This is a genomic window from Oxobacter pfennigii (genome assembly GCF_001317355.1).
GTDB classification, from domain to species: Bacteria; Bacillota; Clostridia; order Clostridiales; family Oxobacteraceae; genus Oxobacter; species Oxobacter pfennigii.
Genome location: NZ_LKET01000012.1, coordinates 1 through 48,308 on the forward strand (window position 1 = coordinate 1; position 48,308 = coordinate 48,308).

44 protein-coding genes, 1 pseudogene and 1 riboswitch are annotated in these 48,308 nt (G+C 38.4%); of the genes and pseudogenes, 36 read left to right on the plus strand and 9 right to left on the minus strand.

Annotated features, from left to right (window positions below; genetic code table 11):
- On the plus strand, nt 1-1,039 hold a 1,039-nt coding region (locus OXPF_RS21535), incomplete at its 5' end, for an RHS repeat-associated core domain-containing protein (RefSeq protein ID WP_341441640.1).
- Between the two features lie 16 nt (nt 1,040-1,055).
- Complete coding sequence (locus OXPF_RS00685; RefSeq protein WP_054873295.1) at nt 1,056-1,526, plus strand: hypothetical protein; 471 nt, start codon at nt 1,056-1,058, stop codon at nt 1,524-1,526.
- 281 nt (nt 1,527-1,807) lie between these two features.
- On the opposite strand, the pseudogene OXPF_RS00690 reads toward OXPF_RS00685, so the two are convergent.
- A pseudogene (locus OXPF_RS00690) lies at nt 1,808-2,982 on the minus strand (IS3 family transposase).
- A gap of 44 nt (nt 2,983-3,026) precedes the next feature.
- Here OXPF_RS00690 and OXPF_RS00700 point away from each other — a divergent pair.
- On the plus strand, nt 3,027-3,446 hold the full coding sequence (locus OXPF_RS00700) for a hypothetical protein (RefSeq protein WP_160317118.1): 420 nt from the start codon (nt 3,027-3,029) through the stop codon (nt 3,444-3,446).
- Nucleotides 3,447-3,471: 25 nt separating this feature from the next.
- A complete protein-coding gene (locus OXPF_RS00705; RefSeq protein ID WP_054873298.1) occupies nt 3,472-4,167 on the plus strand; it encodes a tetratricopeptide repeat protein in 696 nt (231 codons plus the stop codon).
- 432 nt (nt 4,168-4,599) lie between these two features.
- Here the strand turns inward: OXPF_RS00705 and OXPF_RS00710 are convergent, their stop codons facing one another.
- Nucleotides 4,600-6,015 (minus strand): glycoside hydrolase family 18 protein, encoded by a 1,416-nt coding sequence (locus OXPF_RS00710; RefSeq protein ID WP_054873299.1) that lies wholly within the window; start codon nt 6,013-6,015, stop codon nt 4,600-4,602.
- Between the two features lie 350 nt (nt 6,016-6,365).
- On the opposite strand from OXPF_RS00710, the gene OXPF_RS00715 reads away from it, so the two are divergent.
- The 5 genes from OXPF_RS00715 to rnhC all read left to right on the plus strand — a co-directional run bounded on the left by OXPF_RS00715 (nt 6,366) and on the right by rnhC (nt 13,915).
- A complete protein-coding gene (locus OXPF_RS00715; protein WP_054873300.1) occupies nt 6,366-7,640 on the plus strand; it encodes an efflux RND transporter periplasmic adaptor subunit in 1,275 nt (424 codons plus the stop codon).
- Between the two features lie 26 nt (nt 7,641-7,666).
- Entirely contained in the window at nt 7,667-8,923 is a 1,257-nt protein-coding gene (locus tag OXPF_RS00720; protein ID WP_054873301.1) for a metallophosphoesterase family protein, read from the plus strand.
- The gene (locus OXPF_RS00725; protein WP_054873302.1) at nt 8,913-11,594 is read left to right on the plus strand and encodes an AAA family ATPase; all 2,682 of its coding nucleotides are present in this window, start codon (nt 8,913-8,915) and stop codon (nt 11,592-11,594) included. The genes OXPF_RS00720 and OXPF_RS00725 overlap by 11 nt, the downstream gene beginning before the upstream one ends.
- A gap of 133 nt (nt 11,595-11,727) precedes the next feature.
- A complete protein-coding gene (locus OXPF_RS00730; RefSeq protein ID WP_054873303.1) occupies nt 11,728-12,498 on the plus strand; it encodes a sulfite exporter TauE/SafE family protein in 771 nt (256 codons plus the stop codon).
- Between the two features lie 535 nt (nt 12,499-13,033).
- Nucleotides 13,034-13,915, plus strand: coding sequence for a ribonuclease HIII (gene rnhC, locus OXPF_RS00735; protein ID WP_201779654.1), 882 nt, complete (start codon nt 13,034-13,036; stop codon nt 13,913-13,915).
- 55 nt (nt 13,916-13,970) lie between these two features.
- Here rnhC and OXPF_RS00740 read toward each other — a convergent pair whose 3' ends face one another.
- From OXPF_RS00740 to OXPF_RS00750, 3 genes are all read right to left on the minus strand, one after another.
- Nucleotides 13,971-15,617 (minus strand): Na/Pi cotransporter family protein, encoded by a 1,647-nt coding sequence (locus OXPF_RS00740; RefSeq protein ID WP_054873304.1) that lies wholly within the window; start codon nt 15,615-15,617, stop codon nt 13,971-13,973.
- 330 nt (nt 15,618-15,947) lie between these two features.
- A complete protein-coding gene (locus tag OXPF_RS22845) occupies nt 15,948-16,535 on the minus strand; it encodes a hypothetical protein (RefSeq protein ID WP_201779655.1) in 588 nt (195 codons plus the stop codon).
- Nucleotides 16,536-16,556: 21 nt separating this feature from the next.
- A complete protein-coding gene (locus OXPF_RS00750) occupies nt 16,557-17,000 on the minus strand; it encodes a cell wall hydrolase (protein ID WP_054873305.1) in 444 nt (147 codons plus the stop codon).
- Between the two features lie 342 nt (nt 17,001-17,342).
- On the opposite strand from OXPF_RS00750, the gene OXPF_RS00755 reads away from it, so the two are divergent.
- The 13 genes from OXPF_RS00755 (at nt 17,343) to mgtE (ending at nt 31,919) form a co-directional block, all read left to right on the plus strand.
- Complete coding sequence (locus OXPF_RS00755; protein ID WP_054873306.1) at nt 17,343-18,287, plus strand: glycosyltransferase family 2 protein; 945 nt, start codon at nt 17,343-17,345, stop codon at nt 18,285-18,287.
- Nucleotides 18,277-19,251: a lysylphosphatidylglycerol synthase transmembrane domain-containing protein gene (locus tag OXPF_RS00760; RefSeq protein WP_054873307.1), complete on the plus strand. Its 975-nt coding sequence runs from the start codon at nt 18,277-18,279 to the stop codon at nt 19,249-19,251. The genes OXPF_RS00755 and OXPF_RS00760 overlap by 11 nt, the downstream gene beginning before the upstream one ends.
- Complete coding sequence (locus OXPF_RS00765; RefSeq protein WP_054873308.1) at nt 19,248-20,555, plus strand: NAD(P)/FAD-dependent oxidoreductase; 1,308 nt, start codon at nt 19,248-19,250, stop codon at nt 20,553-20,555. Before OXPF_RS00760 ends, OXPF_RS00765 begins: the two co-directional genes overlap by 4 nt.
- A complete protein-coding gene (locus OXPF_RS00770) occupies nt 20,545-22,656 on the plus strand; it encodes a DUF2298 domain-containing protein (RefSeq protein ID WP_054873309.1) in 2,112 nt (703 codons plus the stop codon). The genes OXPF_RS00765 and OXPF_RS00770 overlap by 11 nt, the downstream gene beginning before the upstream one ends.
- Nucleotides 22,657-22,743: 87 nt before the next feature.
- Entirely contained in the window at nt 22,744-23,316 is a 573-nt protein-coding gene (locus OXPF_RS00775) for a hypothetical protein (RefSeq protein ID WP_054873310.1), read from the plus strand.
- Nucleotides 23,317-23,662: 346 nt separating this feature from the next.
- Nucleotides 23,663-25,786, plus strand: a complete 2,124-nt coding sequence (locus OXPF_RS00780) for a glutamine synthetase III family protein (protein ID WP_054873334.1) — start codon at nt 23,663-23,665, stop codon at nt 25,784-25,786.
- 161 nt (nt 25,787-25,947) lie between these two features.
- Nucleotides 25,948-26,352 carry an HAD-IC family P-type ATPase gene (locus OXPF_RS00785; RefSeq protein WP_054873311.1) on the plus strand — a complete coding sequence of 135 codons (405 nt, stop codon included), beginning with the start codon at nt 25,948-25,950 and terminating at the stop codon, nt 26,350-26,352.
- The gene (locus OXPF_RS00790) at nt 26,330-26,656 is read left to right on the plus strand and encodes a cation-translocating P-type ATPase (RefSeq protein ID WP_054873312.1); all 327 of its coding nucleotides are present in this window, start codon (nt 26,330-26,332) and stop codon (nt 26,654-26,656) included. Before OXPF_RS00785 ends, OXPF_RS00790 begins: the two co-directional genes overlap by 23 nt.
- The gene (locus OXPF_RS00795; RefSeq protein WP_054873313.1) at nt 26,628-26,867 is read left to right on the plus strand and encodes a hypothetical protein; all 240 of its coding nucleotides are present in this window, start codon (nt 26,628-26,630) and stop codon (nt 26,865-26,867) included. Before OXPF_RS00790 ends, OXPF_RS00795 begins: the two co-directional genes overlap by 29 nt.
- Nucleotides 26,868-27,397: 530 nt before the next feature.
- Nucleotides 27,398-27,982 (plus strand): flavodoxin family protein, encoded by a 585-nt coding sequence (locus OXPF_RS00800; protein WP_242854283.1) that lies wholly within the window; start codon nt 27,398-27,400, stop codon nt 27,980-27,982.
- A 391-nt stretch (nt 27,983-28,373) separates the two neighbouring features.
- Nucleotides 28,374-28,541 (plus strand): hypothetical protein, encoded by a 168-nt coding sequence (locus OXPF_RS22760; RefSeq protein WP_054873314.1) that lies wholly within the window; start codon nt 28,374-28,376, stop codon nt 28,539-28,541.
- Between the two features lie 18 nt (nt 28,542-28,559).
- Complete coding sequence (locus OXPF_RS00810; protein WP_054873315.1) at nt 28,560-29,807, plus strand: BaiN/RdsA family NAD(P)/FAD-dependent oxidoreductase; 1,248 nt, start codon at nt 28,560-28,562, stop codon at nt 29,805-29,807.
- A 61-nt stretch (nt 29,808-29,868) separates the two neighbouring features.
- Nucleotides 29,869-30,030, plus strand: a riboswitch (M-box (ykoK) riboswitch).
- A 554-nt stretch (nt 30,031-30,584) separates the two neighbouring features.
- Nucleotides 30,585-31,919, plus strand: coding sequence for a magnesium transporter (gene mgtE, locus OXPF_RS00815; protein WP_054873316.1), 1,335 nt, complete (start codon nt 30,585-30,587; stop codon nt 31,917-31,919).
- A 1-nt stretch (nt 31,920) separates the two neighbouring features.
- Here mgtE and OXPF_RS00820 read toward each other — a convergent pair whose 3' ends face one another.
- Both OXPF_RS00820 and OXPF_RS00825 read right to left on the minus strand, forming a co-directional pair.
- Nucleotides 31,921-33,120, minus strand: coding sequence for an alanyl-tRNA editing protein (locus tag OXPF_RS00820; protein ID WP_054873317.1), 1,200 nt, complete (start codon nt 33,118-33,120; stop codon nt 31,921-31,923).
- 48 nt (nt 33,121-33,168) lie between these two features.
- Nucleotides 33,169-33,534, minus strand: coding sequence for a YkvA family protein (locus tag OXPF_RS00825; protein WP_054873318.1), 366 nt, complete (start codon nt 33,532-33,534; stop codon nt 33,169-33,171).
- A gap of 450 nt (nt 33,535-33,984) precedes the next feature.
- Here OXPF_RS00825 and OXPF_RS00830 point away from each other — a divergent pair, with 450 nt between their 5' ends.
- From OXPF_RS00830 to OXPF_RS00875, 10 genes are all read left to right on the plus strand, one after another.
- Nucleotides 33,985-34,293: a hypothetical protein gene (locus tag OXPF_RS00830; RefSeq protein WP_054873319.1), complete on the plus strand. Its 309-nt coding sequence runs from the start codon at nt 33,985-33,987 to the stop codon at nt 34,291-34,293.
- Between the two features lie 21 nt (nt 34,294-34,314).
- Nucleotides 34,315-35,361: a V-type ATPase subunit gene (locus OXPF_RS00835; protein ID WP_054873320.1), complete on the plus strand. Its 1,047-nt coding sequence runs from the start codon at nt 34,315-34,317 to the stop codon at nt 35,359-35,361.
- A gap of 15 nt (nt 35,362-35,376) precedes the next feature.
- Nucleotides 35,377-37,425: a V-type ATP synthase subunit I gene (locus OXPF_RS00840; RefSeq protein ID WP_054873321.1), complete on the plus strand. Its 2,049-nt coding sequence runs from the start codon at nt 35,377-35,379 to the stop codon at nt 37,423-37,425.
- Complete coding sequence (locus OXPF_RS00845) at nt 37,425-37,847, plus strand: ATP synthase subunit C (RefSeq protein WP_054873322.1); 423 nt, start codon at nt 37,425-37,427, stop codon at nt 37,845-37,847. The genes OXPF_RS00840 and OXPF_RS00845 overlap by 1 nt, the downstream gene beginning before the upstream one ends.
- A complete protein-coding gene (locus OXPF_RS00850; protein WP_054873323.1) occupies nt 37,847-38,155 on the plus strand; it encodes a V-type ATP synthase subunit F in 309 nt (102 codons plus the stop codon). Before OXPF_RS00845 ends, OXPF_RS00850 begins: the two co-directional genes overlap by 1 nt.
- 10 nt (nt 38,156-38,165) lie before the next feature.
- Nucleotides 38,166-38,783: a V-type ATP synthase subunit E gene (locus OXPF_RS00855; RefSeq protein ID WP_054873324.1), complete on the plus strand. Its 618-nt coding sequence runs from the start codon at nt 38,166-38,168 to the stop codon at nt 38,781-38,783.
- Nucleotides 38,784-39,035: 252 nt separating this feature from the next.
- On the plus strand, nt 39,036-40,805 hold the full coding sequence (locus tag OXPF_RS00860; protein WP_054873325.1) for a V-type ATP synthase subunit A: 1,770 nt from the start codon (nt 39,036-39,038) through the stop codon (nt 40,803-40,805).
- Between the two features lie 15 nt (nt 40,806-40,820).
- Nucleotides 40,821-42,191 carry a V-type ATP synthase subunit B gene (locus tag OXPF_RS00865; protein WP_054873326.1) on the plus strand — a complete coding sequence of 457 codons (1,371 nt, stop codon included), beginning with the start codon at nt 40,821-40,823 and terminating at the stop codon, nt 42,189-42,191.
- Between the two features lie 4 nt (nt 42,192-42,195).
- On the plus strand, nt 42,196-42,819 hold the full coding sequence (locus OXPF_RS00870) for a V-type ATP synthase subunit D (protein WP_054873327.1): 624 nt from the start codon (nt 42,196-42,198) through the stop codon (nt 42,817-42,819).
- Nucleotides 42,820-42,879: 60 nt separating this feature from the next.
- A complete protein-coding gene (locus OXPF_RS00875; RefSeq protein ID WP_054873328.1) occupies nt 42,880-43,575 on the plus strand; it encodes a hypothetical protein in 696 nt (231 codons plus the stop codon).
- A 114-nt stretch (nt 43,576-43,689) separates the two neighbouring features.
- Here the strand turns inward: OXPF_RS00875 and OXPF_RS00880 are convergent, their stop codons facing one another.
- On the minus strand, nt 43,690-44,847 hold the full coding sequence (locus tag OXPF_RS00880) for an aminotransferase class V-fold PLP-dependent enzyme (protein ID WP_054873329.1): 1,158 nt from the start codon (nt 44,845-44,847) through the stop codon (nt 43,690-43,692).
- A gap of 366 nt (nt 44,848-45,213) precedes the next feature.
- Here OXPF_RS00880 and OXPF_RS00885 point away from each other — a divergent pair, with 366 nt between their 5' ends.
- From OXPF_RS00885 to OXPF_RS00895, 3 genes are all read left to right on the plus strand, one after another.
- On the plus strand, nt 45,214-45,843 hold the full coding sequence (locus OXPF_RS00885; protein WP_054873330.1) for a hypothetical protein: 630 nt from the start codon (nt 45,214-45,216) through the stop codon (nt 45,841-45,843).
- A gap of 45 nt (nt 45,844-45,888) precedes the next feature.
- Nucleotides 45,889-46,848 (plus strand): polysaccharide deacetylase family protein, encoded by a 960-nt coding sequence (locus OXPF_RS00890; RefSeq protein WP_054873331.1) that lies wholly within the window; start codon nt 45,889-45,891, stop codon nt 46,846-46,848.
- Between the two features lie 77 nt (nt 46,849-46,925).
- Entirely contained in the window at nt 46,926-47,426 is a 501-nt protein-coding gene (locus OXPF_RS00895) for a GAF domain-containing protein (RefSeq protein ID WP_054873332.1), read from the plus strand.
- A 302-nt stretch (nt 47,427-47,728) separates the two neighbouring features.
- Here the strand turns inward: OXPF_RS00895 and OXPF_RS22240 are convergent, their stop codons facing one another.
- A complete protein-coding gene (locus tag OXPF_RS22240) occupies nt 47,729-47,884 on the minus strand; it encodes a hypothetical protein (RefSeq protein ID WP_160317119.1) in 156 nt (51 codons plus the stop codon).
- Nucleotides 47,885-48,096: 212 nt separating this feature from the next.
- Here OXPF_RS22240 and OXPF_RS00900 point away from each other — a divergent pair.
- Nucleotides 48,097-48,308 (plus strand): DNRLRE domain-containing protein (locus OXPF_RS00900; RefSeq protein WP_152967667.1); only part of this gene is annotated, 212 nt, incomplete at its 3' end.

The window sequence follows — 48,308 nt, forward strand, 5'->3', positions numbered from 1 at the left end:
AAATCCTTTGATATATGATGGATGGAACTTCACCTGGGAAGAAGGAAGACAGCTTAAGTCAATGGTAAAATCCGGAACCAATATATCCTTTAAATACAACGACAGGGGCATAAGGACAGAGAAAACAGTTAACGGAGTAATCACAAAGTATCATTTGGTCGGCGACAAAGTAACCTTTGAGGAAACCGGCAGCGATAAAATTTACTTTACCTACGATAGTAGCAGTAAGCTTGTATCCATGAACCTAAATGGAGTAGAATATTTCTATATAAGGAATGCTGTGGGTAATATTACGGGGCTGTTAGACAACGCAGGGACTCAGGTAGTATTTTACAGTTACGATACCTGGGGAGGAAAAGTATCTGTAACCGGCCCTCTTGCAGGCACTGTTGGCGTAAAGAATCCCTACAGGTATCGCGGATACAGGTATGACAATGAGACCACATTGTATTATCTGCAAAGCAGGTATTATAATCCGGAGTGGGGCAGGTTTATTAATTCTGATGCTGCTATTGGGGAGGCAGGAGGATTATTAGGTCATAATTTATTTGTTTATTGTAAGAATAACCCGGTTAATATGAGTGACCCTAGTGGATTCAGAGCATTATATGATGATTATTCAGGGGCAAAATCTTTAAGTTGGGCTGATTTTAAGCAAATGGATAATATTCTTAATTTAGAAGAGAATATAAATCCCCAAGCACCGCCACCACCTGAAACAGGATACAAACCCCCTAAAAATCCAGATAAAGCAAAACGGAGGGTTCCTGCTCCAGGAGCACATGGAGAAACAGGATGGTTAGATAAAGACAATAGAGTATGGGTACCTGATTTTGATATGGATGGTGGCCAAGGATGGAGGAGGCATTATCCCAATGGTTCCCATGATCATGTATATCCAAACGGTAAAGTACGAACTCATAATATGCAAATATTTCCAAACCTAACTCCTCCATTGGATCCTGTTGCACTAGCTGCATTTTTATATGTAATATATAAAACATTAACGTTGCCTAAACAACCATTACCAGTCTATTAAAGGAGAAATGAATATAATGGATAAAAAGCCATATGCACTTATTGTAATAGAAAGATTAGAATACTATATTACAAAGGAAATTGAGAGAGCGATGTATAATAATATGGAAGAAGAGAAAAGTTTTAAATTACTATATGAAAGGATAACTGAATGTTTAAATGCACGTAAAGAATTAAATTATAACCCTATATATGAGAATGTTGAAGATTTTTTAAAGAATTATGGTTATGATGATAATTATATAAATGATTTCATAATTAGGGTAAACATTGATATAGAGGAAACTAAAATTATAGACCGAATATGCCAATTAGAAAATAAACACAATAATAAAGAGTTCAAAGAACTGTATGTCAAATTGGAAAAATGTGTTGAAGAGAGAAAAAAACATCACTATGATCCGATACTCAACGATGTTGAAGATGCTTTAAAAAAGTATGGTTTTAAAAAATCATTTATAAAAAAATTTCTTAATATTTCAATCTAAACAAAAGATTATTTCTGATAAGTGAAGAATCAAAATTTTTAATAATAGAAGGGTCCAATGATAGTATGAAACTGGCTTTGGGCTCTTCTAATTCTAAGGAGACTTGCAAACGACGGTGTTGACGGAGGCAGATGCATTGAGTGCTATGACAGCGATAATCTCACTAACGGAAGTATTACAAATGCTGCAGCATATCAAAAGGTTGCCCTTTCCCCAATAAACTAGACACCATAAACTCGTTATTTCTAGCTTTTCCGTAGAATATCTTAATATTTGATTTTTTATGCCGCTTTTGCATTTTTCAATGAGTTAATATAATATTCATCAGGTGTTAGATAGCCATTTGAGGCATGAATTCTTTGTCTGTTGTAAAATATCTCAATATATTCAAATACAGCTGCACGAGCCTCCTGGCGGGTTTTAAAATGCTTACCATAGAGCCATTCACATTTCATTTTGCCCCAGAATGATTCCATAGGAGCATTATCCCAGCAGTTGCCTTTGCGTGACATACTACATACAAAACCATACCTGTTTAACAAATATTGGTGATCATTTGAGCAGTACTGAGATCCCCTATCTGAGTGGAGGATTGCTCCCTTTGGTTTTCCAGCTCGTTGATAAGCGTCATTTAGTGCGTTGATTACGAGGTCCTTGGTCATTCTCTCATTCATTGATAAGCCAATAATTTTTTGTCCACAAAGGTCCATGATTGCCGCAACGTAGAGCCAGCCTTCATCTGTCCACAGGTATGTAATATCGCTAACCATTTTCTCGTTAGGCTTGTTCACAGCAAAATCACGGTTAAGGATATTTTCAGCTACCGGAAGCTTATGATTAGAATTAGTGGTAGCCTTAAACTTCTTTGAAACCCTGGATTTTATACCGTTATCCTTCATGATCCTCTCAACTCTTTTATGATTAACAGGGCTAGAGCTACCCTTATTTATCATTTTGGTAATCTTAACAGACCCAAACACTTTTCCGCTTTTATAGTGGATTGCTTAAATTTTTTCTAGTAGGCGGATATTCTCCTTTGATCTCTTACTCTGAGGCCTTTTATCCCATGCATAGTAACTGCTTCTTGAAACACAGAGAACTTTGCACAGCTTCGCTATTTTATAGTTATGTCGATTAGCCTTGATAAACTGAAACCTTTTTATTTGAGGTTCTTGGCGAAGTAGGCTGCCGCTTTTTTTAATATTTCATTTTCCTCTTTGAGTTCCCTGACTTCTCTCTCCAGCTTTCTTAACTTTTCATCATCTGGACTGAGATTACCGCTACCAGGAAAAGGGGATTCTGGTGACTTCCTATACTTATTCACCCACCCCTGCATTGTTGTCGGCTTTACCCCCAACTCTGCAGCCACTTTTGTAATTGGCTCACCAGTTTTCTTTGCTCTCTTTACTGCTTCAAGCTTAAATTCTGAACTGTATTGTTTTCCCATGTAGATCATCCCTTTCACTTTTAGTATATCACGAGTTTATCGTGTCTACCAAAGTGGGTAAGGGTCAGGTTATATTGTCATCCGTTCTGCCTTCAGCAAAGGAATATATAATAAGCGCCTATGCAACTGATAGATTGCGACCACGTGATGCTAAAAAGAGAGAGAAGAGAGATGTTAACAATGCCTGGGGAAAACGTGGTTCGAAGGAAAGAGAAGAGGCCTCAAAGTCTGCACATAAATCTAAGAAAAAATATGGAAAAGAAAATGATGATAATTTTGGATGGCAAGACCTTAAGGATAAAAACTTCAATAAGATAGGTATGGCTACAAGGGTACTAATAGGAGTTGGTGGTGTTTTGCTTATTGGAGGGACATTAGTTGAAGATGTACTAACGAGTGGCGCTGGTATAGCAAATGATGGAGTTACAATTTCAGATGGAGTTAGTATGGTCGTTAGAGCGTTTACAAACTAATAAAATGATGGCGGTGAAATAAAATTTGGAGCAAGAAAAATACTATGATGAGGGAGAGAAATTTTATATAGAAGGTAATTACGAATGTGCATTAAATAGTTTTAAGAAGTGTAATTTTATAGAGAAAGATCGTACCTGTTCAAATTATATTGGGTGTTGTTATTTGGAGTTAAATGATTTAGAAAATGCTGCTAAAACATTTGAATACTTGATAGAAACTTTCCCCGATTGGGAAAGACCAATAATGAATTTAGGCAGAGTTTACTTAAAGAAAAATATGTTGCCAGAAGCATTAGAATGTTTTAGAAAAGCGGAAATCATAAATCCAGACGAAGAAGATGTATACTTTTATCTTGGCTTATATTTTTATAAAATTGGTGATTATCAAAGTGCAATAAAAAATTATGAAAAATCACTCAATATTAATAACTTTCAATCCGAAGCACAATTAAACCTTGGAATATGCTATTCTAAACTTGGTATGCAGAAGGAAGCACTTAGCAGGATTGAGTTTGCATATCGAATGGATAATAAATCAATAGATGCTTTATTTAATAAAGGGATGATACTGTTATCCATGAAGGAATATAAAAGAGCACTGGAAGTCTTTATAGAATTAAATAGATTGGAGCAAGAGTGGATAAAAAGGATTCTGCTAATAGCCCCTAAAAGTGAGCAGGCAAATAAGCCTAACAAGATTTTAGAAGATATAAGAAGATAATCCAAAAGAGTAAAAATATAATTAAAAATACCATTTTATAATTAAAACTTTTTAATAATCTCAAAAAAATCGCAGGAATCAATCAAAGAACTGCGAAAGGAAAGATATGAACTCATAAATACTATTGCTGAAAAACGTAGTTAAAATGTTAAAGTGATGAGCACCTGCTCGAAACAATGTTTCGGATAGACCATAAAAAGTTAGAAAGAGCTGACGCCGATAATTTCGGTGTCAGGTCGGAATGAAAAAGATGAATTAGAAAGTATCTCGGCTAGCTCACAGACTTATTAATTAAAGTCTAATAAAACACAAAATACCTCCTATAGCAGTTATTGCTCTGCAATAGGAGGTATGCTTTATAGCGCTGCTCTCACTGTGTTCATAGACTTCCTCCTGCAATTGAAAACCACCAGTTTTACTGGTGGTTATGATTCATATCAGCTTTTTTACGGTAAAATTGTCTCTTAACAGTACCCAGTTTTGAGGGAAGGGATAGCCTAATGCCCAGTAACTTATGCCTCTTAGCTTATACTCCTTAACCGCATCGAATTTTGCCTGTGCGCTTCGGGCATCTTCAAACCAGACCTCATGGTTTCTGCCCTGCCGGTCTGTGTAACGGAAAAAGGGAGATTGGGCAGCTGTATCATATTGTATAGTCGCATTATTATTTGTAGCCCTTATTACAGCCTCCTGGGGGCTGAAGGTCTGAGCTTCCTGGCCTCTGATATGGGGCAGCAGCCAGTCGCGCGCATATAGCTGGAAGCCAAAGAAGATTTTATCCCTTGGAATAACGGAAACTGCATAATCAAGTACGCGTTTAATCTGATTAAGAGGAGAGATCGCCTGAGGAGGACCTAACCGGTAGCCCCACTCGTAAGTCATCAGGATTACAAAATCAAGAATTCGTCCATGGGCTTCGTAATCGTGCGCAGTGTATAAAAGTCCCTGCTGCTCTGCGCTTACTTTAGGAGCAAGGGCACTGGAAACAAAGTATCCTAATGGGTGCAGCCGTTCAACCGCCAGCATTAAAAACCGGTTATAAGGCTCCCGGTCTTCTGGGAGAACATTTTCAAAATCTACATTTAAACCCATATATCTTTTTTCCTTCATTATATTGATGATATTGGCAAGGAGAACTTCCTGTACACCCCGGCTTGATAAAACTACGTGCGCGAGATTTTCACCCAGTTCGGTAGATGTGAAATTCGTTATGGACATCATCGGTACAGTATTTGTATCATAGGTTGCTGCTATGGAAGGAGCATCAGCAATGGGAACAAGATTGCCGTTTTCCATTATTCTATATGCAAAGGGACTTAAGTAAGTTAAGTGTCTGCCATCTTCCCTGACAATTTCAGCCCCCCTTTCGCCGTACTGGTAAATGTATCCGTTAACTTCAATTACCGGCCTTTCTTTTCGAGGTATAACAAGTACTGTTCCGGGATATATCATATTCGGGTCTTCAATATTATTTGCTTCTGCCAAGGTTTGTGCTGATATGCCATACATTCTGGCAATCTGGGATAAAGTTTCGCCATAGCCGATGGTATGCTTGGGTGAAGGGATATATAGGGTAAGGCCGGGCAGGATGTTTGAGGGATTTGCTATGTTGTTGATTTGCAATATTTCCTGAACCGTAGTTCCAAAGGACTGTGCAATCTTCCATAATGTATCGCCCCATCTTACTGTATATAAAGTATCTTCGACGGGAATGATAAGGGACTGTCCGATTAATAGAAGATTTGGATTTGGCAGTCCATTGACCTCCACTATTCCTGATATAGGCACACGATAATAATTTGCGATTTTCCAGAGAGTATCTCCGGGCTTTACTACATGAATAAACATGATAACCTCCTGATTTTTCTCTACAATTATAATTATGTATAAAATCAGTAAGGATGACTTATAGAAATTATAAAATTATGAATTGCTTTATAAACATAGTACACATGAAGGGTTAAAAAGCAAAAATCTATATATTGCTCAGGAGTTTACTAAAGATTTGCTATTTGATAGAATAGGATTACATGATAAAACAGGTGAGGGCAGGAATAATTTATATTTTGCCCATAATTAATGGTCAAATTTGTCAACAACTGAATTGCCATAAATTTTCAATAACTGTTCAAGTATTATCATATTATTATTATAATTAGGTTTAGAAACATTTGCTTTAGAAGAGGTGAAAAATTCATATGAAGCCAGGCTTAAAGAATGAGACAGGCATTGTAGCAGCTCAGAAAAATGTAAAAATAAATAAATGGGTTATAATTTTGATACTTTTGGCAGCAGCAGCGTTAGCCGCAGTTGTATTATTGAGCAATCCCAAGCCTTTAAGCGTTATGGAAGGAACAGCTTCAAAGAATAATCTGGCGCGGACAATAGTAGTTACAGGCTACATTGAAGCAGAAGAGAGCGAAAATCATATATTGGATACCACTCAAAAGGTGGTGGATGTCTTCGTAAAGGAAGGCGACGATGTTAAAAAGGGAACGGTGCTGGCTCAGCTTGATACAACTGATCTGGAGTATCAGCTGAAAAGAGCTGTCATAAATTATGATACTGCCAGGGAAAACCTTAATAATACCTCGGTAACCTCGGATAATTCCATAAAGCAGGCTGAAATAAACTTAGAAAAGGCTAAGAGCGATTATGAGGATTTAAAGAAGAAATTCGAAGCCAATCAATCACTTTATGACAGCGGCTATATATCAAAATTTGATTATGATGCCTCCAAGAAAGCCTTCAGCGATGCTGAAAACCAGGTTGAGTATATGGAGATTCAGCTTGAAAATGCAAAGAGGAACAGCTCGGAGGTGTCTCAGAAAAGCCAGAGGGATTTATCAAATACCGAAATTGAAAACCTCAATAAAAAGATTGCCGACAGCACCATAACTGCCGATATGGACGGAAGGGTAGTCAAATTCGATATCGTAAAGAATGAATATCCCAATCAGGATAACAATACAATAATTGTATGCGACCCGGCTTCATACAAGGTAGAGGTGGAGGTAAACCAGTATGATGCCGTAAAGATAAAAACAGGGCAAAAGGCTGTTGTAAAGATAAAAGGAGTGGACAAGGAATATTCCGGCACCGTATCTAAAATCGGTGAGCTTGCCGAGGTTAAAGTAAGCGGGGGCAACAAGGAATCCAGGATATATATTGATGTTTTGATTAATGATATCGATGAATCCATAAGGATTGGATATGAAGTTGATGTAGATATTATATTGGATGAAGTTACGGATGTGGTATCTGTTGGCTTAGACTCAATCAAGACAGATGCGGACGGACAGAAATATGTATTTGTAGCTGAAGGCGGCAAGGCTGTGAAAAGATTTGTTAAAACAGGCTTTGAAACGGATTTTGATGCGGAAGTTACCGAAGGCTTGAAGGCCGGGGACAAATATATATTAAACCCGGGAAATTCCCTTAAAGAAGGGGACATTATAAAAACTTCTTTATAAATTTTAGAATCAGCGGGGTTTTTAGTATGGCATTTAGGTTTTTGCATATGGCCGATATCCATTTTGACACACCTTTTTTGTCAAGGAATGAAGAGGTCAGAAGATTATTAAAAGAATCCATGCAAAATGCATTTAAAGCAGGGGTAGAGCTGGCTGTAAAGTCAGCTGCCCATGCTTTTTTAATAGCCGGAGATTTGTTTGATAACGATAATTTAAGCTACAAAACGGCTAAATTTTTATATGAGCAATTGGACAGGCTTAATGATGCAGGCATAATGGTTTTTTATGCAGCAGGAAATCATGACCCTGAAGCTATTATACATAAGTTCAATTTCATGAAGTGGCCGGAGTATGTATATATATTTGACAGGGCAGAACCGGAGAAGGTTTTTGTAAAGGATACTGATGGAAATGTAGTTGGCGTCGTTCACGGAGCAGGCCATGAAAGCAAAAGAGAAGGCAGAAATCTTGCAAAAGCCTTTGGAAAGGCAGTGCCTGGTGTGCCTAATGTAGGTCTTTTGCATACCTTTGTAACCGGCCTTAAGGTGTCTTTGGGCTATGAAAATTACGCACCCTGCTCTTTGGAGGATTTGAAGGGCCTTGATTATTCCTATTGGGCACTGGGTCACATACATAAAAGAGCGGAGATTCTGGACAAACCTATGGCAGTTTATCCGGGAAATTTAATAGGAAGAAATCCCAATGAAACGGGGCCGAAGGGTGCTTATCTGGTGGAGATAGAGGAAAATAATGGGTTAAAGATAAACTTTCATGAACTGTCCCCTATCATTTGGGATACAGTTCTTATTGATGACATATCTGATGCCTATGATTTTAAGAGACTGGAGGATAAGATCTATTCTTCTGTTACCGGGTATATAAATGAAAAGGGTTATGATAAAAAGCTTATTTTAAGGGGGATTTTGAAAGGCAGCAGCCCCCTTTATAAAGAGCTTAAAAATGAGGAAAATGTTGAGGAGCTTCAGGACAGCTTAAAGGATAGATTAGGAGCTGTATCTTTTGAATTGATTTGCGATGATTTGCAAAGATCCATTGACTTGAAGGAATATGCGGGAGGTACCCATGTTATAGGAGCAGCCCTTAAAATCCTGGATGATATCAAAGAAAATCCCCGGCTTTTATTAAGCTTAAAGCCTGACAGCCTTGCAGGGTTCATGGGGGGAAATGAGGAAGAGACAATCAATTATCTGAAAAGCCTCCTTGATAATATGGAAGCCGAGGTTGTTTACAGAATGACAGGAGGGGATGGCAATGAAGTTTAAAAGCATTAAAGCAAAGAGCTTTGGCTGTCTTGAAGACTGGGAGTCCCCTGAAATAACACAAGACATAATAGTGGTATACGGAAATAATGAAGCGGGAAAATCAACGGTTTTTAATATGATAAATACCCTTATTTACGGCTGGAATCCTGCTTCAAGGGATTTAAATCCTTACATACCCTGGGGGCAAAGTCAAGGTGAGTGCAGCGCAGGCCTGACTTTAAATGACGGAAGCACTATGGAGGTAAACCGGCGTTTAAAGAGCACGGCTGAAGGCAAAATTATCAAGGATGAAAAGCTGATACCTATTGGAAACAATGCCATAGAAGGGGCTGAATACCTGCCCCGGCAGGTATTTGATGAGATTTATTCCATTACTTTGGAACAGCTTCGTTTTCCCCATAACTCGGTGTGGCAGAAGGTACAGGATCAACTGCTGGGCGGGCAGTATGCTTCCTTTATTCAGCCTGTTTCAAAGGTCATATCAAAATTAGTTTTGGAGTCTAACAGCCTGTGGAGGCCGGACAGGCATGGGAACCCCATGGATAAAAAGCTTAAAGAAGAATTAAAGGAGCTTAATAAAAAGCTTACGGATTCCTTGGAAAACGAAAAAAGAATAAGCGGTATTTCAAAAAGGCTGGATGAAATTAAGGATGAAATATCGGACATAATCGAGAGAAAATCCCGGCTGATATTTCTTATGGATAAAACCGAAAGGCTTCACCCTGTAAAAAAGAAGCTTCAAAATTTAAAGGAATTAAATGAAAAAGCAGAAGGGGCAAAAAATTATGATTTTCTGCCTCAAAACCCGCGCGAAGAATTAAAAAGGCTTGATATAAAAACAGATAACCTTGATAAAAAACTCAAGGAAGCAGTATTAACTAAAAATGAAACGGAGTCAAAGCTTGATGTGTACTCTCCATTGGACAAGCTTATTTATGAAAACAGGGATAAAATAAAGCTTGCCATAAAATCCTACGGGCAAAACATAAGCGATATTAATGCAGCCTCGGATTTGAGCAATGGATTGCTCCGTTTTAAAGACAGAATTGTGAATAAAGCAAAGGAATGCCTGCAAGGAGGCTGGACGTCAGAATCCCTGAAGGCACTTAAAGCCATAGATGAAGCAGAATTAAGAGCCGGCCTTAGCTCATTCAAAAAGGCAAACTACAATTATAAAGAGCATAATTTAAGGATGGCGGCGAGAAAAAGCCATGCTCAAGCAGATGAGGGTATTATGTTTTATATAATTTCAGCACTTCTCATTATCATAGGCTTGACAAGCTTTGTATTAAGCACCGGAAGCCTTATAAAAGTAATTTTTGCTCTTGTATTTTCAACCGGAATTATAACCTTGTATGCAGCTTATTCACAAAAAAGCAAAGTCAATAAGGGTTCAGGTTTAAAGGAAGAAGAAAAGCAGTTAAGAAAGCTTGACACCTTGAGGGAAGAGGCGCTGAACAAAGTTAAAGCATCTCTTAAGGGTTTAAATATTGCAGCTTTGAGGCTTGAAGAACCGGACGACAGCCTCCTTGTGGATGTGAATACGTTAAAATCATTGTTGAATGACTGGGAAGAGATAAAAAATAAAAAAGATATTATAGATAAAAGACTAAGCAAAGGACAGCAAGAAATATCGGTGCTTTTAAATATTCTCTCCTTGAAAGGCAGCGGAGATATTTTAAGTACCATAAATATGCTGGATAATCTAATGGATAAGGCTGAAGAAAATTACAATATCCATAATAATTGTCTTGCCAGGCTTAATGAAATCCAGAAGGCAGTTGAAGAAATCCAGAAAGAGCTGAAAGAAACTATTTATTTAAAAGAAGAAATATTAAAAGGAATACAGACCTTAGACGGAGAAAATAACCATGAGAAGCTTTTGAAATTAGAAGAGCTTAGGGATTTCAGGCAAAGGGCTCATAATATAAAAGGGGAATTAGAAAGGGAATACATAGGCCTTGAGGGTATAATTGAGGAAATAAATAAGCTAAGTGGCCAGCCTGAATTTATTCTGGATGAGGAGTCCCTGGCAAGGGCTAAGGCAGAACGGGAACAGCTGGATAATCTTTTGAATAATTTAAATATGGAAGCCGGTTCTAAGTTAAAGGAAATGGAGCAGAGGCAGGAAGAGCGGGCTGCCGATGATATTAAGGGTGAAATTGAAAGCCTTGAAATTTTGAGAAAAAGAAATGCAATTGAAAGGGACCGCCTTCAATTGATGAAAAATATAATAGCCTTTTCGGACCGTAAATTCAGAGATGAAAATCAGCCCGACATTCTTTTAAGGGCCGGGAAATATCTTGAAACCATAACGGGTGGACGCTATGACAGGCTTTATATTCTTGAGGATACAGACACTTACCTGGAGGTAAGGCTAAAAGACACGAAGGAAACCATAGATGTAAACAAAGCCTTAAGCCGGGGCACAAAGGAGCAGATTTACCTTTCTCTTCGCTTAGGCTTATTGGATCATCTCGATGATAAAAAGGAAAGCTTCCCCTTATTTTTAGATGAAGCCCTGGTCAACTGGGACAGCTTCAGGCTTAACAATGTCCTGACCTTATTAAAGGATATATCAAAAAAGCGGCAGGTTTTCATATTCACATGCCATAAATGGTTTAAGGATATTTTAGAAAAGGACATCAAGGGACAGGTTATAAATTTGTGAGGCCCTACAATGCTCCAAAGCAGGTGTGTCAGACCCCAATACTCCTCTTATTGTAACTTAGGCAAGATATGGAATGAAACATAATCGATGTTATGTTTGGATCCAAATATATAGTAGAAAAGCAGGTAATAAAATGCAAGTGACGTTACAGACCTTCATAATCGTATGCCCATTGATTTTTTTAGCAGGTTTTATTGATTCCATAGCAGGCGGAGGAGGACTTATCTCCCTCCCTGCATATTTGTTTGCCGGATTTCCCGTCCATTTTGCCTACGGCACAAATAAGTTTTCCTCGGCAATAGGAACGGTTTTTTCCACCTACAGGTTTATTAAAAACAAGCAGTACCACATGAAAACTGCAGCTTATTCCGTTATAAGCGCCCTTATCGGTTCATACTTAGGAGCAAGGGCAGCCCTTATGCTCAGCGACATATATCTTCAATACTGCCTTATAGTGCTCTTGCCCATAATCGCCATATTCTTATTGACAAGAAGAAACTTCGGAGAAAAAAACAATGAGGAAATACAACTATCCGATAAAAAGATTATTATATTATCCATATTATCCGGACTTATAATAGGTGCCTATGACGGTTTCTTCGGCCCCGGCACCGGTACATTTTTAATATTAACCTATACGGGGCTGATGGGATTTTCTATGACAATGGCTGCCGGAAACGCCAAGCTTGTAAATCTGGCCTCTAATATAGCCGCGCTGTTCACATTCTTAGCCGGCGGAAAAATCATGTTCCTTGTAGGAATACCCGCAGCTTTCTTTGGAATTCTGGGACACTGGATAGGCTCCGGACTTGCCCTCAAAAACGGCTCTAAAATCATAAAGCCTGTGCTGGTAGTGGTATTTATTTTACTCTTCGTAAAAATCGGTATGGACCTGTTTAATTAAACAGCAGCGTCAAGGGGCGTATAAATTTTGAACATTCATTGCGTATTCGGATTTTGCAAGTTCATGGCTCCCTTCCTTGAAAATGCAAGAATTTTTAAACTTTTTGTCGCTCAAACAATCTAAAATTAGTGTTACCTTACATTAGCTGAATGTCCCAACTTATGCGAGGGCGGCCTAGTTGGTATTTAGATGAAGCCAGTGGCGGCGAGACGTGAATGGAATCGTATTTGTAATCCAGCTCATATGAATGTTTTTATTTGCAAAGCCGGAAATAATAGCGTAAATGCCGTGTGTCTGTTAACGAAGTATATGAAGCAAAAGTCATTGTTTGGGAGCGTTAGCAAGTTATGACTTTTGCCATGTACGAGTTTTTGTGGCTAAATCCGAAACGGGATCACAGTTGGTAAGGGCTCAATTTGTAAAGAAGCGACAAGCGGAGCCAGGACGGCGAGCGCGGCCGTTAAAATCAGGAAGATTTTCCGGCCGGAAAGCTCTTTACAAATTGAACCCGTATAAAATGAAGGAGGGGTGAGAGTTGGCAAAGAACAAGTTTGAATATTATGATGAAATGAAGGAACATTTGGAGGAAGGCGGATATACCGTCGGAGAATATAGGGAGATAAATTACGGGCTGCAGTTTGATATAGTGAGGGAAGACAAAAAGTCCGTCATGAGGATTTACGAGAGCAAGAAGGGCTTAAGGCCGGATACGTCCCAGATAAAGGACGGAGAACTGCTGCAGTACATAACGGGAGAAAGCAGAGGAAAGATAAGGGATGACAACGGCGCCGATCCGGCAGAATTGATAGGTACCGATGAATCGGGAAAAGGTGATTATTTCGGGCCGTTAGTTATTGCCGGAGTGTATGTAAATGAGGAAAATGCAAGGAAGCTAAAGGCTATGGGGGCAGATGACAGCAAAAGATTGACGGATAAACAGATAGCAAAGCTGGCGGAGTCTATAAAGAAGGTATGCCCTTATTCTGTTGTTGTAATAGGCAACGAAAAATATAATGAGCTTTATGAGAAGATAAAAAATTTAAACAAGCTCTTGGCCTGGGGACATGCCAGGGTAATAGAAAATGTATTATCCAAAGTGGATTGCAAGTACGTTTTATCCGACCAGTTTGGCGATGAAAATTTAATAAAAAATGCTCTTATGGAAAAAGGGAAAACCATAACACTTTTTCAAAGACCAAGGGCAGAAGAAAATACAGCCGTTGCTGCTGCCAGCATTCTTGCAAGGGATGAATTCGTGTCAAGGATTAAGCAATTAGAAGAAGCATTTCAAATGGAATTCCCAAAAGGCGCATCGGCTATGACTGTTGAGGCGGCAAGAAAATTCGTTGAAACCTATGAGCGTGAAAAATTGTCATTGGTATCAAAGCTGCATTTTAAAACCACAGGTCAAATTTAGTAAAATATAAGATGCTGTATCTTTTGGATTATCCTGAGGATACAGCATTTTATATTTATCTTGATATAGTTTGAAATTTTTCGCTTGCCAATGTGCAGACCTTATATATGTGATCTGCAATCCTCTCAAAATAGTTAATTATATCCGAATAAATAACTCCGGCTTCTACGGTGCATCTGCCGTCTTCCAATCGACATAGGTGGTTGTCAAGAAGCTCTTTGCATATCCGGTCGACAGTGCTTTCCAGTTCAGCTGTTTTAAAGGCATAGTTTATATCATTTTCTTTCAGCATTAAAATTGTGTTGTCGAACATTTCGGATACCACACCCTGAAGCTCTTTAATTTCATCCATGGCTTCATTTGAAAAAGCAAGGTTTTTTTCTATCATGTTCCTCGTCAAACCCAAAATATCCATGGCATGGTCACCGATTCTTTCAATATTGTTAATGGCGCTGACCATTGCAGGTATCATGGCTGATTCCGAATCACTCAAGGGTTCTTTTGAGATATCGACTATGTAGGAGATTATATCCTTTTGCAGCCGGTTTATTTTTTCCTCGCTTCTTCTCACAGAGTCCAGTTTCTTTTGGTCCTTTGAATACAGAGCTTCCATTAAATTGCCTACCATTCCCTTGGTTATTTCAGCACCCCATACCATTTCGGCTAAAGATGCCTTAAAAGCTGCAAGAGGGGTATTTAAAAGAAGCTTGTTTAAATATCTGGGCGCATCTTCATCATCCTTGCCCTTGCCCCTGATGACCAGCTCCAAAAACCTCACATAGTGCTTTGTTATCGGCAGGAACAAAAGGGCGCTTAATACATTGAAGATGGTGTGGGAATTTGCAATTTGTGCGCTTATATCCGATGCAGGCTGAAGATAAACAGTGGTACTCTCAACTATTTTAACGAAGAGAGGTAGAATCAAAGCTACAAGAACTACGCCGAAAATATTATATAATGTGTGAGCCCATGCCGTTCTTCTTGCATATATGTTTCCCGCCATACTGGCGAGCTGTGCCGTAATGCACGTTCCTATATTATCTCCCAGCATAATGCAAATAGAGGATTGAAGGTCAATAAGGCCTGCCTGTCCTAAAACCATAACAAGGCCTACCGTCGCGGCGCTGCTGTGGACCATGGCGGTGGCTACCGCACCTAAGACTATTGCAATTACAGGATTTGAAGCATAATTTTCAAAGAAATATCTTAAGGTTTCGCTTTGCTGCATAAAAGGTATTCCGGAATTCAGTATTTTCAAACCTAAAAACATTATTCCAAATCCCATTATGGCATCGCCTATATTCTTAAGTGATTTGTTCTTGGCAAAATAATTCAACATGAAACCAAAGGCAAGAATGGGCAAAGCCACATCTGTTAGCTTGAATTGATAACTGAAGGCCATTAATTGGGCTGTAATGGTGGTTCCTATATTAGCGCCGTAAATAATTCCTATGGCCTGAGGAAGCTTCATTAATCCAGCATTGACGAAACCCACCGTAAGAACTGTAATGGCTGTACTGCTCTGAACTAAAGCTGTAAGCAGGGTACCTACTAAAAATGCGCTCCATACTCTGCCTGTAAGGACTGTAAGTATCTTTTTCATCATCTCACCGGAAGCTTTTTCCAGGCCCTCTCCCATTTTGTCTACTCCATACATCAACAATGCGGTACCGCCCAGGAGACCGAAAATTAATTCTTTCATGATACTCCCCCAAATATGTTAAGTTTTTGTTAAGAATGTGTTAAAAATGTTAAGTCCAGATATTATTATATATTTTACAGAGAAAAAACACAATTATTCAAATCAATGTGAATCAATAATTTATATCCATAATAAATTTTTACCTTACAGTATTCGGCGGTGAAGGCATTGCAGGAAGAGATATGGAGGTATTAAATAGGCTTTAAATATAAGCAGCTAAAAACAAGCCGAATCTATACATTAAGTCATAGCTTCGGCTTGCTTTTAATTTATTATAATTTATTACTTATGTCGTTTTAAAAAACCGAAATTTTTTTAAAAAACAAAATATTACAGGTAGAATGTAACGAATTTGATTGAATACATATCAGCTAAAAGTATGTCGTCAGTCTCAGCAAGTCTTATTAATATATAGCTTATGCCTACTCCTACCAGGGTGCCGATTCTGTCCGTCGTGGTGTTGGTGCCTATTAAGAATTCCACCTTAACTTTTTTTCCTATCTGTGTCCTCAAGAAGCCCTGGGTGAATTGAGGATCCATTACCGGAGTTTCATCAGTCTGGAAAAAGTCGGGAACCTGCTGTACTTGCGGCGGTATATTGACCTGAGGAGGCGGCTGGGTCTGCTGACCCTGCTGAATAAAATCCACTGGGGACTGGCCCATCTGCTGCTGAGCTTGCTGAATGAAATCCACAGGCGATTGGTGCTGTCCCGGCTGTGCCGTCTGAGTGATTATAGGCGGCATGGAAAACATTGTGGTAGGAGCATGGGGTACTGATTCCACAGGCATTCCTGCAGTATTTCCTGCTATAGGCGGAAGGTTTAAGTCCTGCGGGCGCTGTACCGATAAGTCATCGCCGTATTTATTATCGGAAGCTTGAGATTTCCCGAAGTAACTTGGGTAAAAATATGGATACATTTATTTTCCTCCTTAAATATATTAGGTTTCCCTGTAGCGGGCTGTGGGTATATAAAAGCAATGTTCACCAATTCGGTTGATTATTGAGCCTGAGCCATTACGGGGAAATATGGTAGGGCATGTGGGGACAAAGGGATTGAAATACCATAATGCTTCGCCTATACCTGAAAACCTGTTTCCTGCCATGGCCCAGTCGGCAATATCATAGTGAATCTGTTCAGGCGGGCTTGCCCATATGGTCTGATAATTAGGCACTCCGCCTAAAACAGAACGCATACAGTCAAACTGGCCCGGCTGGGTAATAACCTTTCTTAAATCTCCCTGATTGACTCTCTGATATTCGCCATAAGGTACGTGCACTCTATTCATCAGTACGGCGGCAACGGCTTTCATTCCATTGTCTCCTTCGCCGCCGGCTTCACATTTTATAATCCTCGCAAACAATTCCCGCGTTGGGTACGGCATTTTTACCCCTCCAAATATACATAGATAGTATTAGTATATTCAGCTGTATGAATATGGGAACAAAAGGGAATATAAAATATGTAAAAATATGATAAGATTTTCAGGTCCTTATATTTAATGTCACAAAGAAATCCGGCATTACGGTAAATTAATCCTTATAAGATTCATTTCAGTATAAAATTTACAAAGCAAATTTTATACTATATTACATATTTGATAGACAATGATTTTCAAATAAATTATTATAGAAGTGGTTTAGTTACACTAATATTTATGATACTTAAAAGTAAATAGAACAGGTTATAGACTTAAGATTAACTTAAAATATGGAGGCAGGATTAAATGTCACAAAAGCTTTTATCAGTCGTAGTCCCCATGTATTTTGAAGAAGAGGTTGTAAACGAATGCTATGCAAGATTAAAAAGTGTTTTGGATTCAATAAATATGAATTATGAATTTGTCTTTGTTGATGACGGAAGCAAGGACAAAACCCTTGAACTTTTGTCTGCTATTGCAGATAATGATAAGACTGTCCGGGTTTATAGCTTTTCAAGGAATTTCGGACACCAGGTGGCTGTAACCGCCGGCATTGACAAAGCCAAGGGGGATGCGATAGTTGTAATAGATGCGGATTTGCAGGACCCTCCCGAATTGATTGCCGACATGGTTAAGCTGTGGGAGGAAGGCTATGAAGTAGTATATGCCAAAAGGAAAAAGAGGCTGGGAGAATCAAAATTCAAGCTATTGACTGCAAAGCTGTTTTACAGGGTTTTAGCCAAATTATCCGATGTTGAAATACCTTTGGACAGCGGAGATTACAGGCTTATAGACAGAAAGGTAGCCGAGGTTTTAAAGAGCATGCCCGAGAGAAACAGATTCATAAGGGGAATGGTTGCCTGGGCAGGCTTTAAGCAGATACCTATTGAATATGAAAGAAAAGAGAGATTTGCCGGAGTTACAAAATACCCTTTAAAAAAGATGCTGAAATTCGCATTGGACGGTATTGCTTCCTTTTCTATAAAGCCGCTGAAAATATCTCAGTATTTGGGTTTCTTTGCTGTAATAGTATCAATAGTTATATTCTTATATGCGGTAATTTACAGGATAGTTGGCGGAAAAAATCTTGTGTACGGATGGGCATCTATAATGACAACACTGACTTTTTTAGGCGGTATTCAGCTCATATCCGTAGGCATATTAGGTGAATATATAGGCAGGATGTATGATGAAAGCAAAAACAGGCCACTTTATATAATTAAGAAGGAAATTGAACATCATGAAGAATAAAAAAATAATAAGCATTGCCTTGAGTGTTTTTTTAGGCGGGGCATTGCTGTACATAATTTTAAAAAGAGTAGGCCTGTCTAACATAGCCTTTTATATGAGCAATTTGAATTATTGGTGGATATTAATATCCCTTGCAACATACACTTTGGATATGCTCCTTCGGGCATACAAATGGCAGTATATGTTGAAGGATAATGGTGTATTCATTGGCGTGGCGGATTCATTTAAAGCTTATAATTTAGGCAACACCTTGAATATAATCGTCCCTGCAAAGATCGGGGATATAGCCAGGTCTTATTACTTAAAAAATAAATTCAATCATTCCTACTCAAGCACCCTTCCTTCGGTTTTTTTGGACCGTTTTTTTGATGTTCTGGGCGTTTATGTTGTGCTTTTAATTTCAGGCATATATGTATTGAATAAAGTAAGCATGCCACCATGGTTTTTCAACCTTATATTTATTGGTGTGGCCTTTCTCATAATTGCTTTTTTTGTAATTCAATACCTTATGAAAAATAAATTCAAAGTATCGGCATTAAAAAATGAAAAGATTAAAAATCTCCTGCTGCAGCTTATAAATGCATTGGAAGGCAGCATAAAGGACAGGGTAAAATTCATAACCCTATTAATATATTCATCACTTATATGGATATGCGACGGTTTAGTGACTTATTTTGTACTATTATCTTTAGGAGGAGCTATGAACCCATTGGCTGCGGCCTTTGCCACAATGGTAGCCACCCTTACCAAGGTTTTTCCCGTGACACCGGGAGGCATAGGAGTATTTGAAGGCACCATGGTAATAATATTGTCTCTCTTTGGACTGACAGGAGAGCTTGCAGGAATGCTTTCTGCATTAACACATATAATAATGAACCTGTATACGCTCATTATCGGCGTGTATGTATTGGTTACAAGCGGAATAAATGTTTCAACAATACAGGGTGAGAAGGTGAACAAATGAAGATTGGTATAGTCGGCGCAGGTATGACGGGTCTTTCGGCAGCCTTGGAGCTTTTAAACAAAGGCCACGAAGTTGAGATAATCGAAAGCAGTGATAAAATCGGCGGAATTGCCGGAGCTTTTAAATATGAAAATACATACCTTGAGAAATATTATCATCATTTTTTCAAATCCGATAAACACATAATGAAATTGATGAAAGAAATAGATCTCTATGATGAAATTCAGTGGCATATAAGCAAAATGGGCTTTTTCTCCGGCGGCAGAACCTTTGATTTCGGAACTCCCATATCACTGCTTAAATTCAAGCCACTTCCATTCATGGATAAAATGAAGTTTGGCCTTACAATTTTAAAACTCATGGGAACGAAGGATTATAGGTCATTTGAGGGTATTACAGCCCATGAATGGATACAAAAGCATGCAGGAAAAAGGGTATACGAGAATGTATGGAAGCCTCTTTTAGTATCCAAATTTGAAGGGCAGTACAAAGATATATCCATGTCCTGGTTTTGGGGAAAGATTAAGCTCAGGGGTTCATCAAAGGAAAAGGGAAAGGAAGCCTTAGGCTACATTAAAGGGAGCACTAAAACCCTCTTAGACAGGCTGGAATTGATTCTTAATGAAAAAGGGGCAAACATAGTTCTCAATTGTCCCGTCAAAAACATTGATAAAAGAGAAAGCATCATTTTATCCACAGCCTGTGGAGAATTCTCATATGATGCTGTTATTTGCACCACGCCTTTGCCTGTTTTTTTAAAGCTCAGTGAGGGTATATTGCCAAAAAATTATAGAGAAGAGAAAAGCAATATAGAATATACTTCAGTTGTATGTACAATCCTTACCCTTGATAAACCTTTTACCGGATATTACTGGCTTAACATGGGGGATGAAAGCATACCCTTCGGAGGCCTTATTGAGCACACCAATCTTCTGGATAAAAAGCTCTACGGCAATAATAATATACTTTATATTTCGGATTATTTGTTTAAGGATAACAAAAGATATAATATGAATGATGAGGAATTATTGGAGGAATATCTTCCCCACCTTAAAAAAATTAATCCTGAATTTAATAAGGATATGATAAAAAATATGACGGTCTTTAAGGATGAATATGCCCAGCCCCTTATAAAATTAGGTTATTCAAAGATAAAGCCCGGATTTGAAACGCCGGTTAAGGGCTTGTATACTGCCAGCATGTGCAATATTTATCCTGAGGACAGGGGTATGAACTATGCCATAAGAGAGGGAATAAATGCGGCACTGTGGGCCATAAAAGGAGGGGAAAAGGATGGAAAGTGATATTTCAATTATCATAAGATGGTGGTTTTACTTAACTGTTATAGGCATAATATTCCTTCCATTAACCCGCACTGTCTTCAGTAAGTTTTTTGATAAAGGCTATATATTTTCAAAGGCTATAGGAATACTTCTTTCTTCCTATGTGTTATGGATTTTATCTTCATTAAGACTCGTACCTTTTTTTAGGATAAGCATATTTTCGGTATTGATACTGTTTGCCCTATTTATACTTGTATATAAAAAGGGTTATCGGTATCTTATAAGTATATATAATGAAAATAGAAAAATTATAATTTGGGAAGAAATCGGATTTTTAGTATTTCTTCTAATCTGGTGCTATGTAAGAGGGCTCCATCCCGATATTTACGGACTTGAAAAATTCATGGATTACGGCTTTGTAAATTCCATACTTAAAACTGAATTCATGCCCCCTGTTGACATGTGGCTGTCGGGCAAATCCATAAATTATTACTATTATGGTCATTACATATGCGCATTTCTCGTTAAATTGATAGATGTTGAATCCTCCACCGGATACAATATAATGCTGGCAATGATATTTTCCTTTACCTTTATGATGACCTTTTCCATAGCTTCAAATGTACTTTTCCTTTTAAAAAAGGAAAATATGAAGAGAATCATAGCCGCGGGAATCATATCCTCCATGCTGGTTACCTTCGGCGGGACCTTCCACACATTTATATTTGCAACGGCATTGCCTTTGGCTAAGGAGGCTAACCTTTATAAGGGAGAGGTTGACAGGTATTTTTATGCCGATTCCACAAGGTACATAGGCTATAATCCGGAAACCAACGATAAAACCATTCATGAGTTTCCTTTTTATTCCTTTGTGGTATCCGACCTTCACGGCCATGTGTCCGATATACCCTATGTCCTAACAATGCTGATGTTTATTTTGGCTTATATAATAGGAAGCATTCCCATTAATAAATTTAAATATATAGCAGGCCTTATGCTGGGGCTTTTTTATATGACCAATGCCTGGGACTTGCCCATATACATTACGGTAACCCTCTTTGCCTTTATATACCGGGAGTCTATGGATAAAGGCTTGAATAAGAAGACCATCTTAAACGTACTGAAAAATGTATTGTATATCTTTCTTTTATCCAGGCTTGTTATGATTCCCTATACCCTGAATTTTGTCAACATGACAGGGGGAGTGGGCCTGGTTCAGGCAAGAACTCCGCTGTATCAATTGCTCATTCTATGGGGGTATCAGCTTTTGCTGACGGTGTTCTTTAAAATATTCCTGCTCGTATCAAATAAAGGAAAAGAGCAGCATGGCGCTGGTGAAAGAAGGAACAAATTTAAGGATTTCTTTTTAAATACCCATCAATCGGATATTTTTATTTCAATACTGTTGATATCTGCCTTCGGCCTTGTAATAATTCCGGAAATAGTGTACGTAAGGGATATATACGGTGTTGAATACCACCGGGCAAATACCATGTTCAAGCTGGTGTACCAATCCTTTATTATGCTGGGAATTGCCGGAGGATATATTGCCGTAAGAACTCATTCGGCTGTAAAGAAAAAGTCATTAAAGATAATATATACAATTATATTAGCCATCGTACTTTTATTGCCCATGCAGTTTCCCTATTATGCAGTCAAGGGTTATTATACATCCGTAAAACCTTCAAATTACAAAGGCTTATATGGGCTTGACTTTCTAAGGCGGCTCCATGCTGACGATTATGAAGCCGTAAAATGGTTAAACGAAAATGTCAAGGGGCAGCCGGTAATATTAGAAGCCAACGGAGACGGATATACAGACTATGAGAGGATATCCATGTCCACAGGGCTGCCTACGGTGCTGGGTTGGTTTGGACATGAATGGCTGTGGAGGGGAGGACCTGATATCCCCAATGAGAGGTCCGAGGATATTTCATCAATCTATGAAGGTGACAGCCACAGTGAAACAAAAAAGCTGCTTCAGAAATACCAAGTGAAGTATATTATTTTGGGAAGCCTGGAGAGAAACAAATTCAAGAATATTAAAGAAGATAAAATTATGAATATGGGAACTGTGGCATTTAACTCAGGGTTAACTAAGATAATAGAAATAACACCTTAGGCTCTGCAATGTCAATTTCCCATGGAACAAAATGCGTTTTTTTTCGTTTAGTATAAAAATGGGATTTATTGAAGAGGTGAAGGCATTATGCGTGGTAAAAAAATCATCAGCTATTTATTAGTGCTTATCATAGGGGTATCTATCGGGTTGGCGGTTGGATTGTTTTTTAATCGCAATCAACAAGATGATTCTCTATATAATTCTATGAATAATGAACTAAAAAACGCAATGCCGGATACAATGGGAAATGAATCTGTCAACAATGAGATAATTACCCTGCTGACAGATATGCACAAAAATAACGATTATCTGTATTTGCATAAGGCATTTTTCACAAATGAAAACAATACCAGCACCTTTATCTATCCGTCAAAGACTGTGGACGATGATATGTTTGGACGGATTACATCATTGTTTAATGAATATGAATGGCGAGCCAATCGGACGTTATCAAGTTTTAATGCAAGTGATTTTGACATGTTCATTGAGATTTATTCTACTGACAAGGCACAAGTTCTTACGCTGTACAGAGGATATAATATCCTATGCTATAAAGATGAGGATAACGAAATTACCGCTTATTATTCATATGTTTTTTCGGAAGGAGATAATAACGCAGATTTGGCTGTGCGGCTTCTTAATGACTTCATTGATAAATGAAATAAGACGCTAGAGAGGGTTAATTACTGTGGATTTTCTCTACGGCGACGGTGTCGGTTTTCAATTTGTTGTACTGTTTAAGAAAAGTTACATAGGAACAGTGTCTTAAGGGGTGCATGAGTACAAGGCTGCATTTACCATGTCAACTTAGTGGTTTCTAAAAAACTAGAAAATTATTTAGATTATTACTTGTAAACAGTTTGGTTATATGATAAAATACATACATTAAATATGAAGCGTTAATTATTTAGAGAGCAAAGGCGTTCTTTAAATTAATTTTAATTAATTTAAGGGGCGCCTTGTCTTTTTTTGTAAAACTATAATTTAGGAGGAGTTTAAGATGGTAATGAAGAAAAACTGTAGCTCAGATGGGAATATAACCACTCTATTTGGTTCAAATGTATTCAATGATGCAGTTATGAAGGAAAGGCTTCCTAAAAGCACATATAAAGCTTTAAAGAAGACTATTGATGAGGGTGCGCCATTAGACCCATCCATAGCTGACATTGTAGCTAATGCCATGAAAGATTGGGCAATTGAAAAAGGAGCTACACATTTTACTCATTGGTTCCAGCCAATGACAGGTGTAACTGCTGAAAAGCATGATTCCTTTATTTCGCCGACTCCTGACGGAAAAGTAATTATGGAGTTCTCAGGCAAGGAATTGATAAAAGGCGAGCCTGATGCATCATCCTTCCCTTCAGGCGGATTAAGAGCAACATTTGAAGCAAGAGGATATACGGCATGGGATTGTACCTCACCGGCATTCTTGAAAGAAGATGCAGCAGGTGTGACACTGTTCATCCCAACAGCTTTCTGCTCATATACCGGAGAAGCATTGGACCAGAAGACTCCTTTACTGCGGTCAATGGAAGCGTTGTCAAAGCAGGCCATAAGGATTTTAAGGCTTTTCGGAAACACTACTGCAAAGACTGTAATAAGCACTGTAGGTCCTGAACAGGAATACTTCCTCATAGATAAAGCTTTCTATGAAAAGAGAAAAGACCTTGTATTGACGGGAAGAACATTGTTTGGTTCAAAACCTCCTAAGGGTCAGGAACTTGAAGATCATTATTTCGGAAGCATAAAAGAAAGAATTTCAGAATATATGAAAGAGCTTGATACTGAGCTGTGGAAATTAGGCGTTACTGCTAAAACAAAACACAACGAAGTCGCTCCCGCACAGTATGAACTTGCTCCCATATTTGCAACTACAAACGTTGCAACAGACCACAACCAGCTGACAATGGATTTAATGAGGAAGATAGCTGCAAGGCACGGGCTTACTTGCCTTCTTCATGAAAAACCATTTGCCGGCGTTAACGGTTCAGGCAAACACAACAACTGGTCAATAGCTGCGGATGACGGAGACAACTTGTTATCCCCGGGTTCAACACCTCACGATAATACAAGGTTCCTTTTATTCCTCTGTGCCGTTATTAAAGCAGTTGATGAATATGCAGAATTGTTAAGGGTATCTGCGGCCAATCCTGGAAATGACCACCGTCTAGGCGCTAACGAAGCACCGCCGGCTATCATATCCATGTTCCTTGGCGACCAGCTCACTGATATAATGGATCAGCTTTCAAACGGCGGAGCCACAAGCTCAAAGGAAGGCGGAATCCTTGAAATAGGAGTATCAACTTTGCCTCCTCTTCCAAAGGATTCAACTGACAGAAACAGAACGTCACCATTTGCATTCACCGGCAACAAGTTTGAGTTCAGAATGGTTGCTTCATCTGCATCCATAGCTTTACCAAACATAGTGCTGAATACAATTGTCGCTGAAGTATTGAGCCAGATTGCTGACAGATTGGAAGGAGCAGCGGATTTCAACGGTGAAATCAAGAAGATATTGAAAGAAGTTGCAGTTAACAATAAGAGAATAATATTCAACGGCAACGGTTATTCCGATGAATGGGTAGCTGAAGCTGAAAAAAGAGGACTTCCAAATATCAAGTCAACTGTTGCTGCTATATCTGCTTTAATCAGTGAAAAGGCCAAGATATTTGAAAAACACGGCGTATTAAGCCATAAAGAGCTTGAATCCAGATATGAAATAGCCCTCGAAGGATATATCAAACAAATAAACATCGAAGCTTTAACAATGCTGGATATGGCAAAACGCCAGATTCTTCCTGCATCCATTGATTACAGCACTGTTCTTGCATCAAACATCAACACAATCAAGAAGGCACTGCCGGCTGCTGATGTAAGTGCACAGGAAGGCTTGTTGAAAGAGCTTACAGATACAATTGGTTCCTTCAATAAATATATTGCAGTTCTTGAGAAAACTGTTGAAGAAGCACAGGAATTGGAAGGCGACACATTAAAAGCTGCCAAGTTCTACAGAGATGGCGTATTCAAGGATATGGGTGTCTTAAGGACTTACGGTGACAAGCTTGAAACAATTGTTGATTCAAAATTGTGGCCGCTTCCGACTTACTCAGATATGTTATTCTTATTTTAAAGAATAGTCTTATAATTGAAAAATCCTCCAAACTAAGTTGGGGACATACCTTCAGGTGTGTCCCCTTTCCCTTTTCACCACTTAAATGAGTGGTATTGCTGTTTTAAGGGGCACTTCCATGTGCAGCCGGGCTTGCCACACCGACAGCTATAAGCGCATCTATGGGAAATGCGGCTAAAAGGGGTATACTGATAAAGGGCGGAAACCACTTAGAAAAAATAGGCCAGACTGTGCTCTTCGTGGCACGGGGCAAGAAGCTTATAGGCTTGATAGGTATAAAGGACAGGGTAAGAAAGGGAAGCTATGGGGCAATAAGAAACTTAAGGCACAAAGGTATAGATGATATCGCTCTTATTACCGGAGATTGCACCGAGGTAGGGGAACTGGTTAAAAATGAGCTGGGCCTTGACAGCCTCTATGCCAATATTCTGCCAAAAGGAAAAGTAAGAATAGTTGAAAACTATCAGGAGCAGGGAAAGATGGTCACCATGGTAGGAGAAGGAATAAATGATTCCCCGGCTCTTGCCACAGCCGATATAGGTATTGCCATGGGTACCGGCGGCTGATGCTGCGATAGAATCCGCCGATATAGTCTTAGCCGGCGATGACCCAGAGAAGATTGTCGCCTTGATTGAACTTAGCAATTACACCATGGAAATAGTAAAACAGAATTTTATTTTTGCAGTGGGTATTAATGCTTTGGGATTGATTTTAGGCGCAGGGAAGATCATTTCTCCTTTGTCTGCAGCAATTTTGCATAATCTCAGTACCTTTGGCGTAGTTGTCAACTCTTCAAGGCTGCTGAATTACTCAACAGGCAAAAAGAGAGGGAGAAAGGCAAATGTCAAAGATAAGCGAACTGGAAGATAAAATGAAGGCCTGTATGGCACAGGCCAAGGAATGTGTTGATTTAAGCATAAGCATAATCCAGGAGGATAAAGAAGCCAAACGCTATATATATAAGCACTGGAGCAATTTTTTATATCACTTTCTGGATTATATTAAATTAAAGGAAAAGGAATCGGGCCAGGAAATACTCAAAGGTGTTTTCATGACAAAACTTATAAAATACTTCAGGTAATGGAATAAATTATACCGAAGATATTTATAAAAATAAGCGCTTTTAATAGCGCTTATTTTTATAAAGAATTTTAATTGATGTACTTATACCAGGCTGTATTTTATATATATTTTAAGAGATGGGAAATCGATATGACTATTAAAAAACCCTTAAGTGTATGGTGTTGGGTTAAGCCGGCGGTTTTTGATTACGTTGCTTTGACATGTGACCAGTAACTTGGATTTTGGACCCTTCTGCTTATTCCATTCTCCCATGCAGTGCATTGGGCTTTATTTGGAGCTATTGTTGACAGGAATATTATGGAAGAATTATAATGATTTTATTAAGCAATCTGATTACCAGCATAGCATGTATCCCTCCTTGGGCTGTCCTTTAGACAGTATAGTTTTTATCTTGTCGATATCTCATCTTGACGTTCAGCCACAACATCACCATTAGAATGACTTACTGCGTTACCGGCATGCGATTATTAAAAAGTCCACAGTGTTAAACAAAGTATAAGTAAAAAATCTTAAGAAAGGAACATATTGATGTTAAATACATCATACAAGAAAGATATGAAAAAAATTATTGCTCTCAACGGAAGTCCTCATCAACATGGCTGCACCGCTGCATTAATGAATGAAGTTATCAATTCTTTAGTAAAACAGGGTGCAGATGTCAAGACCTATCATATAAGTAAAATGGACATCAAATATTGCCAGGGCTGCGGCGGGTGCACGAAACATGGCAAGTGCGTACTACAGGATGATATGCAGGTTTTATATGATGAAATTGCATCAGCTGATATTCTCATACTTGCAACACCTGTTTATTTTTGGCAGATGACTGCGCAGCTAAAGACAGTGATCGACCGCTGCCAGCCCTTCGGGAGACCCAACAGCACGATAAAACTTGAACACGGTAAAAAAGCATTGATTATCGCTACACAAGGAAGACCGGATGAGACTGCTTTTATCCCTTATTTTGAACATGCAGCAAAAAGTTTATCTTTACTGGGTTTTGATTTTGTTGAACTGCTTATTGCAGGCGGTACACATGAGCCAGAAGATGTGCTTAATCAAAATAAAGTACTTCATCGGGCAAAAAAACTGAGTGTTTGGGTAACCGAATAAATAGCATTAAATGAAATTTAATGCTAGGCATATAAGTTTTAACGTATATAACATAGGTGTTTACCCCAGTTTTACCCTTGATACTTTGGTAGAATCGCTAGTATTGTCTTGATAATTTTTCTGAAGGCTCTCAAATACTGATATAATTTGTGTTTTCTGCCATTATTTCATTAAAGCACATTATAATGATAGGTTCTTCGGAAGTTATAAATTCACTGTAATAAGAAATACAAACGCAGGGCCAATAATTTCAGGTAATTGTTGGCCCTTTAATATTGATACATATTACAAAGTTCATTCTCTACAGATGTGTTTTTTTCAGTATACAGACAATACTAATTAATATATAATCAAAATATCGTAATTTTGTTAATATTAGGGGATTATGTCTATGAAGGATATTGTAAACAGCAACTGCAGCAAATGCAGAGAGTATTTTAAAGAGGAATGCATCGAAACAACCGGGGGCTGCATATGTAAAAACTGCCCCAGGAACTTGGGAAAATGCATTATCACAAAATGGTGTTCAGAAACGGAATCAGCCATATTTATGGAATAATAGTTGGGAGTATTTAAAATGTCAGCACTTCAAAACAATAACATTTTAATAATAGGCGGCGGAGCCTCGGGGATGATAGCGGCCATTGCGGCAAAAAGGGCAGGGGCTTTTGTCACCATTTTAGAGAGAAACCAGCGGGTTGGACGTAAGATACTGGCAACGGGCAACGGCAGGTGCAATCTTACCAATACATATATAGATGTTGATAGATATCACGGAAAGCATCCTGAATTTGTATACGGACCGCTAAATTCCTTTGATTATGACGCCACCATAGATTTCTTTGAAAAACTGGGTATAGCTCACATAGTAGAAGATGAGGGAAAGGTGTTCCCCATGTCCCTGCAGGCTTCCAGCGTTTTGGACGTATTGAGATATGAGCTGGAGGATTTGGGCGTAAATGTGGTATGCGAAGCTGAAGCTGCTGACATAAAAAAGAAGGATGTCTTTACCGTGACATTAAAGGACGGCAGAGTTTTTAAAGGAGATAAGGTTATAATTGCGGCAGGAGGCAAGGCCAGCCCGGATTTGGGATCTAACGGCAGCGGGTACATACTGGCGGAGAAGTTAGGCCACAAAATAGTAAATCCTTTTCCGGCACTGGTGCAATTGAAGCTCTCATCAAAATATTTAAAGCAGCTTAGCGGTATAAAATTTGAGGGAGCTGCAGAAATTCTGGTTAAGGATAAAGTAATAAGAAGAGAAGAAGGAGAGATACTTTTTACCGAATACGGCATATCCGGGCCTCCTGTTTTACAGCTTAGCAGAGTTGCGGCAGAAAATCTTTTAAAAAATGATAAAGTATATATAAAAGTCGCAATAATAAAGGATATGACAAAGGAAGCTTTAGATGGAATCCTTTTAAAAAGATTTCAGGATGGCAGCAACAAACCACTATCTTTTAACTTTGTAGGATTTTTAAATAAAAAATTAGTGCCTGTAATATTAAAAGAAGCCGGCATTGATGATATAAACAAACCGGCAGGCAGCGTGAGCTCCCAGGAAAGAAAAAAGCTTGCTTCAATTCTCACCGACTGGAGATTTGAAGTGACAGGCACAAATCCCTGGCATTCCGCCCAGGTAACTGCAGGCGGCGTAGATGTCTGTGGTATTGATAATAAGACTATGGAATCTAAAATAGTTCCCGGCCTTTATTTTGCAGGGGAGGTTGTGGATATTGATGGTGACTGCGGAGGCTATAACCTTCAGTGGGCGTGGTCCTCAGGATATGTGGCAGGGATGAATGCAGCCAATGTTAAATTTTGATTAATCAATATAAAACGTTGACATTTATGAGTGTGGAGCATAGAATAATAATGAAAATTCAATAAAACCTCGGTAGGTGAGGTTACTACAGGGATAAGGGCTGCTGCCGTAAAAGGATGGAGACATTCTTAACTGGTGAGCAGGTTTAGCCGAACAAAGAAGGCTTAACTTAATGCAGCTTCATGGCCTTGCAGAGCCAAAACTTGAACGGGAAATGGTGATTTTGCCTTTGTCATGTTCAAGTTTGACGAAGGCTTTTTAAATTTAAGCCGGGTTATCTAAAACTTAAATTATAAAAATATATTTTATCCGGAGGTGATAAGAATGGAGTCTGGCAGTAGTAGCATGGACAGCAGCGATGAGCTTATGCATATGAGAGTAAACAGAATATTCATTTTGTCAGGCTTCATTCTTATGGAATAAAACTGACACTTCTCTTTCTCTTATATGCTTTTCTTTTATAGCAAGCCTGTGTTATTTTTCTGTTTTTAATATTATGTATGAAAAATTTTAATTAAAAATTGAAATAAATGCTTAAAAATTGGTTAAAAGCTATATGTATTAACCTTGATTTGTTGTTACCTTTTTGAGGTATACGTCAGCATTATATTTAAGTCCTGAATGCAGGCTTAAAAAGGGGTATTCCTTATTTATAAAGGAGGTGGTAGTTATGGATTCTGACCCTGAAACATGTAATTTTGTCAAAAAAGTAAATAATATTATAAGAGCCATAACTGCCTGCCCGGCAGCAAGGCTCTGCTGAAGGAGGGCTTTTAAATGAAAGAACTTATTTTAAGACTTATAGAAGAAGGCAAATATGTAAAAGCAAGAAAAGAAATCATAGATATGAACGTAGTTGATATAGCCCAGTTTTTTGAGGAATTAGACAAACAAAAGCTGCTGGTTATGTTTCGCATACTTCCGAAAGAGATTGCATCAGGTGTATTTTCATATATATCCAACGATCTTCAAAGGTATATAATCGAATCCATAACGGATAAAGAAATTAATAATATAATAGATGAGCTGTTTTTAGATGACGCAGTGGACTTTTTGGAGGAGATGCCTTCAAATGTTGTAAAGAAAGTGTTGAAAAACACCGATGAAAATACCAGAAAGCTAATTAATCAGTTCTTAAGCTATCCCGAGGATTCTGCCGGAAGTATAATGACCATAGAATATGTGGATTTGAAAAAAGAGATGACGGTACGCCAGTCCATAGAGCATATAAAAGAAACGGGAATAGATAAAGAAACCATTGATACATTATACGTCACAAATGAAAACAGAAAACTCGAAGGAGTTATATCCATAAGAAAGCTTATTTTAAGCGATGACGAAAAAAAGGTCAAGGATATAATGAAGACTGACATTATTTATATAAGCACCCATGATGATCAGGAAAAGATCGCATTACTGTTTAAAAAATACGACTTTACCTCCATGCCTGTAGTGGATAATGAGTGCAGGCTGGTTGGGATAGTTACAATAGATGACGTTGTGGATATTATAGAGCAGGAGAACACCGAGGACATTCAGAAAATGGCGGCTATGCAGCCTTCAGAACAGGAGTATTTGAAAACAAAGGTTATAACACTTGCAAAGCACAGGATAGTCTGGCTTTTGATACTCATGATTTCTGCAACTTTTACAGGGAAAATTATAATGAGATTTGAGCATGTATTACAGTCGGTAGTGATCCTTGCATCATTTATTCCCATGCTTATGGATACGGGAGGCAATGCAGGTTCTCAATCCTCTACCCTGGTAATAAGGGGATTGGCATTAGGGGAAGTAAAATTTAAGGATGTTTTCAGAGTTCTGTTAAAAGAACTTCAGGTCAGCCTTCTTGTGGGAATCACTTTGTCTGCAGTAAATTTTATAAGAATATATTATTTTGAAAAGATTGATTTATTGATAGCAATAACCGTTTGCATAAGCCTGTTTTTTACAGTCATACTGGCGAAACTGGTAGGCGGGACGCTTCCCATAATTGCGCAAAAATTGAAAGTTGACCCCGCCATAATGGCAAGTCCACTAATTACAACCATAGTGGATGCCGTAGCTTTGACCTTGTTTTTTACAATAGCCACTCATCTTTTAGGCATATAAATTATTTTATATGCCTATTTTTTAATATGAGGTAAGCGCTCTGAAGGGCGCTTTCCAAATTGCTTATATCCGTACCTCCACCCTGGGCGGATTTTGGGCTGCCGCCCCCTTTTCCGTTTATGAGGGGAAGTACTTCTTTAAACAAGTCATTCATGCTTATATTCAAATCCTCGGACCTTGCAAATATCATCTGGGCATTTTGGGATTTCAGGCCTAAAAGGGCAATGGAATGGGGGAGTTTTATTATTTTGCCTGACAGTGATACAAGTTCTTTAAACTCTCTATTTTCATACATTTGCTTAATTATTTTTACCTTGCCTAAAATTTCAGCATTGTTATATAATTCAGCCGCCTCATAGCTTAATAATTTGTCCTTGAAATTTTTTATATCCTTATTTGCGCCATGTAAATCTGCAACAGCTTTTTTTACGTTTTCCAAAACTTCTGTATCTTTTGAGGAAAGAAGCTTGGAAATCTCATTTACATAGCTATTTTTCCACCGATAATCTTTTATTGCCCTGTTTCCGCACAAAAATTCCACTCTTATTGAATCCTTGTATTTTTCCCATCTTCTTATTTTAATGAGGCCAATTTCTCCTGTAAAAGCTGGATGGGTGCCGCCGCAGGGAGAAAAGTCAAAATCGCTGACTTCAACTATTCTTATATTCTCTTCCACGCTGGGCTGCTTTCTCAGATTGAAGCTTTCAAGCTCATGTATTTCGGGATAATGCAGCTTTACGGGCAAGTTTCTCTGTATGATTTCATTTGCTGCATCTTCCGCCTTAACTGCATCCTCATCCTTTAATTCATCGATGGAAATGTCCACGCTTACGTATTCCTCTCCTAAATGAAATCCTGCCGTTGCGCCATCCAATATTTTAAGGAATGCAGCAGATAATATATGCTGCCCGCAATGCTGCTGCATATGGTCGAAGCGCCTTTCCCAATCTATTGAACATTGCACATCCTTTAAAGTTTCAGGCTTCCTATCCACCTGATGATAGATTATATCATTTTCCTCATATACATAGCTAACCTTTAATTCGCCGATAAGTCCGGCATCCGAAGGCTGCCCCCCTCCCTCGGGATAAAATGCCGTCCTGTCAAGAATTACAAAAAATTGTCCATTTTGTTCTATAACATCAGTTATATTAGCAGTAAAATTGCTTGTATAGGGGTGGTTAAGATAAATTTTTTCCATATATTTTCATCTCCTTAAGATAAATGGGGTATTACAGCAAAAGCCCTGCTATATAAATGCTTTTACTATTAAAGCTATAATAATTACCCATATTAGTATGACAGGTATTGAATAATACCATTTTTTAGGTTTTCCTTTTTCCCAAAGCCCGTTAGATTCAATACGGCACTGTTCCATGACTTCTTTTGGGACCATCTTTAGTATAAGAGCAATCAATAAAGGCAGTATTATTATGTCATCAAGATATCCCAGGACGGGTATAAAATCAGGAATCAAATCAATGGGAGATAATGCATACCCTATTGTTAAAGCAGCCAGTATCTTTGCCTGCCATGGAGTTTCTTTTTTACTGAGGGCTATAAAAACAGCAGGAAGGTCCTTCTTTAATCCATTTAATATTTCATTAATTTTCATGCTTTGCTCCTGTTTGTTTCTTATATATATAATAACATTTTATAACTCAACAATAATGATAACATAAAAAAGCATAATCGTCATTTGTAACTGTTATATAACAGAAGTGCAAAAAAAAGCAAAATAGTTATATGGTTTTTCGAATGAATATGGCGAAAAATCAGAATATTTAATATAATAAAAAATACTGGAATATCAAGGTTTTTTAATAAATAAATCAAATTTTTCATATTATCCGTTATTAAATTTAATTATTATAATGTCCGTAAATAATTGACGTAATAAGTACTAATACCTGCAAACCATTATACTAATCTCATTAAACAGACTCAAATCGAATTTTAAGAGTATTAATTATTGTTTATTACTGTTGTTATTATATAACAGCAGTATTACAATGAGTATATATTTTAGTTGATTATTATTTTATTCTGAAGGAAGGCGCAATTAATGGAAGATATCATAAAAATGGTTATGTCTATTGATAAAAAGGCAAGTGATATAATGAAACACACGGAAGAAAGCCTTGAAGTCAAAGAAAAAGATATAAAAGATAAAATTGAATCCATGAGGAAAGAAATCATGGACAAGACCAAGAATGAAGCTAAGGTTCTTTGTGACGATATAATAAAAGAAGCAGAGCTGGAGGCTTTAAAAATAAAGGAAAAATCAAAACAGGAATGCAATACCTTGGAAGCTAAGTTTCTTAAATTGAGAGAAAAACTGGAGGACCAGCTGTTTTCCCGTATCTTCGGTTAATGTAATGAGGGAGGGACAGTTATGGACAATGTAACAAGGTATGCTGCAATAAACACTAAAACAAGAGCTATGACAGGCTCTTTTTTAAAGGACAGGGATTATGAAAACCTGCTTAATAAAAAGAACGTTACCGAAGTTGCTGCATATCTTAAACAAAACTCACATTACAAGGATGTAATGAAAGATATAGATTTGGGCGATGTTCACAGAGGCAGGCTGGAAACCGTTATAAAAGCAAATCAGATAAAGAACATGAAAAAGCTTAATCATTTCTTCATAGACGGTTACAGGGAGTTTTACAAATCCCTCTTTATGAGATATGAAATTGAGGACCTGAAAAGCATTTTGAGAGGGATAAAAACCCATAGTGAAAGCCTGGAAAACAACGCACCAAACATAAACTTAGGACTTTACAGCAATGTAAATGTTCAGGCCTTGCTGGAATCAAAAAACACCCGCGATTTTATCAACAATCTTAAAGGCACAATTTACTACGATTATCTCCGCCCCCTCTTACAGGGCAATAATGAAATTAATCTTTTCAACGCAGGAATGACTCTTGATACGGCATATTTTGATGTCTCCTTTAAAAGCCTTGAGCTTTTGACAAAGGAAGACCGGATGGCAGTGGAGAATATCTATGGAGTAATGGCAGACCTTTTAAATATTCAAACCATTTACAGGGGACTTAAATTTTATAATCTTCCTCCTGAAGAACTGTTCAACTACACCATTTATTTCGGAAAGGTGTTTAACAGAAATCATATCAAGGAGTTATGCTATGCAAAGAGCTTAGAGGAATTTCAGAAAAAGGTGCATTCGTCCAAGTATAATTTTCTATTTGACCATGATAATAACCGGGATATTTTTATGGAACGCAGGATTTTAAGATATCAGTATTATAATTTAAAATCCCAAAACAAAAAAAGTTCCATGGATATCTCCAGAGTAATGATTTATACCATGCTTCTGGAGATGGAAATAAGAGATATAATATCTGTCATTGAAAGTGTCAGGTATGGAATGCCTCTCGATGAAGGTAAAAAATTTTTGATTAGAAAGCTTTAGTTTGGGGGTGATTGTTTGTCCGTTGAAAAAATGGAAATGATGAATTTAATCGGTTATATAGAGGATCTTGACAAGGTTTCCATGGAAATAGTGCGCCATGGGGGAGTCCATATAGTAAATGCCATGAGTGAAATAAACCAGAACAATTTTACTATAATGACTCCGGAGCAAGACACAAATGCCTTAAAGGAGCTTTATTTTATAAAGCCCTATAAAGAAAACACGGAATTTTCTTACTTTAAGGAAAAGTTAGACGAGCTCCTTTCTATATTTAAAATTGATAAAGTCATCAAATACAAGTATATAAATTCCAATGCTCCTATAAACGGCATATTAAAACAGGTGGAGGATATCCACAAAGAGGTTATGGAGCATTATATAAAACGGGTAAAACTATACGACGAGCAAAAGAGAATACAGGAATTCCGGGAAAATATTGATCACATTAAGTCACTGAAAATTGATTTCGATGTATTGAAAAGCCTTAATTTTTTCAGCTTTAAAATAGGGAAATTATCTAAGGAAAGCTACGAAAAAATCAAGGATAACATCGAAAACGTATCTGCTATTATTTACGATATCAATTCCGTGCCAGGGTACCAGGTGATTATTTCACTTACACCGAGGGACCTCGAGGATGAAACGGATAAAATACTGAAATCCTTAAATTATGAAGAGCTTCCCATTCCTTACGATATAGGAGGGACGCCTCAGGAGATGCTAAGGCTCCTGGACGAAAAAATACAGGAGAATAAAGAAAAAATCGCAGTTATTGAAGATACAATAATAGACCTTAAAATGAAATATGCTAACTTTTTGGATGAATGTTACAGCAAAATGAGGCTTTATACGGCAGTGCAGCAGATAAACAATGAAGTTGCCTGCACCGATGACTTTTTTTACATGGCGGGATGGGTTCCGGTCAGTGAGAAAAAGAATCTTCAAAAAAGGCTGGCTTTTTTCGAAGATAAGCTATTGCTGGTCTTCAAGGATAAATCCGAAGTAAGCAAAAGTATAACTCCTCCTACAAAACTAAAAAACAACTGGCTGGTTCGGCCCTTTGAAGCCTTGGTTCGGATGTACGGAACACCCTCCTATGACGAAATGGACCCCACCTCCTTCGTAGCAATAAGCTACATGATTATGTTCGGGGCTATGTTTGGCGATATAGGACAGGGATTTTTATTCTTTTTGGCAGGAATTATACTGCAGGCTAAATTCAGAAGGCCTAATTTAGGGGGCATATTATCCAGGGTAGGCTTTGCTTCAATGATATTCGGAACTCTTTTCGGCAGTATATTCGGAGATGAGGAGATAATTAAGCCGCTGTTGTTTCACCCCTTGGAAAATATAAATACCATACTTTTAGGCGGAGTGGCATTAGGAATCATATTCACAACGGTAGGCTTCATATACAGCCTTATTAATGCATTAAAGAGGCGGGACTTAGAAGACGGGGTATTCGGAAAAGACGGTTTTGTCGGGCTTTTGTTCTACTGGATAACCATTTTAACGGCTGTCAATATTTATTCAAAAGGCGATACTTCAGTTCCATTGTTTTCTATAATATTGATGCTTTGCGTACTGCTTTTATTGATGGTATTCAAACAGCCTATTGCCAACCTTTTAAGCGGGCACAGGCCGCTGTACCACGAACCCATGCAGGATTATTATATCGAAAGCGGCTTTGGAGTGGTGGAAACACTTTTAAGCATGCTGAGTAACACCATTTCCTTTATAAGGGTAGGAGCCTTTGCCTTAAACCATGTAGGTCTCTTTGTGGCTTTTGCTACAATAGCGGATATGATGCACGACAATACGGCAAGCATGGCGGTAATGATACTTGGAAATATAGTAATCATGGCTCTTGAAGGCCTGATAGTATTCATTCAGGGCTTGAGGCTTGAATATTATGAGCTCTTCAGTAAATATTACGACGGCAGCGGAATAGAATACAGTCCCGCAAGGCTTATGTATAAAAGAAATGCGGTGGATTTGGACTTTTCAAGAAAAATAAATTATGAATCTAATTCAGTAAACACACATATTTTGGAGGTAATATAATGTATATTATTTTGTTATTAATGATTTTTATCGTTTTGGCCACTATAAGCACAGGAATCGTCATAAGGTTTAAAGAAGAAAGACCTATAAAAGCCAAGGGAAAGACTTTAATTAAGGCAAATTTATCTCTCTTCATACCCATACTGGCAGCAGCCGTTATATTCTTAATTCCTGAAGCAGCCCACGCCGCCGAAGGTGAAGCGGCAAGCCCCTCGGGTTTAGGCTTTATTGCAGCCGCATTATCCACCGGTCTTGCAACCATAGGCACAGGCTATGCGGTAGGTTCCGTTGGCTCCTCTGCTTTAGGTGCCGTGTCGGAAGATCCTAAAATATTGGGTAAAACTCTTATATTTGTAGGTCTTGCGGAAGGTATAGCCATATACGGACTTATAGTTTCCATCATGATACTCGGGAGATTATGATGAAAGCCTATTTGTTGAGCGATAATATTGATACTCAGGTGGGCATGAGGCTTGTTGGCATTAAAGGAAGCATAATCCATGGGAGAGAAGAAGTCTTAAAGGAATTAAACAGAGTCTTAAATGAAAAGGATATAGGTATTATTTTAATCACGGAAAAGCTTTCCGCACTGATAAATGACGAGATTAAAAAGATAAAGCTTAACACCAGAACCCCTTTGATAGTTGAAATACCTGACAGGCACGGTACAAAGAGGGCAAAGGATTCTATTACAAGGCATGTGAAGGAATCCATAGGCCTTAAGATTTGAGGTGATTCTTATGACGACTGTGGAAGACAAATTAAAATTGTTTGCTAAAATCATATTTGAAAAAGTGGAAAAGGAATCCGCACTAAGAGTGACGGAATCGACAAAAGAATACGATTTAAAACTTGAACAAGAAAAACAGAATATTTTAAAGGAATCGGATATGCTCATAACCCAGTTAAAAAAGAGAGCTGAAACCAAGAAGAATCAGATAATCAGCAAGGCTAACATCGAAATGCAGCATGAGCTTTTAAAAAAGCGAAAAGAGCTCTATGACCGGGTGGTGGAGGACATAAAAATACTGGCCGATAAATTTACTAAGTCAGCCGAATATCCGGATTTTCTTGAAAAATCCATAAAAAACTGCCTATCACAAATAGATGCAGAGGAGATTACCATTGTTTTCAGCCAATACGATCTGGAAAATAATATGGACTTGATAAATAAGGCAGTAAAGCGATACAAAAATTTAGGAATGACAGCAGTCATAGAAGCAACCAACAAGGCAATTATAGGAGGCTGCATCTGCGAGGATAGAAGCAGGACAAAAAGGGTGGATTGTTCCATGCTGTCCATAATTGAAGATAACAGAACAGTTATCGGAAAAGCGCTGGTTGATAATTTAAATTAGTTGTAATTGGGGATATACCTCTGGCTACCGAGGGGAATTTAAGCTGGGGACATTTTCCCCGACTACCCTAGATTATTATTCAAAAAGAGGGGAAGTGCCCCTTAAGTTGGGGACATACCTCTAACTACATAAGGGGAATACTCAAAAAGAAGAGGTGTGTCCACTTTTAAGTTGGGGACATTTTCCCCGACTACCCTAGATTCATTATTCAAAAAGAGGGGAAGTGTCCCCTTACATTAGGCGGTGATTTAAATGGAAGAAGTAATAGGCGTAGTATCATATATAAACGGGCCGGTAATAAAGGCTAAAAACATGTCGGCTTTTAAAATGAGAGAAATGGTCATGGTAGGGAAAAATAAGCTCATAGGCGAGATAATTTCCCTAGACGGAGACGATGCAACAGTCCAGGTCTATGAAGAGACCAGCGGCCTTAAGGTGGGAGAAGAGATTGTTTCAACCTTAAAGCCTTTGTCCTTGAAGTTAGGACCCGGTATAATAGGCAGTATTTTTGACGGTATAGAGAGACCCTTGGAAAAAATCAACGGAATAATGGAAGGCTTTATTCCCGAAGGAATAGGCCTTATTTCTATAGACACTGAAAAGCTTTGGGAAGTAACCTTGAATATAAAAAAAGGAGACTTTTTAATGCAGGGAATGATTTATGGAGAGGTAAATGAGACTCCCTTAGTCATTCACAGATTAATGGTGCCTCCAGGTGTTTCAGGAACGGTTATGGATTTAAAAGAAAAAGGAAAATACAATATTGAAACCCCCCTCGTAAAATTGGAAACAGGTATGGGGGAGACAGTTGAATTAAAAATGTATCAGGAATGGCCTGTAAGAAGCCCTCGTCCCATACAATCAAGAAAGCCCATAGAAAAGCCCCTTATAACAGGACAAAGGGTTTTAGATACCTTCTTTCCCTTGGCAAAGGGAGGAACGGCAGCCATACCCGGAGGCTTCGGAACAGGAAAAACCATGACGCAGCATCAGCTGGCAAAATGGTCCGATGCCGATATAATAGTATACATCGGCTGCGGAGAGCGCGGAAACGAAATGACAGAAGTTCTTGAAGACTTCCCGAAACTGGTGGATCCAAAATCGGGGCGGCCTTTAATGGACAGGACTGTTTTAATTGCAAACACTTCCAACATGCCTGTTGCGGCAAGGGAAGCATCCATTTATACCGGCATCACCATAGCCGAATATTACAGGGATATGGGATACCATGTGGCTATAATGGCAGATTCCACATCAAGATGGGCGGAAGCCTTAAGGGAAATTTCAGGAAGGCTGGAAGAAATGCCGGCGGAAGAAGGATACCCTGCCTATCTTCCCTCTAGATTGGCGGAATTCTACGAGAGAGCAGGTTATGTAACCAATTTAAACGGCCTGGAAGGCTCCGTAACCATTATAGGTGCCGTATCGCCGGCCGGAGGAGACTTTTCTGAACCTGTCACCGAAAACACAAAGAGGTTTGTAAGCTCCTTTTTAGGCTTGGATAAAAAACTTGCTTATGCCAGGCATTATCCCGCCATTAACTGGCTATCAAGCTACAGCGGGTATATAACCATATTATCTGACTGGTACGGCGAAAATATTGCTCCTGATATGCTGGAGCTCCGGGCCAAAATGCTAAAAATACTCTTTGAAGAAAACAAGCTTCAGGAGATAGTGAAGCTTGTGGGCGAAGATGTTCTGCCGGATGATCAGAGGCTTATACTTGAAATATCCAAGATTTTAAAGGTAGGATTTTTACAGCAAAATGCCTTTCATAAGGATGATACCTACGTACCCCTTATGAAGCAATATCTAATGCTTAAAACCATTGACCTTCTTTATGAAAGAGGAAATGGAGCTGTAAAATTAGGCGTACCTATTTCGGTAGTTAAAAACGACAGCTTATACAGCGATATTATAAAGATTAAATACAGCATACCCAATGACCAACTGGATATGTTTGACGGTGTTTCAAGGCAGATAAAGGATTTCTACGACAGTCTTGAATCACAATATTCTTAGGAGAAGGTGACTTAAATGAAAAGCGAATATTTGCTTTTGGATAAAGTTGAGGGACCTCTTATAGTATTGTCGGGAGTTAAAAATGCGGCATATGATGAAATAGTAGAGATAAACACCAACGGTAAAAAGAGAAAAGGAAAGGTAGTCCAGCTTCATGATGATAAGGTAATTATACAGGTATTTGAAAATACCACGGGTATTTCAACTCATAATTCCAGCGTCAATTTTACCGGAAGGCTTCTTGAAATTCCCTTGTCCAAGGATATACTGGGGAGGATATTCAACGGTATAGGAGAGCCCATGGACAATGCAGGAGAAATTTTCAGCGAAAAATACTATAACATAAACGGAAGGCCCATAAATCCCGTAGCAAGGCAATACCCCAGAAATTATATACAGACAGGAATTTCTTCCATTGACAGCTTAACCACTTTAATAAGGGGTCAAAAGCTTCCCATTTTTTCAGGAAACGGTATGCCCCACAATGAGCTGGCAGCTCAGATTATAAGGCAGGCAAAGCTTTCTGAGGATTCAAACGAGGAATTTGCCATAGTCTTTGCCGCCATGGGCGTAAAGCATGACGATGCAGACTTCTTTATAAATAGCTTTGAACAGGCAGGGGTATTAAATAAGGTGGCAATGTATATAAATTTAGCCGACGCTCCCATAGTTGAGAGGATATCAACTCCACGCTGTGCATTGACGGCAGCGGAATATTTAGCCTTTGAGCTTAACATGCATATACTGGTTATCATGACGGATATGACAAGCTACTGCGAAGCCTTAAGGGAATTGTCCTCCTCCAGGGAGGAAGTTCCAAGCAGGAAGGGCTATCCCGGATACCTTTATTCCGACCTCGCCAGCCTTTATGAAAGGGCAGGTATGATGAAGGGGAAAAAAGGCTCCATCACACAAATCCCCATACTGACCATGCCCAGCGATGATATAACCCATCCGGTGCCCGACTTAACAGGCTATATAACCGAAGGGCAGATAGTTTTGAGCCGTGATATATTCCAGAAAAATATTTATCCGCCTATAAATGTCCTGCCTTCATTGTCAAGGCTTATGAAGGATGGAATAGGAGAAGGCTATACGAGGGAAGATCATGCGGAGCTTGCCAATCAGGTTTTTTCCGCTTATTCCCACGTTCAGGACGTGGTATCCTTGGCTCAGGTAATAGGCGAAGATGAATTATCCGAAACGGATAAAAAATATATGGAATTCGGCCGGCAATTTGAAGAGAAATTTGTAAAGCAGGCCTTTGATGAAAATCGCAATATTTTTGAAACACTGGATTTGGCATGGGAAATCCTTTCCATACTTCCTAAAGAGGAACTGGATCGCTTAAGCCCTGAAATGATTGAAAAATACTTTAAGGGGTGATTAAATGGCTGTTAATATTGCTCCTACAAAATCAAATCTAATGAGCGCCAATTCTTCCCTGGAGTTTTCAAAAAAAGGCTTTGAGCTTTTAGATAAAAAAAGAAATGTGCTTATACGTGAAATGATGGGATTAATAGGAAGAGCTAAGGATATACAGGACAGGATAAACTCCACCTTCACTGAGGCCTATGAAGCCTTGGAAGTTGCCAACATGACAGAGGGCATAAGCACCGTGGAGAGCATAGCCATGTCCGTTGATGAAACAGAGGATTATGAGGTTCTTTTAAGAAGCGTAATGGGAGTGGAAATACCCTCAATAAAATTTGACAAGGAAAACCCCCAGCCCTCCTATAGTTTTTACAGAACCAACAACGCATTGGATATTGCCGTCATAAAATTTCATGAAGTGAAATATTTGATATATGAGCTGGCGGAAGTTGAGAATTCGGTATACAGGCTGGCCATGGAAGTAAAAAAGACGCAAAAAAGGACTAATGCATTGCAGAATATTCAAATCCCCAAATTCATGGAGATTGTCAAATATATACAGGATGTACTGGAAGAGAAAGAAAGGGAGGATTTCTTCAGATTAAAGATGGTTAAAAAGAAGAGCGCCCGGAAAAAATGATGTAACATGCTGTCTATATTTGCATACTCTGTAATAGGAAGACTAAGGGGGTGAAATTTAATGAGATTGGATGATTATTTAGTAAACAGCATGGCAAATAACGGGAACGTCCAGCAAGCAGGAGCTGCAGGTTCAAACTGCTGTACCACAAATAATGATGTTCTCGGTGCTAATATAGGGGGCCTAGGCGCTGATTGCTGCCCTACAAACGGTAATGGAAATGGTGTTTTAGGTGTCAGTGCCGGTAACGGAGTAAGAACCATAGAGGTTCCCGAGGTTTTGGGAATCGGAGACGGCAGGGCATTTGTAGAGGTTTGCATACCCGTTGTTCCGCCGGGATTTTCTATATTATTCGACCTCATAGAAAGAAGACTTGTTTTTGACGCATTAGTTGCTGCAAGAGGCAAGGTTTTTATAAATGGAAGGCTTATAAAGAAAATACCCTTTGAGGTATGTGACAGATCTGTTATACCCACAAGCGGCAATATTTCAAGAATAACCTTGAGTAATTTAAGGGCTATTACTGTAGAAGTGCCCTTTGCAATGTGCATAGATTTGCCTGAATCAATAAGGGGAGCAAGAGTTGTCGTATTAAATACCAACGTAGATTCAGTTGAATTACCTAACCTTCGATGCCCTGAACTGGCATGTATAAGGTCCATCGTTGAAAAAGACTGTATAGATGTACAGGTAAAGGTTGAAAGAGACGTAATAATAAACGTGCCTACCACCGGCACCGGCAACGGAACGTTTTAACCAGGTTGGGGACACTTTAGTTTAAGGAAAGGGGACACTTCTAAAGAAATGTCCCCAACTTAGGTCCCCTTACCTCTATAAAAAATGGAAAGCCTTCGGCCTTCCATTTTTAGTTTACCGCTCTTTTTCTATTTCCTTCATTGCGTTAACGGTGTATCCGATATCTTCCATGGTATTGAAATAGCCTATGCTGAATCTTACAGACCCTAAAGGGTAGGTTCCGATGGTCCTATGACCGTAAGGGGTGCAGTGAAGCCCAGACCTTACCATTATCCCATATTTGTTGTCAAGATTAAAGGCTATGTCCGATGGGTCCATGTCCTTTATGTTCACCGCCAGAGTGTTGGTCTGCTTGTTATAATCCATAGGACCGTATATGCACATGCCCTCAATTTCCGATAAACCTTCATAAAGAGCCTTTAAAAGCATGTTTTCATGCTTTCTTATGTTGTCCATGCCAATGTTAAAAATAAATTCAATACCTGCCTTCAAGCCCGCAATTCCTGCGGTGTTTAATGTTCCGCTCTCGAATTTATCCGGAAGGAAATCCGGCTGCGTATCTATATGGGAACGGCTTCCGGTGCCTCCCGAAAATATGGGAGATGTAGTTTCGTTTGCCCGTTCATTAATTATAAATCCTCCTGTGCCCTGAGGGCCTAACAAGCCTTTGTGTCCTGTAAAAGCCAGGATGTCTATATTGCATTTTTTCATATCTATATCAATAGTTCCTGCTGTCTGGGCGCTGTCAACTATAAAGTATAAATCATATTTTGTGCATATATGTCCCACCTCTTCAATAGGAAGAATGGTACCGGTAAGATTTGAAGCGTGAGTCATAACAACAGCTTTTGTATCTTTTATTATGGCTTCTTCAATATCTTTAACATCCAAAGTGCCGTCAGCTTTACAATTTACTATGCTGAGGGATATAAGCCCCATGTCTTCAAGGGAGCGGAGAGGGCGAATGACGCTGTTGTGCTCCATGGAGGTTGTGATTATATGCCAGCCTTTTTTAAACATGCCCCTCATAGCCATGTTCAAAGAAGCTGTTATATTTTGAGTAAAAACTACATTGTCGGGTCCCGGTCCCTTAAATAAACTGTTTATGAGCCTTCTGGTTTCCAATACAAGTCTTCCGGATTGCAGTGAAAGCTCATAACCTCCACGGCCGGGATTTGCGCCTGAATTTGTCATGAAATCCACCATGGAATCCACCACGGAGGAAGGCTTGGGATATGTAGTTGCCGCATTATCCAAATAAACTTTTTTCAAGGACTGTTCCTCCACTAAATTTAAAAATGAAAGTTTATAACTTCTATTATATTATACTGTTTTACATATAAAAAATAAACATTCAGGTATTTTGACATTTATGTCAGATTATAGAGATAATTGACCGAATAGGGAAACTATGGTATTATTTATGATAGAATTAATAATAAGTTTATATAAATTTAAAAAAATATTAAAATATTTACTACTGTGTTTTGTAGCAGAAGGCCATTGACCATCTGCCTATTTTCTATTTATTTCATCAAAAAAATATGTTAATATAAGAATTATGGAAAAATGTGCAAGAGCTGATAATATAGGCTGCATGCGGGTAATTTCAATAATTTTGATTAAGGGAGTGTTATTGTGAAGGAAAAGAAATCTTTGCTTGAAAAGTTTGGACTTGTCGAAAAAGTAGAAGTACAGGATACCCCCGATATAAAGGAAGAAGATCAGGAACTTATGGCAGCAGTGGAGAAGATGAAATTGGTCAAGGAACAACAGAGCACAGCAAGGACTACGGTTATATCTCAATCCCAGGGAGAAAATGAAGACCCGACAAATGCAATGAAAAGTAAAAAGCTTTACAGGGCGGAAGATATATATAAAAGCTACAACATCAAAACTCAGGGAATTAATTCCTTATTTATAATAGAAAGCTTTTTAAAAGCATTGCCGGATTATCTTCCTATAGATGTTAAAAGAGAATCCATGCTAAATATCGTTATGTCCTCAGGTGTGAGCGTAGAGAGCCTTATGGCGGACGGTAATGATAAATTAAGATGCATGAAGGAGTTTTCTGAGTCCTTTACCAGAGATACTAACGATACCGTATTGAGCTGTGAAAACGAAATAAGAAAACTGAATGAAAAGATAAGCAATTATAAAAAAGCAATAGATGCCATGAAAAAGCTCCAGGAAGAACAAGGAGCAATAGTAAGATACGAAACCGAGAGAATAAACAACATATTGCATTTTATGAACCCTAATCTATAATTGGACAAGTTATTGGCAATTTGTGCGGCACAGAGGTGAGATTTCATGTACAAATACAGGCTTACAAGGCGAGGAAAGATTGTCTTTACAGTCCTGGCTGTCATTATATTCTCAGCCACCAGCGCGCTGGCTATGGGAATGATGAATAATTCAGCGGATAATAAAATTACGGAAAACAAACCTATAAATACATACAGCACATCAGGAGATTCTAAAGAAATTTTTGTCAGTGATGAAACCTCCGGCAAAACAAGTACCAAAGTTTTTGCTAATATTTCGGATGCCGATTTAGAATATGGCACAAATGTGGATAACAGCGGCCAATTGGTTAATTTTATAAATGCGGATGCCGCACAGGCAGCGGAAATAGAAGATGATATATTAAGGATAGACGTGGAAAATGCTCTTTTAAATGACGGAAAGAAGGTAGTCTTTCTGACCTTTGATGACGGGCCGTCAAACAATATCACTCCTCAGATTCTTAAAATTTTGGATGAATATGATGTTCATGCTACTTTTTTTGTATTGGGCTTCCTTGGTGTTAAAAACACAGAGGTTTTAAAGGGCATCAAAGATGCGGGACATGCTATTGGCGTTCATACGTATTCACATAATTACAAAAAGGTGTATGCAGACGAAAAAAGCTTCAGAGATGAAGTTGATATGTCAGAGGATGTTTTAAAGGAAGTGCTGGGAGAAGACTTTAAAACCAGATTGTTCAGATTTCCCGGCGGCTCTTTCGAGCCAAAGAAAAAAACCTTTATGAAAGTACTGGATGAATATGGATATGTTTCTATCGACTGGAATACCATAACGGGAGACGGAGAATCCTCCTCCATAGGACCTCAGAGACAATTGCAAAGGCTTATTGATACATCAGAGAACAGAGAGGATATAATAATCCTCATGCATGATTCAGCTACAAAGCAGACAACGGCAGATGCACTGCCCGGAATTATAGAATACCTTAAATCAAAGGATTATGAATTTGCCATCCTTAAATAAAATTCTTAAATACATTGTAGTAAATCCATAAATGCTATATTATTGAATGAAGAGAACAATGTATCGGAGGAATTCATATGCATGGAAATGATAAAATAGAAGCTTCAGATAAAAATTCATTTTATAGGGAGCTTCTTTTACAATTTGAGGGATTAATGTCAGATGAAAAGGACTGGCTGGCGTCTCTTTCCAATACTTCTGCCCTTCTTTACCAAAACCTTCCACATGTAAACTGGGCAGGTTTTTATTTATACAAGGAAGGAATGCTTGTCTTAGGGCCTTTCCAGGGGAAAGTTGCCTGTACCAGAATAGAAATGGGAAAAGGCGTCTGTGGTACCGCCGCAAGGGAAAAAGAAACCTGCAGGGTATTGGATGTTCATAAATTTCCCGGCCATATAGCCTGTGACAGCGCTTCAAACTCAGAAATCGTAGTGCCTATAATAAAAAATGATGCAGTTGTGGGGGTACTGGACATAGACAGCCCAAGTCTGGAAAGATTTGATGAAACAGACCAACTCTATCTTGAAAATATAGTAAAAAAGCTGGAAGAATACATAGACTGGTCAAAGATAAGCTAATCTTACAAAGGGCATAAGCATATGGAAAAGTATACCGTTGCTTTAAGATATATAGGACGATACTTGACTTTACCTTCTATGATAAAATAAATCACAAAAGGTAGTTAGAATAAGCTAGCTACCTTTTGTGATTTATTTTACACCTTAACTTGATAAAAGTTCAAGTGAGAGGAGGAAATTTTCATGTATGAACACAGATTCAATTGCCTTATGTGTATGATGCCTTGGAGCCTAACATTGATGCCCTCACCACCAATTGTGGTTGGCGTCATTTTTATGAAGTCTGATCTAAAAGATGTTGCCTATATTCCATTAATCCTGTTCCGCATGCAGGATCTCTCATCAATACCCAGTCTTCCCCAGCCTAGAAGCTTTGAATAAAAATCCGACAACTCTTTTGCGTCCTCACAATCCAGCACGATGGTTCTAAGCTTTATTTTGATATTGCTTTTATCCATTCTTTTCACCTTTTTGTTTATATCTGCATTTTGTCATAATAAAAAATATAGTCAACATGTCCAAATTTTTTTATTCGATTTATATTTAATCATCATTGTAGAAAATTGTATATATTAATCAACGAAGTATACAAGTTAGCATATAGATAAAGTGAATAGTGACTATATGTGCTATTATATGACAGTTAGTTTTATGTAAAGGAGGAAACTGAATGCCAATTATCTCTATCACACCTACTGATGATGTTTATATAGCAGAATATTTTCCTACCAGCAATTTCGCCAGCGTACCTGTATTATTTATCGGTGAATATTTGCAATTCGATGGCCTTCCAGATGCTTACAGAAGCCTTCTGAAATTTGATTTAACCGGAGCTATACCTCCTGGCAATACTCTAATCAGCGCGACATTAAATCTTTATGT

What these genes read in the sequence shown, in the direction of transcription:
- OXPF_RS00685 (WP_054873295.1), top strand. Translation starts at nt 1,056, where the DNA reads ATGGATAAAAAGCCATATGCACTTATTGTAATAGAAAGATTAGAATAC.
- OXPF_RS00855 (WP_054873324.1), top strand. Translation starts at nt 38,166, where the DNA reads ATGACGACTGTGGAAGACAAATTAAAATTGTTTGCTAAAATCATATTT.
- OXPF_RS00820 (WP_054873317.1), bottom strand. Translation starts at nt 33,120, where the DNA reads ATGGAAAAAATTTATCTTAACCACCCCTATACAAGCAATTTTACTGCT.
- OXPF_RS00860 (WP_054873325.1), top strand. Translation starts at nt 39,036, where the DNA reads ATGGAAGAAGTAATAGGCGTAGTATCATATATAAACGGGCCGGTAATA.
- OXPF_RS00770 (WP_054873309.1), top strand. Translation starts at nt 20,545, where the DNA reads ATGGAAAGTGATATTTCAATTATCATAAGATGGTGGTTTTACTTAACT.
- OXPF_RS00825 (WP_054873318.1), bottom strand. Translation starts at nt 33,534, where the DNA reads ATGAAAATTAATGAAATATTAAATGGATTAAAGAAGGACCTTCCTGCT.
- OXPF_RS00715 (WP_054873300.1), top strand. Translation starts at nt 6,366, where the DNA reads ATGAAGCCAGGCTTAAAGAATGAGACAGGCATTGTAGCAGCTCAGAAA.
- OXPF_RS00750 (WP_054873305.1), bottom strand. Translation starts at nt 17,000, where the DNA reads ATGCCGTACCCAACGCGGGAATTGTTTGCGAGGATTATAAAATGTGAA.
- OXPF_RS00720 (WP_054873301.1), top strand. Translation starts at nt 7,667, where the DNA reads ATGGCATTTAGGTTTTTGCATATGGCCGATATCCATTTTGACACACCT.
- OXPF_RS00765 (WP_054873308.1), top strand. Translation starts at nt 19,248, where the DNA reads ATGAAGATTGGTATAGTCGGCGCAGGTATGACGGGTCTTTCGGCAGCC.
- OXPF_RS00835 (WP_054873320.1), top strand. Translation starts at nt 34,315, where the DNA reads ATGGACAATGTAACAAGGTATGCTGCAATAAACACTAAAACAAGAGCT.
- OXPF_RS00775 (WP_054873310.1), top strand. Translation starts at nt 22,744, where the DNA reads ATGCGTGGTAAAAAAATCATCAGCTATTTATTAGTGCTTATCATAGGG.
- OXPF_RS00730 (WP_054873303.1), top strand. Translation starts at nt 11,728, where the DNA reads ATGCAAGTGACGTTACAGACCTTCATAATCGTATGCCCATTGATTTTT.
- OXPF_RS00865 (WP_054873326.1), top strand. Translation starts at nt 40,821, where the DNA reads ATGAAAAGCGAATATTTGCTTTTGGATAAAGTTGAGGGACCTCTTATA.
- OXPF_RS00850 (WP_054873323.1), top strand. Translation starts at nt 37,847, where the DNA reads ATGAAAGCCTATTTGTTGAGCGATAATATTGATACTCAGGTGGGCATG.
- OXPF_RS22240 (WP_160317119.1), bottom strand. Translation starts at nt 47,884, where the DNA reads ATGGATAAAAGCAATATCAAAATAAAGCTTAGAACCATCGTGCTGGAT.
- OXPF_RS00890 (WP_054873331.1), top strand. Translation starts at nt 45,889, where the DNA reads ATGTACAAATACAGGCTTACAAGGCGAGGAAAGATTGTCTTTACAGTC.
- OXPF_RS00895 (WP_054873332.1), top strand. Translation starts at nt 46,926, where the DNA reads ATGCATGGAAATGATAAAATAGAAGCTTCAGATAAAAATTCATTTTAT.
- OXPF_RS00810 (WP_054873315.1), top strand. Translation starts at nt 28,560, where the DNA reads ATGTCAGCACTTCAAAACAATAACATTTTAATAATAGGCGGCGGAGCC.
- OXPF_RS00725 (WP_054873302.1), top strand. Translation starts at nt 8,913, where the DNA reads ATGAAGTTTAAAAGCATTAAAGCAAAGAGCTTTGGCTGTCTTGAAGAC.
- OXPF_RS00740 (WP_054873304.1), bottom strand. Translation starts at nt 15,617, where the DNA reads ATGAAAGAATTAATTTTCGGTCTCCTGGGCGGTACCGCATTGTTGATG.
- OXPF_RS00755 (WP_054873306.1), top strand. Translation starts at nt 17,343, where the DNA reads ATGTCACAAAAGCTTTTATCAGTCGTAGTCCCCATGTATTTTGAAGAA.
- OXPF_RS00845 (WP_054873322.1), top strand. Translation starts at nt 37,425, where the DNA reads ATGTATATTATTTTGTTATTAATGATTTTTATCGTTTTGGCCACTATA.
- OXPF_RS00800 (WP_242854283.1), top strand. Translation starts at nt 27,398, where the DNA reads ATGTTAAATACATCATACAAGAAAGATATGAAAAAAATTATTGCTCTC.
- OXPF_RS00830 (WP_054873319.1), top strand. Translation starts at nt 33,985, where the DNA reads ATGGAAGATATCATAAAAATGGTTATGTCTATTGATAAAAAGGCAAGT.
- mgtE (WP_054873316.1), top strand. Translation starts at nt 30,585, where the DNA reads ATGAAAGAACTTATTTTAAGACTTATAGAAGAAGGCAAATATGTAAAA.
- OXPF_RS00795 (WP_054873313.1), top strand. Translation starts at nt 26,628, where the DNA reads ATGTCAAAGATAAGCGAACTGGAAGATAAAATGAAGGCCTGTATGGCA.
- OXPF_RS22760 (WP_054873314.1), top strand. Translation starts at nt 28,374, where the DNA reads ATGAAGGATATTGTAAACAGCAACTGCAGCAAATGCAGAGAGTATTTT.
- OXPF_RS00870 (WP_054873327.1), top strand. Translation starts at nt 42,196, where the DNA reads ATGGCTGTTAATATTGCTCCTACAAAATCAAATCTAATGAGCGCCAAT.
- OXPF_RS00785 (WP_054873311.1), top strand. Translation starts at nt 25,948, where the DNA reads ATGGGAAATGCGGCTAAAAGGGGTATACTGATAAAGGGCGGAAACCAC.
- OXPF_RS22845 (WP_201779655.1), bottom strand. Translation starts at nt 16,535, where the DNA reads ATGTATCCATATTTTTACCCAAGTTACTTCGGGAAATCTCAAGCTTCC.
- OXPF_RS00760 (WP_054873307.1), top strand. Translation starts at nt 18,277, where the DNA reads ATGAAGAATAAAAAAATAATAAGCATTGCCTTGAGTGTTTTTTTAGGC.
- OXPF_RS00875 (WP_054873328.1), top strand. Translation starts at nt 42,880, where the DNA reads ATGAGATTGGATGATTATTTAGTAAACAGCATGGCAAATAACGGGAAC.
- OXPF_RS00710 (WP_054873299.1), bottom strand. Translation starts at nt 6,015, where the DNA reads ATGTTTATTCATGTAGTAAAGCCCGGAGATACTCTCTGGAAAATCGCA.
- OXPF_RS00780 (WP_054873334.1), top strand. Translation starts at nt 23,663, where the DNA reads ATGAAGAAAAACTGTAGCTCAGATGGGAATATAACCACTCTATTTGGT.